Source organism: Pandoraea sp. ISTKB, assembly GCF_001721285.1.
In the GTDB taxonomy this organism is placed as follows: Bacteria; Pseudomonadota; Gammaproteobacteria; order Burkholderiales; family Burkholderiaceae; genus Pandoraea; species Pandoraea capi.
Window position 1 is genome coordinate 57,672 of record NZ_MAOS01000002.1, and the last position, 57,671, is coordinate 115,342.

General features: G+C 65.0%; 46 protein-coding genes and 1 pseudogene (2 of these 47 cut by a window edge). 22 read left to right on the plus strand and 25 right to left on the minus strand.

Annotated features, from left to right (window positions below):
- A protein-coding gene (pepE, locus tag A9762_RS02695) for a dipeptidase PepE (RefSeq protein ID WP_083253571.1) crosses the window boundary here: on the plus strand, positions 1 to 584 show its 3' portion. The gene continues 130 nt to the left of window position 1, outside the view; only the last 584 of its 714 coding nucleotides appear in the window; its start codon lies beyond the left edge, outside the window; it ends in the stop codon at positions 582 to 584.
- A 195-nt stretch (positions 585 to 779) separates the two neighbouring features.
- Here the strand turns inward: pepE and A9762_RS02700 are convergent, their stop codons facing one another.
- Entirely contained in the window at positions 780 to 1,202 is a 423-nt protein-coding gene (locus A9762_RS02700; RefSeq protein WP_069340517.1) for a hypothetical protein, read from the minus strand.
- Positions 1,203 to 1,354: 152 nt separating this feature from the next.
- Here A9762_RS02700 and A9762_RS02705 point away from each other — a divergent pair, with 152 nt between their 5' ends.
- Positions 1,355 to 1,711, plus strand: a complete 357-nt coding sequence (locus tag A9762_RS02705) for a DUF2288 domain-containing protein (protein ID WP_069340518.1) — start codon at positions 1,355 to 1,357, stop codon at positions 1,709 to 1,711.
- Positions 1,712 to 1,782: 71 nt separating this feature from the next.
- Here A9762_RS02705 and A9762_RS02710 read toward each other — a convergent pair whose 3' ends face one another.
- Positions 1,783 to 2,166, minus strand: a complete 384-nt coding sequence (locus tag A9762_RS02710; protein WP_039394469.1) for a hypothetical protein — start codon at positions 2,164 to 2,166, stop codon at positions 1,783 to 1,785.
- A 69-nt stretch (positions 2,167 to 2,235) separates the two neighbouring features.
- Positions 2,236 to 3,132 carry a LysR family transcriptional regulator gene (locus A9762_RS02715; RefSeq protein ID WP_069340519.1) on the minus strand — a complete coding sequence of 299 codons (897 nt, stop codon included), beginning with the start codon at positions 3,130 to 3,132 and terminating at the stop codon, positions 2,236 to 2,238.
- Positions 3,133 to 3,464: 332 nt separating this feature from the next.
- Between A9762_RS02715 and A9762_RS02720 the strand changes: the two genes are divergently transcribed.
- Complete coding sequence (locus tag A9762_RS02720) at positions 3,465 to 4,844, plus strand: MFS transporter (protein WP_083253572.1); 1,380 nt, start codon at positions 3,465 to 3,467, stop codon at positions 4,842 to 4,844.
- Between the two features lie 42 nt (positions 4,845 to 4,886).
- Here the strand turns inward: A9762_RS02720 and A9762_RS02725 are convergent, their stop codons facing one another.
- Complete coding sequence (locus A9762_RS02725) at positions 4,887 to 5,798, minus strand: LysR family transcriptional regulator (RefSeq protein ID WP_069340520.1); 912 nt, start codon at positions 5,796 to 5,798, stop codon at positions 4,887 to 4,889.
- A 213-nt stretch (positions 5,799 to 6,011) separates the two neighbouring features.
- Between A9762_RS02725 and A9762_RS02730 the strand changes: the two genes are divergently transcribed.
- Complete coding sequence (locus A9762_RS02730) at positions 6,012 to 7,205, plus strand: MFS transporter (protein WP_069340521.1); 1,194 nt, start codon at positions 6,012 to 6,014, stop codon at positions 7,203 to 7,205.
- 51 nt (positions 7,206 to 7,256) lie between these two features.
- On the opposite strand, the gene A9762_RS02735 is transcribed toward A9762_RS02730, so the two are convergent.
- Positions 7,257 to 8,108, minus strand: a complete 852-nt coding sequence (locus A9762_RS02735) for a TOBE domain-containing protein (RefSeq protein ID WP_069340522.1) — start codon at positions 8,106 to 8,108, stop codon at positions 7,257 to 7,259.
- 230 nt (positions 8,109 to 8,338) lie between these two features.
- Here A9762_RS02735 and A9762_RS02740 point away from each other — a divergent pair, with 230 nt between their 5' ends.
- A complete protein-coding gene (locus tag A9762_RS02740) occupies positions 8,339 to 8,638 on the plus strand; it encodes a hypothetical protein (RefSeq protein ID WP_069340523.1) in 300 nt (99 codons plus the stop codon).
- A gap of 96 nt (positions 8,639 to 8,734) precedes the next feature.
- On the opposite strand, the gene A9762_RS02745 is transcribed toward A9762_RS02740, so the two are convergent.
- A complete protein-coding gene (locus tag A9762_RS02745; RefSeq protein ID WP_069340524.1) occupies positions 8,735 to 10,354 on the minus strand; it encodes an EAL domain-containing protein in 1,620 nt (539 codons plus the stop codon).
- Positions 10,355 to 10,807: 453 nt separating this feature from the next.
- Between A9762_RS02745 and A9762_RS02750 the strand changes: the two genes are divergently transcribed.
- Positions 10,808 to 12,043, plus strand: a complete 1,236-nt coding sequence (locus tag A9762_RS02750) for an MFS transporter (protein ID WP_069340525.1) — start codon at positions 10,808 to 10,810, stop codon at positions 12,041 to 12,043.
- 132 nt (positions 12,044 to 12,175) lie between these two features.
- On the opposite strand, the gene A9762_RS02755 is transcribed toward A9762_RS02750, so the two are convergent.
- Both A9762_RS02755 and A9762_RS02760 read right to left on the minus strand, forming a co-directional pair.
- A complete protein-coding gene (locus A9762_RS02755; protein ID WP_069340526.1) occupies positions 12,176 to 12,589 on the minus strand; it encodes a hypothetical protein in 414 nt (137 codons plus the stop codon).
- A gap of 213 nt (positions 12,590 to 12,802) precedes the next feature.
- On the minus strand, positions 12,803 to 14,167 hold the full coding sequence (locus tag A9762_RS02760; RefSeq protein WP_069340527.1) for a PLP-dependent aminotransferase family protein: 1,365 nt from the start codon (positions 14,165 to 14,167) through the stop codon (positions 12,803 to 12,805).
- A 239-nt stretch (positions 14,168 to 14,406) separates the two neighbouring features.
- On the opposite strand from A9762_RS02760, the gene A9762_RS02765 reads away from it, so the two are divergent.
- Entirely contained in the window at positions 14,407 to 15,630 is a 1,224-nt protein-coding gene (locus tag A9762_RS02765) for an MFS transporter (RefSeq protein ID WP_083253574.1), read from the plus strand.
- Here A9762_RS02765 and A9762_RS02770 read toward each other — a convergent pair.
- Positions 15,614 to 16,546: a MurR/RpiR family transcriptional regulator gene (locus tag A9762_RS02770; protein ID WP_069340528.1), complete on the minus strand. Its 933-nt coding sequence runs from the start codon at positions 16,544 to 16,546 to the stop codon at positions 15,614 to 15,616. The two genes, A9762_RS02765 and A9762_RS02770, sit on opposite strands and share 17 nt — an antisense overlap.
- Before the next feature lie 298 nt (positions 16,547 to 16,844).
- On the opposite strand from A9762_RS02770, the gene A9762_RS02775 reads away from it, so the two are divergent.
- From A9762_RS02775 to A9762_RS02820, 10 genes are all read left to right on the plus strand, one after another.
- Entirely contained in the window at positions 16,845 to 18,188 is a 1,344-nt protein-coding gene (locus tag A9762_RS02775) for an aspartate aminotransferase family protein (RefSeq protein ID WP_069340529.1), read from the plus strand.
- Positions 18,185 to 19,027 carry a 3-keto-5-aminohexanoate cleavage protein gene (locus tag A9762_RS02780; RefSeq protein WP_069340530.1) on the plus strand — a complete coding sequence of 281 codons (843 nt, stop codon included), beginning with the start codon at positions 18,185 to 18,187 and terminating at the stop codon, positions 19,025 to 19,027. The genes A9762_RS02775 and A9762_RS02780 overlap by 4 nt, the downstream gene beginning before the upstream one ends.
- 222 nt (positions 19,028 to 19,249) lie before the next feature.
- A complete protein-coding gene (locus A9762_RS02785; RefSeq protein ID WP_069340531.1) occupies positions 19,250 to 20,899 on the plus strand; it encodes a methyl-accepting chemotaxis protein in 1,650 nt (549 codons plus the stop codon).
- A 45-nt stretch (positions 20,900 to 20,944) separates the two neighbouring features.
- Positions 20,945 to 21,499, plus strand: a complete 555-nt coding sequence (locus A9762_RS02790) for a chemotaxis protein CheW (protein ID WP_083253575.1) — start codon at positions 20,945 to 20,947, stop codon at positions 21,497 to 21,499.
- Positions 21,496 to 22,980 (plus strand): CheR family methyltransferase, encoded by a 1,485-nt coding sequence (locus A9762_RS02795; RefSeq protein ID WP_069340532.1) that lies wholly within the window; start codon positions 21,496 to 21,498, stop codon positions 22,978 to 22,980. Before A9762_RS02790 ends, A9762_RS02795 begins: the two co-directional genes overlap by 4 nt.
- A complete protein-coding gene (locus A9762_RS02800) occupies positions 22,977 to 23,645 on the plus strand; it encodes a chemotaxis protein CheW (RefSeq protein WP_069340533.1) in 669 nt (222 codons plus the stop codon). Before A9762_RS02795 ends, A9762_RS02800 begins: the two co-directional genes overlap by 4 nt.
- The gene (locus A9762_RS02805; RefSeq protein ID WP_069340534.1) at positions 23,642 to 26,125 is read left to right on the plus strand and encodes a hybrid sensor histidine kinase/response regulator; all 2,484 of its coding nucleotides are present in this window, start codon (positions 23,642 to 23,644) and stop codon (positions 26,123 to 26,125) included. The genes A9762_RS02800 and A9762_RS02805 overlap by 4 nt, the downstream gene beginning before the upstream one ends.
- Positions 26,122 to 27,129, plus strand: a complete 1,008-nt coding sequence (locus tag A9762_RS02810) for a chemotaxis response regulator protein-glutamate methylesterase (protein ID WP_069340535.1) — start codon at positions 26,122 to 26,124, stop codon at positions 27,127 to 27,129. The genes A9762_RS02805 and A9762_RS02810 overlap by 4 nt, the downstream gene beginning before the upstream one ends.
- Positions 27,130 to 27,169: 40 nt before the next feature.
- Positions 27,170 to 28,213 carry a PleD family two-component system response regulator gene (locus tag A9762_RS02815; protein ID WP_083253576.1) on the plus strand — a complete coding sequence of 348 codons (1,044 nt, stop codon included), beginning with the start codon at positions 27,170 to 27,172 and terminating at the stop codon, positions 28,211 to 28,213.
- A 13-nt stretch (positions 28,214 to 28,226) separates the two neighbouring features.
- Positions 28,227 to 28,976, plus strand: a complete 750-nt coding sequence (locus tag A9762_RS02820) for a glutathione S-transferase (protein WP_069340536.1) — start codon at positions 28,227 to 28,229, stop codon at positions 28,974 to 28,976.
- A 23-nt stretch (positions 28,977 to 28,999) separates the two neighbouring features.
- On the opposite strand, the gene A9762_RS02825 is transcribed toward A9762_RS02820, so the two are convergent.
- The 3 genes from A9762_RS02825 to A9762_RS02835 all read right to left on the minus strand — a co-directional run bounded on the left by A9762_RS02825 (position 29,000) and on the right by A9762_RS02835 (position 32,249).
- A complete protein-coding gene (locus A9762_RS02825) occupies positions 29,000 to 29,503 on the minus strand; it encodes a GNAT family N-acetyltransferase (protein WP_240493424.1) in 504 nt (167 codons plus the stop codon).
- 265 nt (positions 29,504 to 29,768) lie between these two features.
- Positions 29,769 to 31,226, minus strand: a complete 1,458-nt coding sequence (locus A9762_RS02830; protein ID WP_069340537.1) for a TAXI family TRAP transporter solute-binding subunit — start codon at positions 31,224 to 31,226, stop codon at positions 29,769 to 29,771.
- Between the two features lie 99 nt (positions 31,227 to 31,325).
- Positions 31,326 to 32,249: a LysR family transcriptional regulator gene (locus tag A9762_RS02835; protein ID WP_240493425.1), complete on the minus strand. Its 924-nt coding sequence runs from the start codon at positions 32,247 to 32,249 to the stop codon at positions 31,326 to 31,328.
- 222 nt (positions 32,250 to 32,471) lie between these two features.
- Between A9762_RS02835 and A9762_RS02840 the strand changes: the two genes are divergently transcribed.
- Together A9762_RS02840 and A9762_RS02845 are read left to right on the plus strand one after the other, a co-directional pair.
- Positions 32,472 to 33,662 carry a M20 aminoacylase family protein gene (locus A9762_RS02840; protein ID WP_069340538.1) on the plus strand — a complete coding sequence of 397 codons (1,191 nt, stop codon included), beginning with the start codon at positions 32,472 to 32,474 and terminating at the stop codon, positions 33,660 to 33,662.
- A complete protein-coding gene (locus A9762_RS02845; RefSeq protein WP_240493426.1) occupies positions 33,659 to 34,990 on the plus strand; it encodes an MFS transporter in 1,332 nt (443 codons plus the stop codon). Before A9762_RS02840 ends, A9762_RS02845 begins: the two co-directional genes overlap by 4 nt.
- A 40-nt stretch (positions 34,991 to 35,030) precedes the next feature.
- On the opposite strand, the gene A9762_RS02850 is transcribed toward A9762_RS02845, so the two are convergent.
- From A9762_RS02850 to A9762_RS02895, 10 genes are all read right to left on the minus strand, one after another.
- The gene (locus A9762_RS02850) at positions 35,031 to 36,461 is read right to left on the minus strand and encodes a hypothetical protein (protein WP_069340539.1); all 1,431 of its coding nucleotides are present in this window, start codon (positions 36,459 to 36,461) and stop codon (positions 35,031 to 35,033) included.
- Positions 36,462 to 36,589: 128 nt separating this feature from the next.
- Entirely contained in the window at positions 36,590 to 37,774 is a 1,185-nt protein-coding gene (locus tag A9762_RS02855; RefSeq protein WP_069340540.1) for an acetyl-CoA C-acyltransferase, read from the minus strand.
- Positions 37,775 to 37,806: 32 nt separating this feature from the next.
- Positions 37,807 to 39,054, minus strand: a complete 1,248-nt coding sequence (locus A9762_RS02860; RefSeq protein ID WP_139133039.1) for a hypothetical protein — start codon at positions 39,052 to 39,054, stop codon at positions 37,807 to 37,809.
- Positions 39,055 to 39,406: 352 nt separating this feature from the next.
- The gene (locus A9762_RS02865) at positions 39,407 to 40,906 is read right to left on the minus strand and encodes a M81 family metallopeptidase (RefSeq protein ID WP_069340542.1); all 1,500 of its coding nucleotides are present in this window, start codon (positions 40,904 to 40,906) and stop codon (positions 39,407 to 39,409) included.
- On the minus strand, positions 40,903 to 42,165 hold the full coding sequence (locus tag A9762_RS02870) for a Zn-dependent hydrolase (protein WP_069340543.1): 1,263 nt from the start codon (positions 42,163 to 42,165) through the stop codon (positions 40,903 to 40,905). Before A9762_RS02870 ends, A9762_RS02865 begins: the two co-directional genes overlap by 4 nt.
- Positions 42,166 to 42,199: 34 nt before the next feature.
- Positions 42,200 to 42,901 carry an ABC transporter ATP-binding protein gene (locus A9762_RS02875; protein WP_069340544.1) on the minus strand — a complete coding sequence of 234 codons (702 nt, stop codon included), beginning with the start codon at positions 42,899 to 42,901 and terminating at the stop codon, positions 42,200 to 42,202.
- Positions 42,898 to 43,665 (minus strand): ABC transporter ATP-binding protein, encoded by a 768-nt coding sequence (locus tag A9762_RS02880; protein ID WP_069340545.1) that lies wholly within the window; start codon positions 43,663 to 43,665, stop codon positions 42,898 to 42,900. The genes A9762_RS02875 and A9762_RS02880 overlap by 4 nt, the downstream gene beginning before the upstream one ends.
- Positions 43,662 to 44,660, minus strand: coding sequence for a branched-chain amino acid ABC transporter permease (locus tag A9762_RS02885; protein ID WP_083253577.1), 999 nt, complete (start codon positions 44,658 to 44,660; stop codon positions 43,662 to 43,664). Before A9762_RS02885 ends, A9762_RS02880 begins: the two co-directional genes overlap by 4 nt.
- A complete protein-coding gene (locus tag A9762_RS02890) occupies positions 44,660 to 45,517 on the minus strand; it encodes a branched-chain amino acid ABC transporter permease (protein ID WP_069340547.1) in 858 nt (285 codons plus the stop codon). Before A9762_RS02890 ends, A9762_RS02885 begins: the two co-directional genes overlap by 1 nt.
- Before the next feature lie 254 nt (positions 45,518 to 45,771).
- On the minus strand, positions 45,772 to 46,977 hold the full coding sequence (locus A9762_RS02895; protein ID WP_069340608.1) for an ABC transporter substrate-binding protein: 1,206 nt from the start codon (positions 46,975 to 46,977) through the stop codon (positions 45,772 to 45,774).
- Between the two features lie 218 nt (positions 46,978 to 47,195).
- Here A9762_RS02895 and A9762_RS02900 point away from each other — a divergent pair.
- Positions 47,196 to 48,011, plus strand: a pseudogene (locus A9762_RS02900) (FadR/GntR family transcriptional regulator); the annotation flags it as partial.
- Positions 48,012 to 48,368: 357 nt separating this feature from the next.
- Here the strand turns inward: A9762_RS02900 and A9762_RS02905 are convergent.
- From A9762_RS02905 to A9762_RS02915, 3 genes are all read right to left on the minus strand, one after another.
- Complete coding sequence (locus A9762_RS02905; RefSeq protein ID WP_069340548.1) at positions 48,369 to 48,935, minus strand: molybdopterin-dependent oxidoreductase; 567 nt, start codon at positions 48,933 to 48,935, stop codon at positions 48,369 to 48,371.
- A 172-nt stretch (positions 48,936 to 49,107) separates the two neighbouring features.
- A complete protein-coding gene (locus tag A9762_RS02910; RefSeq protein WP_069340549.1) occupies positions 49,108 to 52,866 on the minus strand; it encodes an AAA family ATPase in 3,759 nt (1,252 codons plus the stop codon).
- 293 nt (positions 52,867 to 53,159) lie between these two features.
- Positions 53,160 to 54,263 (minus strand): aliphatic sulfonate ABC transporter substrate-binding protein, encoded by a 1,104-nt coding sequence (locus tag A9762_RS02915; RefSeq protein ID WP_083253578.1) that lies wholly within the window; start codon positions 54,261 to 54,263, stop codon positions 53,160 to 53,162.
- Positions 54,264 to 54,814: 551 nt separating this feature from the next.
- On the opposite strand from A9762_RS02915, the gene A9762_RS02920 reads away from it, so the two are divergent.
- Together A9762_RS02920 and A9762_RS02925 are read left to right on the plus strand one after the other, a co-directional pair.
- On the plus strand, positions 54,815 to 57,061 hold the full coding sequence (locus A9762_RS02920; RefSeq protein ID WP_069340550.1) for a TonB-dependent siderophore receptor: 2,247 nt from the start codon (positions 54,815 to 54,817) through the stop codon (positions 57,059 to 57,061).
- Between the two features lie 53 nt (positions 57,062 to 57,114).
- Positions 57,115 to 57,671: the 5' portion of a Fe2+-dependent dioxygenase gene (locus A9762_RS02925; RefSeq protein WP_069340551.1), read on the plus strand. 130 nt of this gene lie beyond the right edge of the window; only the first 557 of its 687 coding nucleotides appear in the window; its start codon is at positions 57,115 to 57,117; its stop codon lies off the right edge, out of view.

Sequence of the window (57,671 nt, forward strand, 5' to 3'; positions counted from 1 at the left end):
GTATCACCTTTAGCTTCGACGAGTATGAGTCGCGTGTGAAGCCGTCCTTCGAGCGATTCGGCTATGAGCTGGAATCCATCCATCGCTACCAGGACGCGCGTGCGGCCGTCGAGCAGGCGGAAGCTGTGGTGATTGGCGGCGGCAATACGTTCGTGCTGCTCGATCGTATGTACAACGCGGGCATTGTGGGATTGCTGCGTGAGCGTTTGAACGCGGGCATGCCGTATGTGGGCTGGAGTGCCGGGGCGAACGTCGTGTGCCCGACCATCCGCACGACCAACGACATGCCGATCGTCGAGCCGCCGACGCTCAAGGCCTTGGGCGTGGTGCCGTTTCAGGTGAACCCGCACTTCATCAGCGGCAAGCCGGCGGGTCACAACGGCGAGTCGCGTGAGGAGCGTCTGGCGGAGTATCTGGCGATCAATCCGGACGAAGGTGTCGTCGCGATTCCCGAGGGCGTGGCATTACACGTGCATGGCGATAGCGCGACGGTGCTCGGCGAGTTCGACGCCCTGCACTTCAAGCAAGGCGGCGCCGTCGACAAGATCGCGACAGGTAGCACGTTCGCGTTGGCATCGATTTGAGTTGTTGTGAAGTGGCGTTGTGCATGACGGATGGCTCCGGGGTGCCGTTCGCAACTGCGATCCGGCAACAAACGAAAACCGCCGCCCGGGGGTGAACCTCGGGCGGCGGTTTTGTTTGTCCGGGCACGCGTCCGTGACGCGAGGTGCGGCCATTATGCCGCCCTGCGTCTAGGGGACGTCATCGGTGTCGTGCGATCAGGCGTCGTCGTCGAGCCAGGGCACTTCGACGTCGGTCAGGAAGGCGACCATCGCGAGCGGACGCGCTTCGTGGCGACCCATCTTGCCGTCGGCGCGATGCCACACGACCTGGAACGTCTCGGGATGCTTGTCCGCGATCAGTTGCACGGTGCGCAACTCTTCCTCTTCCGCGTCTTCGATGGGGCCGTCGAACGACAGCACGAGCGCCTGCGGCCACACGCCGTCTTCCGGATCGTAGACCTTGTCGCCGTTCGGCACGTCTACCACCGCCTCGACGCCGATCGTCGCCGACGCCGCCACGATCATCTCGCCAAGTGCACGCAGCAGCGCTGTCGCTCGGGCGGAGTTGATCTGGCGCATGGCGAGATCGCCGCGCGTCAGGGCCTGTTCCAGCTTGGGGTCGGTTTTTTGTTTGGACATGCGGTTCCTCGGTAAAACGTTAGCCACCTCGCGGCGGCCGTGCCATGTCACTGCGACATCGGCCCACACGCGGGGTTCCGATGCTACCACCGTCGCGCTCGCCGGGGGCGCATTACAATGCGGGTTTTTGTTTCGTCCCGAAGCCCGCCGTCATGGATTCTTCCAAACCCACCGATTCCGCCACGCCCGCCAACACCGATCAAACCGCACAGGCCAGCGATGTCTACCTGCGCCTGCTCGGCGAAACCGCCAAGATCGACTGGAAGGATCTGGAGTCGTTCTTCGCGCGCGGTGTCCTGCTGTTCGTCTCGCCCGGCGTCGATCTGGTCTCGGTCGCCGAAGCCGTCGCCAATGACGACAAGACCACCGTCACGCAATGGCTGACGTCCGGCATGGTGCAGCGCATGCAAGCCGAACAAGCCGCCGATTTCGCCGCACGTACGCCGGAATTGTGGGCCGTCGTCGTGGCGCCGTGGGTGCTCGTGCAAGAGCGGGGCATCGCCGCCTGACGCTTCCAGACGCGGCAAGCGCGCGATGCCTCGTCGTGATGCGTCCGCGCGGCGTATCCATCGGCGCCGTTTTACTCGGTGATGCCCGCCTCGACGAGGCGTCGCGTGCAATCCTCCAGCAGATCCTGCGCCACGACCGACGCGTAGGCGTAGTCCGCGTCGAGCGATTCCGTCATTTCATGTGCGGTGTACAGGCCGGCTTCACGCGAGAGCGTACCGGCCAGCTCGCGCGCGAAGTCGTCGCTCAGCGACGAAAGCAGACGCCGCTCGTCGAGCGGCAGTTGCAGCTTCGAGCGCGACAGCCACATCTGGGCCAGCGTGGCCCCCTGCTTGTCCGTCATCCATTGCCCATGCTCGTAGAACGCCGACAAGCGTTCGGCCGTCAGCGCGAACAGCAGCGCGCGGCGGGTGTTGAAATTCAGACGAATCGGTTGATTAGGTGTGGCTTCCGGCATGACGGCACCCGCATTTAGCGGACTTTAAAAGGGGGATGAAATTGGGGGATGAGATTAGCGGCAAAGGTATCACGCGAAGAGCCGCAGCAGCGCGTTGCGCGCATGACGGATCAGGTCGGTTTCGTCGGCGCGCCCCGGTAGCAGGTGGAATTCCGCGCGCGGCAGCGGTGGCAGGCCGAGCGACGGCGGGCACACGATCAGATCCGGCGTGAGTGCCGATTCGTTCAGACACGAGATGCCCAGACCCGCGCCGAGCGCCAACTGCATGCCGGCCACGCCCGCCGCCGAGTGCGAAACGCGATACGCCACCTTGTGCCGCTCCAGCACGTTGACGACGAGCGTTTGCAGCGCACAGGGGCGCGGCAGCGTCACCAGCGGAAGCGGCGCGTCGACCGGCTGGGCCAGTGTCGACGACATGGCCCACACGAGACGCTCGCGTCGCACCAGCGTGGCCGACGTTGCCGCGTCGCCCGTGACGTCGTCACCCTGACTCACATCCTCATTGAGCAGACGCAACGCCAGCCCCACGTCGAAATGCTCCCCGGTCAGCGCGGTGCGCTCGATCTGCGAGCTTTGCATCGCGCTGACGTGGAGCCGCAAACGTGGGTAGAGATTCGTGAAGCGCTTGAGTACGCGGCCAACGTCGTGCGGACGGTAGTAGTCGGTGATGGCGATGCGCAATTCGCCGTCGAGCAACACGCCCTGAAGGTCTTCGAACGCCGCTTCGGACAGCGCCGCGATCTGACGCGCATAGCCCACCAGTCGCGTGCCCGCAGGGGTCGGACGCATGCCCTTGCGCGAGCGCACCAGCAACGGTTGCCCGGCCCGCTCCTCAAGCTTCTTGAGTTGCTCGCTCACGGTCGACTGGGACAGGTAGATCTGCTCTGCCGCTGCTGAAATGCTGCCGGCATCGTGAATGGCGATAAACGTGCGTAACTGCGTCAGATCGAAGGCGCGGGCATTCATGGCGGCTCTCTGGAAATAGGGCATCGACGCTCAGGCGGGACGCCGGGGTGCCGGGAAAACCGGTGCCGGACATGACATCGGGGACGCCCGCGTGGGCGGTGTCGTCCCCAACGGATCGCGCGCAGGCCGAGGGGCGAAGCGCGACGATTCATGCCCTCCTGAGTTAATCCGGAAAACACGATATAAGTCATCGAGTTTTCCCGCTTTTCCGATGGATTGTACCTCCGTACGATGCGGAGCATGGCGTCCCGATTCCATGCATAGGTGTGACGGGGATGCCGCTGACTTCCTCCTCCTGAGTCGCGACTTCACCGCCGCGCACCGTGTCACACATGAACGAACGTCTATGTACTGCGCCCGCCGCGTCGGCAAACGCAGCGGCGAACCTCCGTCCCGCGGCTGCGGCCCCGGAAGCTATCACTCACCCTCCGCACGTCAGCCAGGGCCTCGGACGTAACCATCGCTGGAAGGTGCTCGGCGTGGGCGTCGCGGCCAATGGCAGTTTCGCGGCCGCCATGGGCGGCATTCCCGCCACCGCCGTGCAGATGCGAAGCGATTACGCGCTGGCGACCGGCGATCTCGGCCTCGTGCTGGGCATGATCGGCCTCGGGATCGCCGTCTCCGAACTGCCGTGGGGCATGCTGACCGACCGCTGGGGCGATCGGCGGGTATTACTCGTCGGATTGCTGGTGACGGCGGCGGCGCTGCTGGGACTCGGCCTGTGGGGTGTGCCGACGGCGCATTTCATCCCGTCGATGCCGACGCTCGCGGCCGGCATGCTGGCCATCGGGGTGCTCGGCGGTAGCGTGAACGGGTCGAGCGGGCGCGCCGTCATGCGCTGGTTCCACGACAGCGAGCGCGGACTGGCGATGAGCGTGAGGCAGTGCGCCGTGCCCATGGGGAGCGGCATCGGCGCGCTGATCCTGCCGGGGACGGCGTTGCACTTTGGCTTCGGCGCGGTGTTCGTCGGGCTTGCCGTCGCCTGCGTTGCAGCGGCGGGAATGGCATGGCTTTGGTTGCTCGAACCGCCGGAGGAGCCGCATGAGACGGTGCGAGCCGTCGGCACGGCAGCGGGCACCTCAGGCACGCATCGCGCCGCCAACTACTCGCCCCTGCGCGACGCCCGTCTGCTGAGCACTGCGCTGGGCATGGCCGTGCTGTGCATGCCGCAGGTCGCCGTGGTGACGTTCGGGACGGTGTTTCTCCATGACTTTGCCCACGTGAACGTGCTGACCATCTCGCTCACGCTCGGGGCGGTGCAGACGGGCGCCGCGATCACTCGCGTATGGAGCGGACGCTTCACCGACAAGCGTCGCAATCGTCCCGCCTATCTGCGTGCGTGTACGGTGGCTGTGGGCGTTGTGTTCGCGATGCTGGGGTTGCTCGTGGCGCTGCTTTCGATGCGTCAGGACTGGCTGGCGCACGGCACGCCGTTGATGATCGCGCTGCTGATTGCGGGCGGCGTGGTGGCGTCGGCATGGCATGGCGTCGCCTTCACGGAGCTGGCGACGCTGGCCGGCGCATCCCGTGCCGGGACGGCGCTGGGCATCGGCAACACCGGCGTCTTCATGACGATGTTCCTCACGCCGCTGTCGATTCCGGTGCTGCTCTCGATTGGCGGATGGGGGCTCGTCTGGGCGGGCGGTCTGATTTGCGCCGCGCTGGCCTGGCCGCTCTTCGTCTGGTCGCATCGCGAGCGTAAGCCCGCCTGAGTGCCCCGCCGCTGGTTGGCGTCGACCAACGGCGGCGTTGTCTCAACAGGGCAGGTGCACGTTGTCCACGAGGAAATCGAGAAACGCGCGAACGCGCGCGGGCAAGTGACCGCCCTGTCCGACATAGACGGCGTGTACCGGCTCGAGATCGCCGGGGTTGTAGTCTTCGAGCACGGTGACGAGGCGGCCGTCGCGCAGATCGGCGTCGACGTGATAACGCGAATGGCGCGCCACGCCAACGCCCTGAAGCGCGAGCTTGCGCATGGTTTCACCGTCGCTCACGAGCAGATTGCCGGCAGGCGGGTACAACGTGACACCGCCTGCGCCGTCGCGAAACGGCAACCCCTCGATGTGACGCTCGAAATTGAACGCCATGACGTTGTGACGAATCAGGTCCTCGGGGGTTCGCAGCGGTGCGCTACGGCTCAGATAACCGGGCGACGCCACGACGTGCACGCGGCTTTCACCGAGCTTGCGGGCGACGAGCCGGGAGTCGCGCAGCGGTCCGGCGCGCACGGCGACGTCGGCGCGTTGCGAGAGCAGGTCGACGACGGTGTCCGTGAGCGTGAGATCAAGCCGGATTTCAGGGTATTTCGCCAGAAACGCCGGAATGACCGGCAGCAGATAGAGCGTGCCGATGGGTACGCTCGAATTGACCCGCAACAGACCGCGCGGCACCGCCCCGGCAGCGGCTTCACGCTCGGCGGCGTCGATATCCGCCAGCACGCGCAGCGCTCGCTCGTGAAACGCGGTGCCCTCAGGGGTGAGTTGCAGGCGTCGCGTGGACCGGTTGAACAGACGCGCGCCCAGACGCGCTTCGAGCCGTGCCACCAGCTTGCTGACTGCCGACGGGGTCATGTGCAACGCCCGCGCTGCGGCAGAAAAGCCGCCCAATTCCACCACACGCGCGAAGACTTCCATGTCGCCTGAGCGGTTGACGTCCTGTCGACCCATCGGAAGTTTCCTCGTCCTCTGTGCGTGAGCGCACTTGCGTCGGTGCTTGCATCAATTTGTGCCGTGAAGTCACAAATGATTTTCCTTCGCGCAGTCTATTTCATCAATGTGAGGGCGTCTATATTCCGCACATCGGTTCGCTGCCGCCCGTGATGCGCGATGCTTCGCGCGCTGGCGGCGCAGCCATCCTTTATTTCAGACAGGAGTCTTTCCGTGCCCATTGCGCTATACGCTCTCACCGCCGGTGCCTTCGGCATTGGCGTGACGGAGTTCGTCATCATGGGGCTGTTGCTCAACGTCGGCGCCGATTTCGGGGTGTCGATCGCAGCCGCAGGCCTGCTTATTTCGGGCTACGCGCTGGGTGTTGTGGTCGGCGCGCCGGTCATGACGACCGCCACCGCCCGCTGGCCACGCAAGACCGTGCTGCTCGTGCTGATGGCGATCTTCACCGTCGGTAACGCCGCGTGTGCGCTTGCGCCCAGCTACGGCGCATTGATGGCGGCACGTGTGCTGACGTCGTTCGCCCACGGCACGTTCTTCGGCGTCGGGTCGGTCGTGGCTACGGGGCTGGTGTCGCGCGAGCGCCGTGCGTCGGCCATCGCCGTCATGTTCACCGGGCTGACCGTCGCCAACATTCTCGGCGTGCCGTTCGGTACGTGGCTGGGCCAGCACTTCGGCTGGCGCGCCAGCTTCTGGGCTGTCACGGTCATTGGCGCACTCGCCTTCCTTGTGATCGCCGCGTTCGTGCCGAAGATCGCCGCGCCGAAAGACGCCGGTGACTGGCGTGCCGATTTGCGCGCGCTGGCACGTCGCCCGGTATTGCTGGGCTTGCTGACCACGGTGCTGGGTTGGGTCGGCGTGTTCGGGGTGTTCACTTACATTGCGCCGCTGCTCACGGAAGTGACGGGCTTTTCCGAAGGCGCAGTCTCGCCGATTCTGCTGATCTTCGGCGGCGGTCTGGTCGTGGGCAATCTGCTGGGCGGGAAGCTGGCCGACCGTCGTGTGGTGCCGACGGTGCTGGGCAGCCTGCTCTCGCTTTCCGTCGTGCTCGGTCTGATGACGTTCGCGCTGCACTCGCACTGGCTGGCCATCGTGTTCGTGGCCCTGCTCGGCGCGACGGCCTTCGCGACGGTGGCGCCGCTGCAACTGTGGGTGATGGAAAAAGCGTCGGGCGCGGGCGAGAGTCTGGCGTCGAGCTTCAATATCGCTGCGTTCAACCTCGGTAATGCCATCGGCGCGTGGCTTGGCGGCTTCGTGATCGACCACGGCCCGGGGCTGACGGCGGTGCCGTGGGTCGCAGCGCTCGTACCGCTCGCCGGGGTGGGTGTGGCGTTGCTCAGCCTGCGTCTGGATCGCCGTGACGCCGCGCGTGCACCGGTGCCGACCTGCGAGACGCCCGCGATGTAAGCCGTTCGATCGCCTGACGCGACAAGGCGTCGGGCGATCTTCCGATGGGTGTCAGGCCATCACGCCCATGATGACGCTGACGGCGGCGAACGCGGCGGTTGCGCCGACACCGACCGTCAGGCCCCGCGCGGTGAGCGTCTCCTGCGGCATGACGGCGGCGAGCCGGGTGCCGCCGGGCAGCGCGAGTATCACTTCGGCCTGCCCCGCGTCGTCGGCGATGGCGTCTACCGTCCCGGACAGACGATTGGCCGTCGGTAGCCCGGCGAGGTCGGCCCCGCGCGCGACCTCGATCCAGGGCGCCTTGATGAGGGCGAACGCCTGTCCGCCCGTCGCCAGCCCGAGCGACTGGGTGCTGTGGTGCGTGAGCGATGCGGTAATCGCTTCGCCCCCGGGCAGCGTCAACGTGACTTCGTCGTTCACACCACAGCGCCGGATCCCGGTGATCGTTCCGTGCAATTGGTTGCGCGCACTGGTCTGAAGCCCGAGCCGGGCGATGACCGGCCACTGCTCGTCGAAATGCTCCAGATCGTTGGCCACCCGCGCCAGAAACTGCTGCTGGGCGGCTTCCACGGCTCGGAACGCGGCCACCAGCTTCGCGCCGCGCGCGGTGAGGCGCGTGCCGCCACCGCCGCGTCCGCCCGTGCTGCGCGCGACCAGCGGCTCGCCCGCGAGCTGGTTCATGGCGTCGACGGCATCCCATGCGGCCTTGTAACTCATACCGGCGGCCTTTGCGGCAGCGGTGATCGACCCATGCGAGGCAATGTGTTCGAGCAACGCGATCCGGGCTTGTCCGCCAAGCGACGATGCACCGCGATGCAGCCACAGCGATCCGCTGACTTGTAAGGCGTCCGTCGTTTCGTTGCGCAAAAAATTATCCGGCGTTGAAGAAGGTTCGGAAACCATAATGATTTTTTCGATCAAACACAGCAGGTGGCCGCATTGTAGAGGGTGGGCGAACCAGTCGTAACGACGGCTGGCCGGGGAACTGTTGCGGCGCACCAACGAAGCGCGCTTCGAACGTCTGTTTGGGGGACGAATGGGGGACGTTTCTCCTCTACATTGAATTTGCCGCATGCCCCCCCAATGCCGGTTCGTATTGCTTCAGGCGCCGTAGTTTTCAGGCCTGACGCGGGATGACCGGGAATGCGACGTTTACCGAAGTGCCCACTCACCTGACACAACAGAAACGGGGTGAAATGATGCGCGTCAGGAATATCAAGGAAACGGTTGACGGGGCTCGATACTATCGTCTGGTTCGCACGCTGCCGAACGGCAAGCGACATCAGATGCAAATCTCTTTCTCCGCGGGTGAAATGCGCTTCAGAAGTTTCGTCGCGCAGCGATTGTGGCTGCTGCGCGCCGAAATGCGAGACAGCACACGGGCGGCTGCTGCGCCCGCGCCACGCAGCAACATGCCGCAGTTAGTCTTCTGATCCGACTGTGGTATCGCCGGACAAAGCGCCGGGCCGGTGTTTTCACGGGTCTGGCGCTTTCGTCGTGTCTGCATTTCCGGCATTCCCGACATTCCCTTAGCCAGCCTTGCGTGGCGTAAGCGGTGTCACGGGCGACGTCGTCTTTGTCGCCGAGCCGTTCTTCACCGCCGTGAGTCCCGTGCCTGCGTGAGCGATCGCGTATTGCACCAGTTCGTCGAACGCAATCGGACGGGCGAACAGATAACCCTGTGCATAAGTGACGTTACGGGTCCGCAGGTAACTCGCCTGCATCTCGTTCTCGACCCCTTCCGCCACGATCGTCATGTCCAGCCGCTCGGCCAGATGGATGATGGAATCGCAGATGTTGCGCGTGACCACGTCGTCTTCCGTCACGGGCAGGAATTCCTTGTCGATCTTCAGATAGTTGAAGTCGTAGCGCTTCAGATACCCGATGGAATTGTTCTCCGCGCCGAAGTCGTCCAGCGCGGTTTCGATGCCGCGCCGCTGAAGCTCGGCCATCACGTTGCGCGCAGCCGCCGTGTCGCGAATTACATACCGCTCGGTGATCTCGGCGACCATCGGATAAGTGTTGTTCAGCGAGCCGTAGTAACGCTCGATATCGTGAAGGATGGTGGTGTCGCGCAGGTGCCGCTCGGCGAGATTGATGCCGATGTGAAAGCCCTGCGGCAGCGCCCCCTTCGCGACGTCGTTGCGAATCTGGCGTAACAAGGAGCGCGTGAGCTCGACGATCAGGCCGTTGTCTTCGGCAATGGGGATGAAGGCGTCCGGGCGCACCAGTCCGGCCACGGGGTGATGCCAGCGCATGAGTGCCTCAGCGCCTGCGCACCGCCCGGAGGCCAGCTCCATGACCGGCTGGTAGTACACCTTGAATTCGTTGCGCTTGATGCCGTGCGCGATCTGCCGCTTCATGAACTGCGCCGGGCCGAGATGGCGGAACGTCAGGATCCCTAGCAAGAACGCCACGATGCCGCCGAATGCCAGGAAGATCGGCACCTGCTGCGTCGCCAGCGATTGCATCAGCGACGGACTACCCGCCAGCGACGTCGTAAAGTGTTCCGACACTAGCGAGACTTGTGCCCCGCGCGTCGCAATCCCCGCCGATTCCAGGCGCGGACCTTCCGAGGTGAGCGCGACGTTGCCCACGGTCATGGCGGTCCAGGCCAGATCGCTGTTCTTGACGCTGTGCAGCGTCTCGGTGAGATAGATGCCGTCGACAAAGCCGAGCACGCCGTCAGTGGCGGAAGTCGGCACATAGAGCGCCAGCGCAGGCGTTTCGCGCACGTAGGGCGTGCCGCTCACGAGCAGCGTGCGCGTACCGGTCAGCATCGGCACGAGATCCGCCGGCAGGGGCATGTTCAGGGCGGCGTCTGTACGAATGACGGACGAGCAATAGAGCTGCCCGCGCGAGACGAGCCAGATGGAGCGGAAGTAGGGGCTGAGGGTGCCGGTCGCCTGAAGCGACGTGCTGACCTCGCTGCACGAGCGTCCCACCCAGGGCGTGGCGCCGCGCAACGTGTTTTCGGCTTGGGAGATGATGCGTTCGAGGGCGTCGCGTTGACGCTCCGCTTCCTCCTGAAGGATCGACTGCGACATGTGATAAATGCGCAGCCAGCCCAGAAACAGGACGACAGCCAGCGTGACCGCCACGACAAGTCCGGTCACCAGCCACTGCACGACTCTGGAGTGTTGAATCATGTTTGCTGCCAACCAAGGGAAGAGTGGGGCCCTACGTGTACTGCGGTGCATTGCGATGCACGGCGTGTTGCACGGCACAACTCGTCATTTGACTCTACACGAATCCCTGGCGGTGTCCGACCCCCGATAAACCCGCACAACGCCCGGCAGACGTGCGTGAACGGCGCGCGCCAGGCATGCGCGAGATGGCCTTCCGGCGGCCATCTGCCGCCCCGTAACGTGGCGTTGATGCCGCATTTCACGTGGCACTCGGATGGCGTAATCGCGACAAAACTTGGCGTAACGGCGATTTACGCATGCTCTACACTTCACTCATTAACTTTCCGGTAGAAATTGGGATCAATCCCAACTTTCCTGCATAGATTGGCCAGCGCCCGGAATTGTGCGGCGCAGACCGGCGTAGACCGGAAAGCACACGTTTTCCCAAGCCTTTGACGTCAATTCATCCATCCCATGTCGAGTCAACCTGCCACGTCCCTCCCCGGCGCCAGCGCGTCGGCCGTGCAGGGCACCGCGTTTCGCGTGCTGTCTGCCATCAGCTTCTCCCACTTGCTCAACGACATGATTCAGTCGTTGATCCTCGCCATCTACCCGTTGCTCAAGTCCGGTTTCCATCTGAGCTTCGGACAGGTGGGGTTGATTACGTTGACGTACCAGATCACGGCGTCGCTGCTGCAACCGCTCGTCGGTCTGTACACGGATAAGCACCCCAAGCCTTACTCGCTGCCGGTCGGCATGGGCTTCACGCTCGTGGGGCTGTTGCTGCTGGCGGTGGCGCCGAACTTCGGCATGCTGCTCGTGGCGGCGGCGCTCGTGGGCATGGGCTCGTCGGTGTTCCATCCGGAGTCGTCGCGTGTGGCGCGTATGGCGTCGGGTGGACGTCACGGCATGGCGCAGTCGTTCTTCCAGGTCGGCGGTAACGTCGGCTCGTCGCTCGGCCCGTTACTCGCGGCGCTGATCATCGTGCCGAACGGCCGTGGCAGCGTGGCGTGGTTCTCGGTGGCGGCGCTCGTCGCGATCTTCGTGCTGTATCACGTGAGCCGCTGGTACGCGGTGCAACGCGCAGCGAGCAAGGGCAAGCCGGCGGCGCGCCGGGGCGGCACCGTGCATCTGTCGCAGGGCAAGGTGCTGTTCGCCATCGGCATTCTGCTGGTGCTGATCTTCTCGAAGTACTTCTACCTCGCGAGCATCAGCAGCTACTTCACGTTCTATCTGATCAGCAAGTTCCACGTGTCGGTGCAGAGCGCACAGGTGCATCTGTTCGTCTTCCTGTTCGCCGTGGCGGCCGGCACGATGATCGGCGGTCCGCTGGGCGACAAGATCGGCCGCAAGTATGTGATCTGGGGCTCGATCCTCGGCGCGGCGCCGTTCACGCTGATGCTGCCGTACGCCAATCTGTTCTGGACCGGCATTCTGACCGTGCTCATCGGCCTGATTCTCGCCTCGGCGTTCTCGGCGATTCTGGTCTACGCGCAGGAGCTGATGCCGGGCAAGGTCGGCACCGTGTCGGGGCTGTTCTTCGGCTTCGCGTTCGGGATGGGGGGCGTGGGTGCCGCCGTGCTCGGTCAGTTGGCCGACTCCACGAGCATCGACTTCGTCTATCACGTGTGCGCATTCCTGCCCCTGCTGGGTATCGTGACGGTGCTCCTGCCGGACGTTGAAGGACACAAGAAGACGGCCGCTGCCTGAGCGGACGGCATGACCTGACTTCACGTCGGTCGCGTCAGAACACGGCAACGAAAAACGCCGGCCCGAAAACTCGGAGCCGGCGTTTTTTTGTCTGGACAGACGCGTCGCCGTAGGCCGGCGAGCGGTCCGGAATTACGGCGTGCCGCGCTTTTGCAGTTCCCAGCGGGCTTTTTCGTTGGCCTTGCACGCAGGCAGCTTGAGCGTGACTTCCTGACCCTTGGCGGTGAGCAGCACGACCAGATCGCGACACGTCCTGTCGCCGTCTTTCTGGGTGTTGGTCGGCGTGATTTGTGCGGCGATGGCAACCGGGTTGCGCGTGCCCTGGTTGGTCCACTCGGTGGTGTCGTTGTCCTGCTTTTCTTCGAGCACGACGCGGGCGGCCTTGGCGAACGACTCGTTGTCCGCCTTGCGCAGGTAGGCCAGCGGCGAGTTGCTCATGAAGGAGAGGTTCGACGCGGCGAACGTGGGCGCGGCCACGCCGGCGCCAATGGCGAGCGCGGTGCCGAGCACCAGCGAGCGGGCGCGAGAGGAGCGGATAAGCGACATTCGGAGTCCTTGGTATTGTCGACGGGGGACGAAGCCTGCGCGATGCCGTGCCGGATGATGCCTTTGATCGGTTCGTCGGGCGCGGCCGCAGGGAGCACGTCGATCATAAAAGAATCTGGCGACGGCGTCATCTCAGCAGGATGGCGCTACTGCCTGCCATCGGGTGGCATCGACGCCCGGCGGCAGACATTTCACAGACGTCGCCCGGACCGATCAGGCACGGTGGCGCCCCGAGACGACATCGGCCACCTGGATTAGCGCGGCCTGCAGTGTGGCGTCGGTGTCCGGCGAGCCCAGAGCAACGCGAATGGCCGACGGTGCGGTTTGCCCCGGCGCGGCGAAGGCATCGACGGGCGTCACCGCCACGCCTCGCGCCTGAAGGGCCGCCACGAAGTCGTCGCAGCGCATCGGTGCCGGCACCGGTAGCAGCCTGTGAAACGCGCCGGCGTAGCCCGTCGACCCCAACCCTGCGAGGCATTGCATGGCGATGGCCTGACGTTGTGCAGCCAGCGCTCGCTTGCGTACGATCCAGTCGTCGAGCGTGCCGTCGTTCAGCCAGCGCGACGCCAACTGCGCCATGAACGGCGCGGCACTCCAGACGCTGGCCCGCATTGCGGCATGCACGCGGGCGCGCCACTCGGCCGGTGCGATGAGATAGGCGATGCGCAGCCCCGGCGCGGCGGGTTTGGAGAGACTGCATACCTCGAAGGTGCGCTCAGGCGCGAGCAGACGCAGCGGCGGCGGGGCGTCTGCCACGAGAAAGCCATAGGCGCTGTCTTCGATCAGGAGCAGGTCGTGACGGCGTGCGACGTCCGCCAACGCCATGCGTTGTGCGAGCGGCATTACGCCGCCGAGCGGGTTATGCAGCGTCGGCATTGTGTAGACGATGCGCAGGCGTCCCGCATGTGAGCGGCACAGCTTGTCCAGCGCGAGCGGGTCCAGACCGTCCGGTGTCATCGACACCGCGACGAGCGGCACGTCGCGCATGGCCGCCAGCGCTTTCCAGCCCGGGTATGTCAGGGCCTCCACGGCGACCGGTTCGCCTGCGCGGCACAACGCGAGCTGCAACACGTCGAGCGCGTGCTGGCCGCCCGCACAGACGACCAGCGCATCCGGGGAGACGGCGACGCCGTCGCGCCGCGAAAGCCATTGCGCGGCGGCGCGGCGGTCGGACAGATGACCGTCGTGCGGCGTGTGGGCGAGCCATGCGCTCAGATCTCCGCCGGATGCCATCTCACGCAGCGCCTGCCGGAGCGCCTCGGCCTGCTCGGGCAGCACGGGATAGTTGAACGCCAGATCGACACCTTTGAGCACACCCGGCGACGGTGCCCATTGCGCGAAAGCGGCAGCGGCGCCCACCGCCGGCGAGCGCACGAAGGTGCCCCGTCCGACCTCGCCCACAGCCAGACCGCGCCGCGCGAGTTCGGCGTAAATGCGGGTGACGGTGGAGATGGCGAGGCCGTGCGTGTCGGCGTAATCGCGTTGCGGGGGCAGGCGCGTGCCGGAGGCGAGATCGCCGGTGGCGATGGCTTCGGTGAGACGCTCGACGTGATCGAGATAGCGGGCGGGCGCGGGCATGGCAAGGGTGTGTTGAAAGACGCGATGCGCGAGATACGGAAATTGATCTCAGGACAATTCAATAATTGCACTGGATTGATGAGATCGCAATACTGGCTTCGGTGCGGCCCGCTTGGCCTTGTCTCCCCCGGTATCTCTCGCGTCTGCGCCGTGTGCGCTGTTTGCGCCGTCCGCAATTTCATTCGCATGCCCGGCTGAGCGGGTCGCACCATCGATTCGATTCCTCTTTGGTTGACCTCATGCCTCATCACGCTGCCTCCACGACATCACCGGATCGCCAGTCGTCGAATCCGCCTCGCTGGCCCGTCGCGCTGCTTGCGCTGCAACTGTTTCTCGTGACGTTCGCCGTCAATCTGCAAGCGCCGCTGGTGCCGCATTACGCGGCGGCGAGCGGCCACGGTGCGGGCGCGCAGGCGTTGGCCTTCGCGTGTTATGTGGGCGCACTCGTGCCCGCGTTGTTGTTTCTCGCGGGACTGTCGGATCGTGTGGGACGCCGGTTGCCGCTGGCGGTGGCGTTGCTGCTAGGCCTCGTCGGGACCTGGCTGACGTTGCGCTGGCCGACGCTCGTCGCCCTGGGCGGCGCCCGTGCCTGTTATGGGCTGGCGACGGGGCTGGTCGCGGGCAGCGGCACGGCCTACATGACCGAGTTGTACGGCGAACGGGAAGATGCCGCCACGCGCGGCGCGGCGCTGGTGGCCGCAGCGACGTCGCTCGGCTTCGGCACGGGAGCGCTGGTGACGGGGGTATGCCTGATCGTTGCGCCGTCGATGTTGCCGCCCGCAAGTCTGTGGGCGTATCTGCCGTTCGCGTTCGTCGCGGCGCTCGCGGTGGCGGCGCTCCCCGCCCCTGCCCGTCACCCGAACGTGCCGTGGCTGCGCTGGCCGGTGCTGGCCCCCGGCACAGTGCCGTTGGGTGTGGCGATTCTGCTGGCGTGGGCTGCCGTGGGGGTTGTCATCGGCGTGGTGCCGTCGGCGCTGGCCGCGCATGGTCATGCGGCATGGGCCGGTTTTGCCACGTTCTTCGTCGTCTCGACGGGATTGCTGTTTCAGCCGGCCGCGCGCCGTATGGCGCCGGTGCGGGCGGTGCGCGTCGGTCTGATACTGGTGCCGCTCGGCTTCGTGGTGCTGGCGCTGGGCGTGGTGTACGTCAATCTGCCGGCACTCCTCGTCGGCGCGATCATCGCGAGTTCGGCATGCTACGGATTCACGTATCTCGGCGGCCTGGCGGCGGTCAATGCAGCGGTCGCACCGGCATTGCGGGCGCGCGCGGCGGCGGGGTATTTCCTGTTCGCCTACTTCGGCTTCTCGGTGCCGGTCGTGACCAGCGGATGGCTCGCCGATCACTTCGGCATGCCCGTGGCGCTGGCCCTGTTCACTGCCGCGTTGATTGCGGGGAGTGTGGCGCTGGCGATATCGCTGCGCCGCGAGGGCGCAGCGTCCACAACGCTCAGGCGTCCGGTTTGACGCGTGGCGTGCCGCCGCCCGCTGCGGGGCTTCCCGTCGGACTGACGTAAGCCCCTGTGCCGTGCAACTGATCTTCGGCCAGCTCCAGTGCGCGCACCGCACCGCGCCCCTTGCGGGCGAGCAGCATTTCCACGAGCGTCTCCACCACGGCAATGCCCGCCGTGATCGACGGGAAGAACGACGGGCTTTCATGCGAGAACAGCACCGTGACATCCGCGTCGAGCGCAAGCGGCGAGACGGTCGAGTCCGTGAGGGCGAGCACGCGCGCGCCCGCCGCATGCGCCGCCCGGGCGACGATCAGCGCCTCGTTCGAATACGGCGCGAAGCTGATGACCACCACCACATCGCGTGCCGATAGCGCCCGCAATTCCATCTCCAGCGTGCCCGCCTCGCCGCGAATCAGATGCACCGTCGGCCGGAACAGACGATAGACGTACTGGAACGTGAAGGCGATGGGAAAGCACGCGCGAAAGCCCGCCACATGCACCGTCCCCGCATTGGCGAGCAAATCGACCGCCGCCCCCAGCGACGCATTCGCCCCCGCCTCCGTCAGATCGAGGTTGTTGTGCTGTACGCGAAACATCTCCGGCACCATGCGCGCGGCGTCGCCTTCGCGGATCACTTGCCGTGCACGGCTCGCGTAAGGCTGTGGCCCGAGCCGGATCGATTCCAGAAACAGTTCGCGAAGCCCGTGCCAGCCGTCGAAGCCGAGATGCTGCGCAAGCCGCACGAACGTGGCCGGTTGCACGCCCGCTTCGGCAGCAATCGCGCGCATGGAACTGATCGGCACGCGTTGCGGATGATCGAGCAGGAAACGCGCGCCCGCCTGAAATTGCGGACTGAGTTGGGGGTAGCGCTCGCGCAACAGTGTGTTCAGTTGGTCGAGCGTCTGCGGCAGCGCTGTGGCTTGTGTCATTGGGGGATGGCAACACGGCGACGAAAGAATGTAACGATTGTTGCATGAAAAGCCGTCGGTGCGCACGGGCTTTCCCTCGCGACTGTGGCCTGTGATGAAACAGCGAGTGTGGTAATGGTGTTGCGTAAAGTGTTGCGATGTAAAAATGAATGAAACATATGTTGCAATGGTCGGGCGATACGCCTACACTGAGCGTCATCGTCCGGGGCGACGACGGCTGTCCGGCCGTCGTGCACTGCGACATCGCCAAACGACGTTCACCACCGTCTCGCAGCCAATTTTCGTCAGAGGTCCAGGCATGACTCACGTGTTTCACCGCAACCCGCGCCAGACGTTGCCCGTCGCGGTCGGCGGCAAGGGAATCGAGTTGATCGACAGCAATGGCAAGCACTATCTCGATGCTTGCGGCGGCGCGGCGGTCTCCTGTCTGGGTCATGGGCATCCCCGCGTGATCGAGGCGATGCAGCAGCAGGCGGCGCAACTGGCCTATGCCCACACGTCGTTCTTCACGACGGAAGTCGCGGAGCATCTGGCCGACACGCTGGCGACGAGCGCGCCCGGCGATCTGAATCACGTCTACTTCGTCAGTGGCGGTTCGGAGGGCGTGGAAGCGGCGCTCAAGCTGGCGCGTCAGTATTTCGTCGAGATCGGTCAGCCTCAGCGTCAGTACTTCATCGCGCGTCGTCAGAGCTATCACGGCAATACGCTCGGCGCGCTGGCCATCGGCGGCAACGCGTGGCGGCGCGAACCGTTCCTGCCGCTGCTGGTGCCGGCGCATCACGTCTCGCCGTGCTTTGCCTATCGTGAGCGTCTCGATGGCGAGAGCGATGCGGCCTATGTGCAGCGTCTGGCGGACGAACTCGAAGCGAAGATCCTGGAGCTCGGCGGCGACAAGGTGATCGCGTTCGTCGCAGAGACGGTGGTCGGCGCGACGGCCGGCGCGGTGCCGCCGGTCGGCGATTACTTCAAGCGTATCCGCGCCGTGTGCGACAAGTACGGCGTGTTGCTGCTGCTCGACGAAGTCATGTCCGGCATGGGGCGCACCGGCCATCTGTTCGCGTGCGAGGAAGATGGCGTGACGCCCGACATTCTGGTCATCGCCAAGGGCCTCGGCGCGGGGTATCAGCCGATCGGCGCGATGCTCTGCACCGACAAGATTTTCGACGCCGTTGTCGGCGGCTCGGGCTTCTTCCAGCATGGACACACCTACCTCGGACACGCGATGGCGTGCGCGGCGGCGCTGGCGGTGCAGCGCACGATTGCCGAGGAGAACCTGCTGGAAAACGTGAAGGCGCGTGGCGAGCAGTTGCGTGCACGTTTGCGCGAGGTCTTCGCCGATCACCCGAACGTGGGCGACGTGCGCGGTCGCGGGCTGTTCGTCGGTGTCGAATTCGTCGCCGACCGGGCGACGAAGCAGACCCTGCCGACGGCGGACAAGACACACGCCCGTTTGAAGGCTGCTGCCAAGGCACGCGGCCTGTTGATCTATCCGATGGGCGGGACGGTCGATGGCGTGCATGGCGACCATGCGCTGATCGCACCCCCGTTCATCTGCCAGCCGGACGACATCGAGCGCATCGTGGAGCGTCTGGCGCTGTCGGTGGCCGACGTGACCGGTGTGAAGGTCGGAGGTCTGGCATGACGCGGGCCTACGCGCTGGCCGTCGCCCCCAACGGCGCCCGTCGAACGCACGTCGACCACGCGGCACTGCCGATGTCGCCGGACGAACTGGGCGCATGCGCCAAGGCATGTCTGGACGCGGGCGCTGCGATGATCCACTTGCACGTGCGCAAGCCGGACGGCACGCACAGCCTCGAAGTGCCTGACTACACGGCCGGGATCGCCGCCGTGCGACGTGCTGTCGGCAACGCGCTCGTCTTGCAGGTGACGACCGAAGCCGTCGGCATCTACACGCCGGCGCAGCAGATCGCGACGGTGCAGGCGTTGCGTCCCGAGGCGATCTCCGTGGCGTTGCGCGAAGTGTTGCCCGATGCGGCGCACGCGCCGGCTGCCGAAGCGTTCTTCGCGTGGCTCTGGCAGGAAAATATCGTCACGCAATACATCCTGTACGACACCGAAGACGTTGCGCACTACTGGCGCCTGCGCGCGAGCGGCGCGATTGCCTCGGGGCGTCACTGGGTGCTGTTCGTGCTGGGCCGGTATAGCAAGGGCCAGTTGTCCTCGCCGTCCGACCTGCTGCCGTTTCTCGCCGCCTGGCAGACGGGGGCGCAGGCGCTGGGTGAAGACGTGCAAGCTACGCCGTGGGCGATGTGCGCCTTTGGTCCGCGCGAGGCCGAGTGCGCACTGGCCGCCGTGTTGCAGGGCGGCCACGCCCGGATCGGCTTCGAGAACAATCTCTACCTGCCGGACGGCAGCGTCTCCCCGGACAATGCGGCGTCGCTCGGCGCTCTGACGTCTGCGGCCACGCCGCTGGCGCTCGCCCCCATGACGGCGGACGCGCTGCGCGAACTGACCCGCTGACCCGCTGATTCCCCGACCGCCGGTGCCGTCCCCCGGCATCCGAATCGTGGTCCACCCGGGCGCATTCTGTGCCCGGGAATGCGCATCGAATCAGAAATAAACCCAAATACACGGCCTGACCGGCGTTGCCCGGCCGGGCCGCTGTAATAGAATCGGCGTAACCTCAAAAAGGCCCGCGTCGCCCCCTTCGGCACCGGGCATGAACCCGAACGGGAGCGCGGCGTGAAACACTGGTCGATCCGACATCGCATTCTGGCCAGTTTTGGCCTGATCCTTGCCTTGATGGCCCTGATGGCAGGCATTGCCTATACGCGGCTGTCCGCCATTGAAGCGGAGGCCCGCAGTGTGGAAGACGATTCCGCGCCCGGCCTCTACTACAGCACGATGCTTCGTGGCGCGTGGTTCGAAAGCTACCAGTTGCTCCAGCAGGTCGTCGCCATCGACGACAACGATCGCACGCGTGCCGTCGACCTCGACGCCCTGCGCGCTGCCGACACCCGCATCGACGGCTGGCTCAAGGACTACGGCAAGACAGTCAATCGCCCGGTCGACAAGATGCAATACGACGAAGTGCGCGGCACACGCAGCCAGTACAGTCGCATCAGCACGCAGGTGCTCAAGCTCGTTGCCGACGGTCAGATGCCTGCCGCGCGCGCCATGCTCACGGAGCAGCTCTACCCGGAATGGGGACGCGGCCGTGCAGCGATCCAGCGTCTGGTCGATACCAACAAGACCTACGCGGACGAGGCTACGCACAACATTGGCGAAGCCGTGACGGCGGCCAAGGCCACGATGCTCATCGCGCTGGTGGTGGCGCTGGCGGTGGCCGTGCTGGCCGGCTGGTTGCTGTTCCGTGCGATCAGTGTGCCGCTTGCGAGCGTCATGCAGATTCTGGAAGTCATGCGCGCGGGCGATCTGACCAAGCGTCTCGATCTGGAGCGCCGTGACGAATTCGGTGCCCTGGAGTCAGGCTTCAACCGGATGACGGACGAACTGACGGGCCTCGTCGGACAGGCGCAGAAATCGGCGCTGCAAGTCACGACATCGGTGACCGAGATTGCCGCGACGTCGCGTCAGCAACAGGCGACGGCATCGGAGACGGCGGCGACCACGACCGAAATCGGCGCGACGTCGCGTGAGATTTTCGCAACGTCGCGCGATCTGGCGCGCACCATGACCGAAGTGGCGGGCGTGGCCGAACATGCGGCATCCCTCGCGGGCACGGGCCACGTCGGCCTCACGCGCATGGAAGAGGCGATGCGTCACGTGGTGGAAGCGGCAGGCTCCGTGAACGGCAAGCTCGGCATCCTCAACGAGAAAGCCGGCAACATCAATCAGGTCGTGACGACGATCACGAAGGTGGCGGACCAGACCAACCTGCTCTCGCTCAACGCGGCGATCGAAGCCGAGAAGGCCGGCGAGTACGGGCGCGGCTTCGCGGTGGTGGCGACGGAGATCCGTCGTCTTGCCGACCAGACCGCCGTGGCGACCTACGACATCGAACAGATGATCAAGGAGATCCAGTCGGCCGTGTCGGCCGGGGTCATGGGCATGGACAAGTTCTCCGAGGAAGTGCGTCGCGGCATGGACGAAATGCGTCAGGTCGGCGATCAGCTCGCGCAGATCATTTCGCAGGTGCAGACGCTGCCGCCGCGCTTCCAGGTCGTCAATGAAGGCATGCAGGCGCAGGCGACCGGTGCCGAACAGATCAATCAGGCGCTGGTGCAACTCTCCGAAGCTGCGCAGCAGACGGCCGAGTCGTTGCAGCAATCGAGTCAGGCGATCGAAGAACTCAATCACGTTGCCAACGGGCTCAAGAGCGGGGTGTCGCGCTTCAAGGTGCAGGCGCTCCCGCCCTCGGGTCTGGTCTGACGTTACCGATACACCGTACCCTCGTCGTCACTCGCGGACACCGACATGCTGTTCCTGCGTTTTGCTATCGCGACCGATCATTACGTCATCGAGGCCAGTCATGTGGCCGAGGTGCTGCCGTGGCTGGCGCTCAAGCGCCTGCCTGCGGCGCCTGCCTGGGTCGCGGGGGCGTTCAGCTACCGGGGCGAATCCGTCCCGGTCATCGATCTGACGTGTCTGGCCACGGGGCACGGCGCGCCCGAGCGACGCTCGACGCGACTGGTGCTCGTGCACTACCCCGCGCCCGGCCCGCAGGCACGGCGGCTCGGCGTGCTTGTCGAGCGGGCGACCGATACCTTGCGCGCGGATGCCGCCGCCTTCAAGTCGAGCGGCATCGATCTGCCCGAGGGCCGCTATCTCGGCCCGGTGCTCGATACGGAAGACGGGCTCGTGCAGTGGGTGCACATCGACCAGTTGCTGAGCGACGACGCTCGTGCGCTTCTGTTCGACGCCGCGAAGGATGCACTGGCGGATGAGGCGGCCGATGCCGCTGCCGCCGACGGTGACTCGGACGGGGCCGGCGAGGCGAACGAAGTCAACGCAGCGAGGGCATCGTCATGAGTCACGTGCAAGACATCGAACGTTTGCTGCGCGACACGATGGGACTCGATGCCGAAACGCTCGGCGTCAATGCCATCGAACGCGCGGTGCGTGCACGTCTTGCCGCCCTCTCCGCCGAGATGCAGGACACGCCGCCCTACTCGCGCTACTGGCAGCGGCTGCAACAATCGCCGCAGGAGCTTCAGGCGCTGATCGAAGCGATCGTGGTGCCCGAAACATGGTTCTACCGGCATCGCGAAGCGTTCACGGCGCTGACCCAGATGGTGCAGGAGGCGCGCGCGTCGCGTCGCGGCACCCCGCGCGAAGCGCAGCCCCTCCGCTTGCTGAGTCTGCCGTGCTCGACCGGCGAAGAACCCTATTCGATGGCGATGACGATGTTCGACGCGGGATTTGCGGCGAACGACTTCACCATCGATGCGCTCGACATCAGCGAGCGTGCGCTCGCCGTGGCGCGCGAAGGGCGCTACGGGCGCAACTCGTTTCGCGGCCCGCCGGGCACGATGCTGTTTCGCGACCGCTATTTCACTCAGGAGGAAGAGAACTTCCGTGTCATCGGCGCCCTGCGTTCGCAGGTGCGCTGGCACGCGGGCAATCTCTTCGACACGTCGCTCGTCGACCGGCTGGGCACGTTCGATTTCGTCTTCTTCCGTAACGTGCTGATCTATTTCGATCGCGACGGGCAGCGTCGTGCCATCGCGGCGCTCGAACAGCTCATGCGCATGGGCGCGACGCTTTTCGCCGGACCGGCCGAGGGGGGTACGCTCACCAGCAACGGGCTGGCGCCGACCGGGCACGTGCAGGCGTTTTCGTTCCGTGTTGCCGGGCCGGTGCGCGACGTGAAGGTGCCGCCGGCCGGGACGTCGCGCCCGACGGGCACGCTCGAGACCTTCCATGCGAGCGCGCCGCACAGCCCCGTCGACGCCATCGCGCAACACCGGCCGACGCACGCGGTGCAAGTGGCCCATGTGACGCATGTCGCCCCAGCCGCAGCAGCGGCGGCCGCGTCGAGCGTTCGATCTTTCGCGCCACCCAGCGCTGCGTCACCGGAACCGGCGAGACCCGCTGCGTTCGAGAGTATCGATGCCGCCGCCCGCGCCGACCTTGCCGCCCAACTGGCGCAAGCCGGGGCTGCCGCCGATGCCGGCGACTTCGTGCATGCCGTCGCGTTGTGTCGCGCCGTACTCGCGTCGGACCGCGCCAACGCACAGGCGGAATATCTGCTGGGGCTGGTCGAGGACGCTCGCGGCGACGCGCAGGGTGCGCTCATTCATTACCGTCGCGCGTTGTATCTCGACCCGGGACACTACGAAGCGCTCGTTCACTGCGCCGCGCTGCTCGATGCGCGTGGCGATGCGGCGGGCGCGAAACGTTTGCTGGAGCGCGCCGACAGAGCCGAACGTGCCGAACGCAACGCGACGAACACTACGACGACTTCCGAATCGCATGACCAGAGGCATCGCCACGGGACACGACATCGATGACCGATCACGAATTTGCGCCTGACGCCGGTCCCGTGTCCGGCGAGCGCCCCCACACTGTCGGGTCGCCCGGATCTCCCGGTACATCGGCCGCCGGTTCGCTGCACCGCAAAGCCGCCGAACTGCTCGACCGTCTGCCGGTCGTGCCTGTCGATCCTACGCCGTGGCGTGCCAAGGCTGACGGACAGGAAATGGTGCGCGGCACGTCGCTGCTGGTTTTCCGTCTCGCCGACGAATGGCTCGCGCTGCCTGCCGCCACGATCGAAGAAGTCGCGCCGATGCGTGGCTGGCATTCGGTGCCGGGGCATCGTCAGCGCGCGTTGCTCGGACTCGTCAACCTGCGTGGCGCGCTCGTGCCGTGCCTGTCGCTCGGCGAACTGCTTGGCGTGCAACCTGCACCGCAAACGCAGACGTCTGCCACAAACACCCTGCGCGCGAGCACGGCACGATTGCTGGCGTTGCGTCATGGGCATCACCTGAGCGCGTTTCCCGTAACGGAGGTGCACGGTACGGTCACCCCCGCGAGTACGGCGTTGGGGCCGGTGCCCGCGACGGCGCTGGGTGCGTCGGATGGGTTTGCCGTGGCAGTGCTGCCGTGGCGCGACCATATCGTCGGCGTGCTCGACCCATTGCGCGTGGGCGCGGCGTTCGACCGGAGCCTCGCATGAGCGACGATCTGCAAAACGCCACGCTGCTCGACCTGTTCCGTATGGAGACGGAGACGCAGGCGCAAGTGCTCGGCGACGGGCTGCTTGCGCTCGAACGCGCCCCGACCGATGCGTCCCGGCTCGAAGCCTGCATGCGGGCGGCACACTCGCTCAAAGGCGCTGCGCGAATCGTCGGCGTGGAAGCGGGGGTGTCGCTCGCTCACGTGCTTGAAGACGCCTTCGTTGCCGCACAACGCGGTGCGCTCGTGCTTGACGTGCCGATCATCGACCGGCTGTTGCAGGGCGTGGATTTGTTGATGCGTCTGGCGCATCCGCCGGGGCGCGATCCGAACTGGGCGCAAGGCGCCGGTCGCGCGGAGATCGACACCTTTGTGAGCGCGCTCACGCAAACGCTGGCGTCGCTTGCAGGCGATGGCGCACAAGTCGCGGCATCGTCGGAAGCGCCGGATGCGTTCGACTACGCCAGCTATGGCCTGTCGACCCGTGACGCTGACGAGACCCCCGCCCGCGCTGACGGCACGATGTCGCCAATGGCGCCGACGGCACCGCAGCCGGTGTCTACGTCGATGCTGTCCACCTCGACACCTTCTTCACAGACGCAGTCGCTATCACCATCCCCATCGCTGTCCCCGTCACCTGACACGATCGGCAAACGCGAGACGTTCGATGCGCCGGGCGGTGCCGACACCGCGGGCAACACCGATGCCTCGGACAACGCCACGCGCGCGCTGCGCGTTTCGGCGGACAACCTCGATCGTTTGTTGCGACTGTCGAGCGAGGCGCTGGTGGCGTCGCGCTGGTCGCAACCGTTCGCCCAATCGTTGCAGCGCCTCAAGCGTCATCAGCACGAGGCGGGTGATGCGCTGGATCGCGTGAGTTCGGCGCTCGCGCAAGTGGCCGACCGTTCGGACGAAGACCGTCAGGCGATGCTCTCGGCGCTGGCGGATCTTCGCCGCGCGCTGGGCGGGGGCGCACAGTTGCTGGCGCAGCAGATTCACGAACTCGACGACTTCGACCGACGCTCGACGCAACTCTCGCAGCGACTGTATGACGAAGCGCTCGCGTGTCGTATGCGGCCCATCGACGATCGCCTCGGCGGATTCGCCCGCATGGTGCGCGATCTGGGCCGCTCGCTCGGCAAGCCCGCGCGACTCGAAATTCGTGGTGCCGATACGCAGGTCGACCGTGACATTCTCGACCAGCTCGAAGCGCCGCTCGGACACTTGCTGCGCAATGCCGTCGACCACGGGCTGGAAAGTCCGGAGGGGCGAGTGGCTGCGGGCAAACCTTCCGAGGGCGTCATTACCCTGAGCGCGCGCCACAGTGCGGGGCTGCTGCTCGTGAGCGTGGCCGACGACGGCGCGGGTATCGACATCGCGCGCGTGCGAGACGCTGTCGTCAAGCGGGGACTGGTCGCGCCGGACACCGCGCAGCGTCTGGACGACGACGAACTGCTCGAATTCCTGATGCTGCCGGGCTTCACGCTGCGCGACACGGTCACGGATGTGTCGGGGCGCGGGGTCGGCCTCGATGCCGTGCGCGCGATGGTGGCGATGGTGCGTGGCACGGTGCGTATCGAACATTCGCCGGGGCGCGGCACGAAGTTCATTCTGCAATTGCCGCTGACGCTTTCGGTGGTGCGCAGCCTGCTCGTCGAGGTCGCCGGGGAGCCGTACGCGCTGCCGCTTGCGAACCTGTCGTGTACGCTGGCGTTGCCGCAGGAGCATATCGACATGCTCGAAGGCCGCCCGCATTTCACGCTGGACGGCAGACAAATCGGACTCGTGAGCGCGCAGCAGGTGCTGTGCGGCACAGAGCCATCGGGCGTCTCCGGCGATCAGCCGGTCGTGGTCTTTGGCGAGGGCGAGGCACGCTACGGTTTAGCCGTCGATAAATTCCTCGGCGAGCGTATGCTGGTCGTGCAGCCGCTCGACGCCCGGCTCGGCAAGGTGCCCAACATCGCTGCGGGGGCCCTGGCGGAAGACGGCTCGCCGTTGCTCATCATCGACACGGCCGATCTGGTGCGCTCGATTGCCAAGGCCGTGGAGATGGGGTCGCTGGAACGGTTGCCGATGCGGGCGGCGCAGACGAGCGGGCGCTCACGCAAGCGGGTGCTCGTCGTCGATGATTCGCTGACCGTGCGCGAGCTGGAGCGCAAGTTGCTCGCGGCGCGCGGTTACGACGTGAGTGTGGCGGTAGACGGCATGGACGGCTGGAACGCGGTGCGCAGCGAGACGTTCGACATGGTGATCACAGACGTCGACATGCCACGCATGGACGGCATCGAACTGGTCACCCTGATCAAGCGCGATGCGCGCACGGCGGAACTGCCGGTCATGATCGTTTCATACAAGGATCGTGAGGAAGATCGACAGCGCGGACTCGATGCGGGTGCCGATTATTACCTCGCGAAGGGCAGCTTCCACGACGACGCGTTGTTGCGCGCTGTCGTGGATCTCATCGGGGAGTCGGGGTCATGAGAATCGGCATCGTCAACGATTCAGTCATCGCAGTAGAAGCCCTTCGTCGTACGCTCGCGCAGCGACCGGGTCTGGAGGTCGTCTGGGTCGCACACGACGGTGAGCAGGCGGTACGCATGTGTTCACCCGTGCCGCCCGATCTCGTACTGATGGATCTCGTCATGCCGGTCATGGATGGCGTGGCCGCCACGCGCGAGATCATGCGCCGCACACCGTGTCCGATTCTGATCGTGACGTCCGACGTGGGTCATCACGCGAGCCTCGTGTACGACGCGATGGGCGCAGGCGCGGTCGACGCGGTCGACACGCCGGTGCTGGGGACGTCGGACCTCGCACGTCCTGCGTCGTCGCTGCTCGCCAAGATCGAAGCAATTGCCGCACAGCAGGCCGATGCGCGGGTGCCGCAGACGAGCGCCCCGCCGCGTGTCTCGACCGGCACTGACGCACTTGTGGCCATCGGCGCCTCGGCGGGCGGCCCGGCAGCGCTGGCCACGTTGCTCGGGCGACTGCCGGCGAACTTCGGTGCGGGTGTGATCGTCGTACAGCATGTGGACGATGCCTTCGCGCCGGGCATGGCGGCGTGGCTCGACCAGCAGACGCCGCTCAAGGTGCGGTTGGTCGAGGCGGGAGAGCGCCCGGTCGCCGGGGCGGTGTTGCTCGCGGGCGGCAACCGGCATTTGCGAGTGGACGCGAGCGGGCGCTGCGTGTATACCGACGAACCCAGAGATGCGGTGTATCGTCCGTCCATCGATGTGTTTCTCGGCAGCGTGGCCGAGTACTGGCGCTCGCGGGCGGTCGGCGTGCTGCTGACCGGGATGGGGCGCGACGGCGCCGCAGGCCTCGGCGCCATGCGCACGCAGGGTTTCATTACGATTGCGCAGGACCGCGCAACGAGTGCGGTGTACGGCATGCCCAAAGCGGCAGCCGAAGCGGGTGCGGCCTCGCAGATTCTGCCGCTGCCGAGCATTGCGCCACAATTGGTGACGCTATTCGGCACCGTGTGAGCAGAATAACGAGATGAAAGAATCAGAGGGACGAACAACGATGACGACAACCCCGCGCCAACCTAACCCGGACCCGCAGCCGATCGGCAGCGAGAGCAGCCTGAGCGAATCGTCCGCCATGGTGCTGCTGGTCGACGATCAGGCGATGGTCGGCGAAGCGATCCGCCGCGCGCTGGCCGGCGAGCCGAACATCGACTTCCACTATTGCTCGAATCCGGAAGACGCGTTGCGTGTGGCCGAACAGACCCGCCCGACGGTCATTCTTCAGGATCTCGTCATGCCGGGCACCGACGGCCTCTCGCTCGTGCGTCAGTACCGCGCCAGTCCGCTCACTCGCGACATTCCGATCATCGTGCTGTCCACGAAGGAAGAGTCGACGATCAAGCGCGAAGCCTTCTCGGCGGGCGCCAACGACTATCTGGTCAAGCTGCCCGACACCATCGAGCTGGTCGCCCGCATTCGTTACCACTCGCGCTCCTACATGAACCTGCTGCAACGCGACGAAGCCTATCGTGCGCTGCGCGAGAGTCAGCAGCAGTTGCTGGAGACGAATCTGGAGCTGCAACGGCTCACGCATTCCGACGGCCTCACCGGACTCGCCAACCGTCGTTACTTCGACGAGTACTTCGGTGCAGAGTGGCGCCGTGCCTTGCGCGAGCAGCGCGAGATGGCGTTGCTGATGATCGACGTCGACAACTTCAAGATCTACAACGACACCTACGGGCACATTGCCGGTGACGATGTGCTGCGTCGCGTGGCGCGCACGATCGCCGACGCGGCGTCGCGTCCGGCGGATCTGGCGGCGCGTTTCGGCGGTGAAGAGTTCGTGATGGTGTTGCCGAATACGTCGGCCAGCGGGGCGGCGGCGATTGCGGAGAAGGTGCGCGCGCAGATCGAAGCGATGGCGATTGCGCATGTGGGCTCGGCCAACGGCCGGCATGTGACGATCAGTCTCGGCGGCGCGGCATTGGTGCCGCGCACGCACATGGCGTCGACCTCGTTGATCGAGTCGGCGGATCTGGCGCTGTACCGCGCCAAGCAGCAGGGCAAGAATCGCGTGGAGATGCAGCCAGGCGCTTCCTGAGCCAGGAGGGTGCATGACCTTCGAGCTGTTCTATTGGCCGGGCCTGCAAGGGCGCGGAGAGTTTGTCCGCCTCGCCTTCGAGGCCAGCGGCACACCGTATGTGGAGATTGTTCAGGGTGACGAACCCGGGCAGGGCATCGACGGGCTTCTGCACACGATGGACGATCCCGGCTGCGTCGATCCGCCCTACGCCCCGCCCTTCCTGCGTGTGCGCCACGCTTCGGGTGACGAGCTGATCGGGCAGACCGCGAACATCCTCGCCTATCTCGGACCGCTGCTGGGTCTGGTCGGCGAGTCGCCGCGTGCGCGCCGCTGGGTCAATCAACTGCAACTCACGCTTGCCGACCTCGTCGCCGAGGTGCACGACGGCCATCATCCCATCGCCAGCCGTCTTTATTACAGCAACCAGCGTGCGGAGGCGCGCAAGCGCACGGCCGATCTGATCGACTACCGTCTGCCGAAATTCTTCGGTTATTTCGAACGTGTACTGGCGAACAACCCGAGCGCGGGCGGATGGCTGTCGGAGGGCGCGATGTCGTATGCCGACTTGTCGCTGTTTCAGGTGATCGAGGGACTGTATTACGCGTTTCCGCGCGCCATGTCGGGCTTTGCCAGGGCGTTTCCTCGCTGTCAGGCGGTGCGCGACGCCGTCGCGGATGAGCCGCTGATCGCGGCGTATCTGACGTCGTCCCGGCGCATCGCGTTCAACACCACCGGCATCTTCCGTCACTACAAGGAACTGGATCGCGCCTCGCCGTTTTGATGCGCGATCAGGCGATCAGGTGATCACTCCGGCAGCGTCGTATCCCCGGCGTTCAGCGGGCGTTGCATCAGCACGGTGTCGACCCAGCGTCCGAATTTGAAGCCGACGGACTTGAGCATGCCCGCATGCTCGAAACCGCACGCCGCGTGCAGCGCGAGCGACGCCTGATTGCCGCTGTCGCCCACATTCGCGATCAGTTGCCGCCACGGGCCGCCTTCGCAACGCGCGATGAGGGTGAGCAGCAATGCGCGGCCGACACCTTGCCCGATAGCGTCGGGGGCGATGTACACCGAATCCTCCAGCGTGAACCGATACGCCGAGCGCGGACGGTAGTGCGTGGCATACGCGAATCCCAGCACCTTGCCGTCGCGTTCGGCGACGAGATACGGCAGACCGGCGTCGCGTACCTTTGCGCAGCGCGCGCGCATCTCCGCTTCGTCTGGTGGGACTTCTTCGAACGACGCGGAACCGGTACGCACATGGTGGGCGTAGATGGTCGTGATGGCGGGCAAATCGTCGTCACGCACAGGCCGCACGGTGCAAGCGCTGCGCGCAAGTTCGGTGCCGATGCGACGCGAAGCCCCTGTGTCGGGCGCATCCGTCGACGAAGACGATGCCGGGGAATGAGACGGATGAGAGGTGTCAGGCGACGACATACGAGCGAACCGGAGCATGGGATGTCAAGACGGACCGGCGCTCCGGTCCGCGAATGTCAGTAGTGTGCGCCGACCTTTGTCATAAGAAAAGCTTGTGTCGATTATGAATCGCATAAGCCTTTCTTTGAGATGAGCGTCATGCGTCTTTCGACCGTTGCCCGCCCGTCTTGCCGTCGCCGTCGTCACCTTCAGCGGGCGCGGCGGGGACGCCGCCGGCACGTAGGACAGCGTCGCCGGCGGGGGCGACGGGCTCAGCGTTCATGGCGTCGAGGCGTTGCCGCACGAAGCCGATGTGTTCACGCAGCACGTAGAACTGGTCGGCATAGGCGAGCGGAATCTTCAGCCGGTTGACGGCGGCCTCCACAGCGTCGAGCCGGTGCCGCAGGTTTTGATACTCCGTGTGGGCGTTGTCCGCCAGCGCCTCGCGTTCCAGCGCGATGAGCGCGCCGTACCAGCGATACAACCGCGACTTCACACGCCAGCTATACAGCGACGGCACCAGCCGGAAGGCCGGGATCAGCACCACGATGATCGGCACGAGCAGCACGACGATCCGGTCAGCAAGGCTTGCAATCCAGAACGGCAGATGCCGGTAAAGGAATCCCTTGCCCGACTTGTAATAACGCGCGGCGTCGTCCGAGATCGGGAATTCGTGCACCTGCGACGACGGAAACTCGTCCGCACGTTGCAGCAGATTCGCCTTGCCGTGCACTTCGCGCGCGGCCTCGATCAGCAGATCGGACAGCGCCGGGTGCAGACTTTCCCGGGCGACGAGCTCGACCGTCGGGCTGATGACGTGCACCGGCTGGGCGGGCAGGTTGCGTCCGAGGTCGAAGACCCCGCGCGGCAACGTCAACACGTTGAGATACGTAAAGCGGCGCGTATAAGCGTCGGCCTGTGCGAAGTCCATCAGCCGGACACCGGGCGTGCGGATGAGCTTGCCCATCGTCGGGCCGGTGGCGGTGTCGCCGGTGAGCATGGCGGCGTCGACGCGACCGTCGATCAGCGCTTGCGCGGCCTCCTGTCCGTCGTAGGCCGTGAGCGTGGTCGTGCCGCCCGGCTCGATGCCGTTCGCCTTGAGTAACGTCAGCGACAGCGCGCGTGCACCACTGCCCTCGCGGCCGATGGCGATGCGCTTGCCGGCGAAGTCCGAGAGCTTGGTGACGCGCGGACCGCTATAGAACACCGAAATGGGGGCGTAGAACATGCTGCCCAGCGACACGAGGCCGTCGGTATCGAGGCCCTGCGACACGCCGCCCTGCACGAGGCCGAGATCGACGTTCTGGTGCTCGTCGGCAAGACGCTCGACGTTCTGACGCGAGCCTTCCGATGGCAGCACATTGAGGGTGATGCCATCGCGCGCGAGGATGGTCTTGTATCGCTGCGCCGCATTCCAGAACGAGCTGCCTTCCGGTCCGGCGCTGATGGTGACGGTGCGCGGCGGCGCCGGTTGTACGAGCCACACGGCAAGCCAGATGGCCGCAATCGCGATCAGGACCACGGGGCCGAAGGAGACGGCGAGATCTCGCCAGGAAATCGCGACGAAGCGCGCGCGGAGTCGCCGGTGGGCGGGTTGGTTCGAGTCAGTCGTCATTACTTGATCAGGCGGGCTTGTCCAACACCCGGCCGATCATACGCCATCTACGGACACCCTTTTCAGTGCCGGACCAAAACGGCGGGGCGTCCGGGGGGCTCAGCGATTGGCGAGACTTTGTGCGAGCTGCTTCCAGAGGTGATCGGCCGCGGGCGAGAGACGGCGTCCGACGCGGGTCATCATCTGGCTGGAGAACCCCGCAGCAATCGGATGATCGATGGGCACCGCGACCAGTTCGCCGAGTTCGATGCCGCGTCGCGCCGTGATCGCCGACATGAACGCCACGCCAAGACCGGCGGCGGCGAGCGTCTGCGCCGTATTGAACAGGTCGACGCGGTAGGCGGGCGTCACATTAAGCCGGGCGGTATCGAGCACCGAGTGCACGAAATGCTGCACGCCGTGTGCCTCCGTCATGAAGATGAGCCGCTCGTGTACCAGTTCCGATGGCGGCACGCTGGTCATCTTCGCGAATCGGTGCGTGGGGGCGACCACGGCGCACAGCGCCTTCGCCGCGAAGGGATGGATGCGCATGGCCGGGTCGTCCTCGGAGCGCGCACACAGGCCGATGTCGACCACGTCGTCACGCACGAGCGAGAGCACCGCCGGTGTGGGACCGGAGCGGATCTCGACGAGGATGTCGGGATAGCTCATCGAGAAGCGCTGCAACGCCTGCGCGATCAGCCGCCCGATGAAGCCCTCGCCCACGCCGATCGCCACCCGTCCCCGCTTCAGATGCCGGTATTCCTCCAGGCGCGCCGACAGATCGCGCTGGCGGCGCTGGCCGTCGCGGTAGTAATCGATGAGTACCTGACCGATTTCGGTGACGCTCACATTGCGTCCGCGTCGCTCGATGAGCGGGAAGCGCAGACGTCGCTCCAGCGCCGCGATCTGACGGCTGACCACCGAGGGGTTCACGCCGAGCGATTCGGCGGCCATGCGCACGCCGCCGGTCGCGGCAATTTCGGCCAGGTATTTGAGCGGACGCTCGCCGATGTCGTCCATCCATGAATCGCCGGTCATCATTGGTTTCACCGTTGTTTCACTGCCAGGTTCAGGCGAATGGGCGGATTGGATTGCCAAGTCCTTGAATCGACGTTGGTTTTTGCTATCGATACAGACATCGTGCCGATAGCCGGATACCCGCAACTGTTGCCTTGAAAGCAACATTCTGACGTGGTTTGCGTCATGGGTGCGAAATTTCGTCGGTGCAATACTCCGCGTTATTCAAAAAGAGAGGAGCCCCCGATGAGCGAGATTCGCTATTGCGAGGTGAGCGATCTGGCCGATGCGCGCGAGCAGTTGGCCGATATTCGTCACCACATCCATCAACACCCCGAGCTGTCTTACGAGGAAGTCGACACGTCGCGTTACGTGGCCGAGAAGCTGGAGAGCTGGGGGTATCGGGTCACCCGTAACGTCGGCGGTCACGGCGTGGTGGCCTCGCTCACCGTGGGCACGAGTTCGCGTACGGTCGGCGTGCGTGCCGACATGGACGCCTTGCCGATCCACGAACAGACGGGATTGGCATATGCCAGCGTTCACGACGGCAAGATGCACGCGTGCGGCCACGACGGCCACACGACCGTGTTGCTCGGCGCGGCGCAGCATCTCGCGAAGACGCGCAACTTCGACGGCACCGTCAATCTGATTTTCCAGCCGGCGGAAGAAGCCGGTTCGAACAGCGGCGCCGAGCAGATGATTGCCGACGGCCTGTTCGAGCGCTTCCCGTGCGAAGCGATCTTCGGGCTGCACAACCATCCGGGCATTGCCACGGGCACGTTCGGTTTCCGTGCCGGTCCGCTCATGGCGGCCTGCGATACCGTCAAGATTCGCATTCACGGTCGTGGCGGTCATGCTGCGCGTCCGCATCTGGCCATCGATCCGGTGATGATCGGCAGCAGCCTCGTGATGGCGCTGCAAACGGTTGTCGCGCGCAACATCGACCCGACCGAAGCGGCCGTGGTAACGGTCGGCACGTTCCACGCGGGTTTCGCGCCGAACGTGATTCCGGAAGAAGCGACGATGGAAATGAGCGTGCGCTCGTTCTCGGCGAAGGTGCGCGCCACGCTCGAAGAGCGCATCCGTGCACTGGTGAAGTCGCATACCGAAGGGTATGGCGCGAGCGCCAATATCGAGTACATCCGTGGTTATCCGGTGCTGGTGAACAGCGAAGCCGAGACCGAGTTCGCGCACAGCGTGGCGAAAGAGCTGGTCGGTGACGAGCACATCATTGCGCCGTTCCCGCCGATCGCGGGCAGCGAAGATTTTGCGTACTACCTGCAAAAGGTGCCGGGCTGCTTCATCCGCCTCGGTAATGGCGAAGGCCGCCCGATGCTGCACAACGCCAAATACGATTTCAACGACGACAATCTGACCATCGGTGCCGCCTTCTGGACGCGTCTGGTCGAACGCTTTCTTGCCAAGGACCGCGCATGAGCATTGCATCGCAAACCCAATCGCCGTCGTTTGCCGCTGACGGCACCACGTCGTCGCCAGCGTCGCAAATGTCCGCTGCGCAGCAACGCAAGATCGTTTTCGCCGCCGTCATCGGCAACCTGCTGGAGTTCTTCGACTTCACGGTCTACAGCTATTTCGCGCTGACGATCGGCAAGCAATTCTTCCCGGCGGACGACCCCATCACGTCGTCGCTGCTCGCCTTCGCGGTGTTTGCCGTGGGCTTCGTGATGCGCCCGCTCGGCGGTATCGTGCTGGGTCGCTACGCCGACCGCGCGGGCCGCAAGCCGGCATTGACGCTGACCATCTTGCTGATGGCGGTGGGATCGGCGGCCATCGGTCTGGCGCCGACGTATGCGCAGATCGGTCTTGCGGCACCGCTGCTGATCGTGAGCGCGCGTCTGCTGCAAGGCTTCGCGCAGGGCGGCGAGTTCGGTGCGGCGACGGCGACGCTGCTGGAAGTGGGCGGCGCGAAGAGCCGTGGCTTCCGCGCGAGCTGGCAGTTGGCGAGTCAGGGCGCAGCCGCCCTGCTCGGTTCGGGTCTGGCGGCGAGCCTCGGCTTCCTGCTCTCGGACGACACCATGCACAGCTGGGGCTGGCGTATCCCGTTCCTGCTGGGCACGCTGATCGCGCCGGTCGGTATCTACCTGCGTCGTCACATTCAGGAAGAGCCGCCGAAGGCGAAGGCTGTCGCCGGTCGCGACGACCCGAAGCGTGGCGTGTACGTGCGTAACTGGTTCCTCACGATCTTCTCGATCGCGGGCATGTCCGTGTCGACGTACGTGATGATGTACTACATGCCGACGTACTGCATTCAGTACCTGGGTCTGCCGCCGAAGATGTCGATGCTCGCGGGTGTGGCCGCCAGCACGATCTCGCTGGTGATGTGCCCGATCTACGGCGCGTGGTCGGACAAGATGGGCAAGCGCAAGCCGCTCACGATGGCCGGACGTGTGGCGCTCATCGTCCTGCTCTACCCGGCGTTCTGGATCATGACGCACTACCCGTCGCTGCCGGTCGTGCTGGCGGCGCTGATCGTGCTGATGTTCTGCTACACGATGGGGTCGGCGCCGGCGTACGCGCTGATGCCGGAGAACTTCCCGAAGCATCTGCGTGCCGGCTACATGTCGAGCGCGTATGCGATTTCGGTGTCGGTGTTCGGCGGCACGGCACAGCTCGTCGCGGGCTGGCTGATTCGCGTGACCGGCAACAAGATGGCCCCGGCGTGGTACATGATCGTCTGCGTGGTCGTCTCGCTCATCGCCGTGTCGATGTTCGAAGAAACCGGGAACAAGGTGCTGGACGAGTAAATGTGTACGTGCCGCCAGCGTGGCACGGCTGAGCCGGACGTTATTGTCCGGCCTGCTCGGCGGGGGGCGTCGACACCGGCGTTAGTGCACCTTCCCCGCCAAGCGAGAGCGACTGTGTCGCGGGAAGGTAGGTAAAGACTTTCCCGTCGGTGACACTCAGATCGACGTGCACGAGGGGCATGAAGCGCCCGGTCGTCAACATGTAATCGCGCTGGACGTACTGCGCACCGGCGACCTCTTCGCCCATATAGAAAATTGCCTCGATCGGGAGTTCGACGGGAATGTCCTGCGGCCACGGAGCGATTATCGCTTCGTTGTGCCGTAGCTCGTTCCCTACCCACTGAATGCCGGGACGAACGTCGATACTCAATTGAAACGAGACAGGGTCGACGTCGAACGCGCACGTGGAGTGCGGTTTGTAGTGGGCATGGAACGCGGCGATGGTCGTGACGTTCATCGCGTTGCAGAGCACGTCGTACGCCTTGTAGCAACGGTCCGTCGCGTGACCGGTCGCGCCGTCCTGCGCGTAGATGCATCGAAGGGTCAGCGGCCATTTCGTCGGCGCACCGAGTTCGCGCATGATGAGTCCGGCATCGTTATTTTTCCAGTAAATCGATTTCGCGTCGCCGTCGGCGCGAATGTACGAGAACGACACGCCGTCTTTACTGACGGAGTCCGGACTGGGATTCCATGACTTGAATGCCGCACCCCAGCCGGTCGTTCGAATCATGACCCCATTGCAGAAGTAGCCGGCGCGCCCGTCCGGGCAGATTCGTCGAGTGTCCGCAAAACGTGCGTTGAGATCGTTGACGGTCGCATACCCGACATCCAGCTGATCGCGCGCATCGAACCCGAATACCGTCGCGCCCTTCGCCCCGAAGGCGACGCGCAGAATCGGCATCCATTCCCCGGACTTGTCGAAGTACTGACGCTGGTACTCCAGCGCCGTGGCGAGTTGCCCACCGTTACCGACGTCGTAGTAGATCGCCTGCGCGGCAAGCTTCCCCGGTGCGGCGGGGTCCCACAGGCTCACGCCCGCAGTGTTCGGCTGCCCCGGGCAATCGTTGCAAGGTGACGGATTGGTGGCGCCCGGCGGGGGACATCCGCAAACGAGCGTGTAGGGCTTGCCGCTTCCGGCCGCTTCGGGACGCGGCGCGAGAATGAAGCCGATGGAATCGCTCAGATGTGTCGTCTCGATATCGCGCCGCACGAAATCGAGACGGGCGATGCCGTTCGCCGTCTCGTCGGCGCTCAAGGCGAAGAGATCGCCGCCGGGTGTCGGCGCGGGGCGCATGAGCACGCCGGAGCACTCCTGCACGGGACTGGCGACGAGGCATTTCGACGGTGTCTTCTGATAGCGCTGGTTGATCAGATAGGCGACGTCGGCCCCGGAGATTGCCAACGCCGGGAGCGCATTCAGTGCCGTCCACAGTGCGAACAGCGACAGGAAAATTCGTGAGAGGCGACGCATGAGAGTCTCCACGGCAAAGCCCGTAGACAAGCGTAGCCCGCTATGCCGTCCGCATCACCTGACAACGTTGACAGGTCACGCCTTGCGCGCTGCCTGGCTGGTCGATTGCGTATCTGTCTTGAGCGCTGCTACAGCCGCTCGAAGATCGCGGCAATTCCCTGCCCACCACCGATGCACGTCGTGACCAGCGCATAGCGTGCGCCGGTGCGCTGCAACTCGTAGACGGCTTTCGTCACCATGATCGCGCCGGTCGCCCCGACCGGATGACCCAGCGCAATCGCGCCGCCGTTCGGATTGACGCGTGAAGCATCGAGCGCCATCTCCTTCAGAAACGCACCGACCACCGACGCGAAGGCTTCGTTGAGTTCGATCACGCCCATATGGCGAATGTGAAGGTCTGCACGTTTGAGGACCTCTCGCGTTGCGACGACCGGCCCGATCCCCATTTCCTCCGGCAATACGCCGACGCGCGCATGTGCGATGAGGCGTGCCATCGGACGTAGCCGTCGCGCTTGCGCGTTGCGTGCAGTCGTCATCAGCACCGCGCTCGCTGCGTCGTTGATCCCTGACGCGTTGGCGGCGGTGATCGTGCCGTTCTCGCGTCGGAAGACGGGTTGGCTTTGCGCGAAATCGGCGGCATCTGGCGTCGCACGCACGCGTTCGTCACGCGTGAACGTTGCCGGCTTGCGTGCGGAGCCGACATCGACCGGCACGATCTGCGCGTCGAAGTAGCCGGCATCGATCGCGTGTGCCGCGCGCTGGTGCGACGACAGGGCGATGGCGTCCTGCTGCGCGCGATCGATGTCGAAGCGCGTGGCGATGCGCTCGCCCAGCTCGCCCATGTGAACCCCCGTCATCGGATCGGTCAGGCCGCCCATGAGGGTATCGGTCGCGATCACGTCGCCGGGACGCGTGCCGAAGCGATTCGCCGGTAGCAGATAAGGCGCGAGGCTCATGGTTTCGGCGCCGCCGCCAATGGCGGTCTCGGCCTCGCCCGAGTCGATGAACTGGGCCGCGAGCAGCACCGCTTCGAGGCCGGAGCCACAAAGCCGATTGACCGTCAGCGCACCGGCGCGTGGCGCTACACCGCCGCCAATGGCAGCGCGCCGGGCGAGATACATGTCGCTTGCCGAGGTCTGATGGACGTTGCCGAAGACGACCTGATCGATGGCGTCGCCCGCCGTGCCGGTGCGATCCAGCAACGCCTGCACGACGACACTTCCTAGATGTGCGGGCGTCTTCTCCCGCAACGTTCCGCCGAATTCGCCGATAGCGGTGCGAACGGCGTCGATGATGACGATGTCGTGTTGCATACGGTCGCTCCCCCGGACACTAGTGAGTCACGTCATTGCGGAATGTCCTTCGGCGACATCGGCACAGGGGGCAACGCACTTGCACCGCTCTGGGCGAAGGACTGTGCCGCGAGGTCGTAGGTGAAGATCTGCCCGTCGGTGGCGTTGAGATCCACCTTGACGATGGGCATGAAGCGGCCTGTCGTGCTCAGGTAGTCTCTCTGTACGTATTGCGTTCCACTGGCATCGTCGTTCATGTAAAAAAACGCTTCGATGCCGATCTGCTCGGGAATATCCTGAGGCCAGATGGCGATGATCGCTTCGTTCCAGGCGTGCTTGTACTCTTGGGGTAGTAACGGGCGTGCCTCGAAGCTCACATAGAACGGTATTGGGCTCGGATCGAAGGCGCAGAGTCTCCCGGTTGTGAGCAGATATGACACCAAGGCTTGTGCAGTGTGGATGTTCATCTCGCCGCATAACACCGAGGTCATCTGGTAGCATCGATCCGGCGGAGTGCTTCCCACGTCTCGTGTATAAATGCACCGCATCTCCAAAGGGTGTGCTATTGGAGCGGCGAACTCGCGATGAATGACGCCGGCATCGTTGCCGTGCCAGAAGAGTCTTTCGACGAACGTATCAGCGCGAATGTACGAGAACGACACGCCGTTCGCTGCCACGGATCCGGGACTGGGATTCCAGGACTTAAAGCCCGTGCCCCAACCAGTGACGCGGATGACGACACCGCTGCAAAAATATGCAGCGCGTCCGTCGGGGCAAACCTTACGGGTGTCAGCGTATCGCGCATTGAGCGCTTTCGCGGTGGCATAACCGACATCCAGCTGATCGGTAGCATCGAACCCGAAAGTCGTGGTGCCCTGCGCCCCGAAAGCGACGCGCAAAATAGGCTTCCATTCCCCGGATTTGTTGAAGTATTGACGCTGGTATTCCAGCGCGGTGGCGAGTTGCCCGCCGTTGTCGACATCGTAATAGATCGCTTGCGCCGCGATTTTCTCCGGGGCTGCGGGATCCCACAGACTCACGCCTGCGGTGTTCGGCTGCCCGGGGCAGTCGTTGCATGGCGACGGATTGGAGGCGCCCGGTGGCGGACATCCGCACAAGAGATCGTAGGGCTTACCGTTCCCGACGGCCTCGGGCCGTGGGGCGAGAATGAAACCGACGGAGTCGCTCAGATGTGTCGTTTCGATATCGCGCCGCACGAAATCGAACCGCGCCATGCCGTTCGCCGTCTCGTCCGCGCTTAACGCGAAGAGATCGCCACCCGGCGTCGGTGCGGGGCGCATGAGTACGCCGGAGCACTCCTGCACGGGGTTGGCGACGAAACACTTCGACGGCGTTTTCTGGTAACGCTGGTTGATCTGATAAGCGACGTCGGCACCGGAGAGCGCCCAGGCCGGGAGCGCGAGTAACGCGACCCACAGCCCGACCCACAGCGAGACGAACGGCAGGCAGATTCGTGAGATGCGACGCATGAACGCCTCCACAGCTAAACACCACTGCAAGCGTATGCCGCTTCCTGTATCGCATCACCTGACAACGTTGACAGGTCGTGCGCCATCTCAGTACCGATCGTACGTGCCGATCAGCGCTCGCCGACGTCTTGTGCCAAGCCAACCCGCGTATTAGCTCACACGGTCACTCGCCGAACTTCGCCCCCGTATCCAGCGGATACACCGGACGACTCACGCGCGAGAATGGAAAGAGTGCGTAGTTCGAACTCGTCACACCGTCGCTGTCGCATTCCACCAGTCCGGCCGAGATCGGGACGAACACGGGGCGACAGTACATGCGCGACTTGAGCAGCAGGAACCGCTCGCGGTGCGGGTCAAGCTCCACGCACGTGAATACGCCGTGATCCCACGGCTCGTGCGTGCGCTCCGTGACGACGATGCGTGCCGGTCCGATATCGAACAGCACAGTCCGACCCATGTAGCAGCGCTGGCCCGTGTAGGTCGGCCCCGAGACGATGTACTCGCCGTCGCTGATCTTGCGCACGATGCCGGTAAGCACCGGCGGTGTCTTCGTGATGCCCAGTTGCGTGAGCGGACGCTTGTTGCCCACGGCCAGCGTGACCTCGGCGCCCTCGCCTGCGGCGATCAGCGTCGCCACTGCTTCCGGGTCGCACAATGGACCGACGCCGATGCCCGTCAGCCCGCCGGCCAGCGCCGCTTCCAGCACGTCCATCGTGTCGCACGTGCCGCCCGACATGCAGTTGTCGCTGTGATCGAGCAGCAGCACCGGCTTGTCGGCGCCTTCGGCCAGTTGTCTTGCCTCGGCAATCGAGTCGGCGAGCGGCGCACTACGGTAGACGAAATCGTCGCGTTCGTCCCAGATCTGCGCCGCGATGCGATCCGCCACCGCCTGTGCACGCGCGACGCCGCCCTCGCCCGCTTCTGCCGTCACCACCACGCTGATGCACGGCGCGGGGATATCGGCGAGCGAAAAGCCGGAGAACACGGAGACGGCCGGGATACCCTCCTCCGCTTCGGCGCGCCGCGCGGCGTCCAGCGCGCGTTTCATCGCGCCGCCATGGCTCGTGCTGCGTAGCGTATGCACCATCAACGGCGGTTGTTGCCACACGACCGTCGGACGATGCTTGCCCGCGAGTCGCTCGAACAGCAGACGTCCGGCATGTTCGCCCGTCTCGTACATGTCGATGTGCGGATACGTCTTGAAGCCGACGACGATGTCGGCGTTCGCCACGATCTTCGCGGTGACGTTCGCATGCAGATCGAGGGCGACGGCAATCGGCGTGTCCGGCGCGGCCGCGCGTACGCGTTCGAGCAGGTCGCCCTCGCCGTCGTTGCTGTTCTCCGCCACCATCGCGCCGTGCAGGTCGAGCAGGATGGCGTCGACCCCCGTGGCGGCCGCCACGATGCGACGACACAGTTCATCGTAGGCGCTCGCCGCCACAGGACCGCTGGGATTCGCCCCGGCGGACACGGGCGTCACCATCTGCGCGCCCGCCGCCTCTGCCAGATCGATGAACGCGGCCATCGCCGTGCGCATGCCCTTGTTGTCGCGATAGGCCTCGGCGTCGTAGGTCGGGCCGTGATTGCCGAAAGCGTCGAGCGGCGTGGGCACCGGCGAGAACGTGTTCGTCTCGTGGTTCATGCGCGCGATCATCACTTTCATGCCGCACCTCCGGCGCGTTGCAGCATCGCCTGGAGCAGCACGTTGCAACCGGCTTCGAGATGCGCCGGATCGGCGTCTTCGATCTCGTTGTGGCTGATGCCGTCCTTGCATGGCACGAAGATCATTGCGGTGGGTGCGACGCGCGCGAGATACACGGCGTCGTGTCCCGCACCGCTGATGGCGTCCATCGACGAATAGCCGAGCGTCTGGGCACCGGTGCGGATCGCGTCGACGAGTTCCGGCGCAAACGGTTGCGGCGGGAAGTACACGACCTGCTCGATGGCGACGTCGATGCCGTTGGCGTTCAACGCGGTGCACTCGGCACGAAGCTTGGCGTTCAGGGCGTCGAGCGTGGCGTCGTCGGCCGCGCGCAGATCGACGGAGAGCTTCACGCGCCCCGGAATGACGTTGCGCGAATTCGGATAGTTATCGATCCAGCCGACCGTGCCACGGGCATGCGGCGCATGCTCGCACGCGATACGGTTGACGGCCTGGATCAACTGGGCAGCCGCGAGCAGCGCGTCGCGGCGCAGTTCCATCGGCGTGGGGCCGGCGTGCGCTTCCATGCCGGTGATGGTCACGTCGTACCAGCGCTGGCCGAGTGCGCCCTGCACGACGCCAATGGTCTTGTCATGCGCTTCGAGCACCGGACCTTGCTCGATGTGCGCTTCGAAGTACGCGCCGACCGCGCCGGGCTGACCCACGGCCGACGTCGGACCTGCATACCCGATGCTGCCGAGCGCTTCGGCCACGCTCACGCCGTCGTGATCCTTCTGGGCGAGTGCGTGCTCCAACGTAAATGCGCCAGCGTAGACGCCGGAGCCCATCATCACCGGCACGAAGCGCGAGCCCTCCTCGTTCGTCCACACAGCGACTTCGAGCGGTGCTTCCGTCACGATGTGGTTGTCGTTGAGCGTGCGCAGCACTTCCAGCCCGGCGAGCACACCGTAGTTGCCGTCGAACTTGCCGCCGGTCGGCTGCGTGTCGATGTGGCTACCGGTCATCACGGGCGGCAGTGTATCGTTGCGCCCCGCGCGCCGCGCGAAGATGTTGCCGATGGCGTCGATGCGCACCGTGCAGCCGATTTCCTTCGCCCACGCGACGAACAGATCGCGGCCCTGCCGGTCGAGATCCGTCAGCGCCAGACGGCATACGCCGCCCTTGTCCGTCGCACCGATTTGCGCGAGTTGCATGAGGCTGTCCCACAGGCGCGCACCGTCGATGCGCACTGCGGCAGCCGGTTGGTCGAGACGTTCCATGTTCCACTGATCCTTGAGAGTTGCGCCTTATGTCCTACGCCACGCCCACGCCGAGATAACGGTCCTTGACGACCTCGTCGGCGAGAAACGCGGCATTGTCCGCGCCGTACACGATCACGCCCTGCTCGACGATGTAATGCCGGTCGGCAAGCTGCGTGCAGACTTCCAGATTCTGTTCGACGAGCAGGATGGCCACGCCCGCCTGCTTGATGAGCTTCAACTGCGCGACGATCTCCTCGACGATCACCGGCGCAAGGCCTTCGACCGGTTCGTCGAGCATGAGCAGGCGCGGATGATTCATCAGTGCGCGTCCGATGGCGAGCATCTGCTGTTCACCCCCGGACAATTGCGCGCCGCCGTTCTTGCGACGCTCCTGCAAGCGCGGGAAGATGCGATAGATGTCGGCCAGTTGCCACGGCGAGTCGCGTCGCGCACCGAGCTTCAGATTCTCTTCCACGGTGAGCAGCTTGAAGATGCCGCGATGCTCGGGCACGAAGCAGACCCCGCGCGCCGCGATGCGATGCGCGGGCTGCCCGGCCACCGGCTTGCCCATGAACGTGATGCTGCCCGCCTTGGGCGGCACCACGCCGGCGATGGTCTTGAGCGTGGTCGACTTGCCCGCGCCGTTGCGACCCAGCAGCGTGACGAGTTCGCCGTCGCCGATGTTCAGCGACACGCCTTGCAGGATGTGGCTCTTGCCGTAATAGCTGTGAATGCCTGCGACGTCGAGAATCATGCGCGGCCTCCGGTGATCATGTTGCCGAGATAGGCGGCGCGCACACGGTCGTCGGCGCGAATGGCGTCGGGCTTGCCTTCGACGAGCACGCGACCCATCTGCATGACGGTGATCGTGTCGGAGATGTCCATCACGATGTTCATGTTGTGCTCGATCAGCACCACGGTGTGATCGTCGCGCAGCCCCCGGATGAGCTGCTTCATGTCGTCGAGATCGTCGATGCCCATGCCGGATGTCGGTTCGTCCAGAAAGATCGCTTTGGGACGTGCAGCGAGCGCCATGCCGACTTCGAGGCGTCGCTGCTGACCGTGCGAGAGCGAGCCTGCGGCGGTGTCGGCATGACGCGTGAGGGCAAGTCGTGTGAGCACGTCGTCCACGACGGAAGCGCACGCGCGCGGCCCGTCGGCCTTGCGCCAGGTCGACAGGGCGTGGCGCGGTGTGACGCCGAGCGCAGCGAGTCGCAGGTTCTCACGCACCGACAGGTTCTGGAACAGCGCCGTGACCTGAAACGAGCGGGCGATGCCGCGTTGCACGCGGCGGTAGTCGGCTTCAGAAGTGACGTCGTGTCCGTCGAACATAATGCGTCCGCCGGAGACCGGCACCGTGCCGGTGAGCATGTGAAACAGCGTGGTTTTGCCTGCGCCGTTCGGGCCGATGACGGAATGCACCGTGCGGGGCGCTACGCGCAGGTCGACGCCGTGCAGCGCAGTGAACTTGCCGTAGCGTTTGACGATGCCCGAGGCTTCGATGAGAGCGTCGCTCATGTCGGGTCTCCCTGCGTACTCTGTGTATCCAGTTTGCCGTCGGCCGCACGGCGTTTGCCGGCGATGCGATGCCACAGCGTCTCCCCCACACCCCACAGGCCGCGATGCATGAACAGACTCACCGCGATCAGCAGCAGGCCGAGCAGCAGCAGCCAGCGCGGCCAGAGGGTCGAGAGCCAGTCGGCGGCAAGCACGTAGAACGCGGCACCCAGCACCGACGCGAACAGGTTGCCCGTGCCGCCGATCACTGTCATCACGAGAATCATCTCGCTCGTGTGGTACTCGATGTTCGACAGCGGTGCGATGCCCGTCATCAATGCGTGCAGCGCGCCGGCGAGCGCCGTGACCGCGCCGGAGATGGCGAAGGCCACGAGCTTGAAGGTCTTCACGTGATAGCCGATAGCGGCGGCACGCGTCTCGTTGTCGCGAAGGGCGAGCAGCGTGCGTCCGAACACCGAGTCCGCCACACGCAGCAGCCAGGCGAAGACGATCAGGAAGACGACGGCCACGAAGGTGTAGTACTGCCAGGGTGTGTCGAGCGGGATCAGCGTCTTGCCGCCCAGCGTGAGCGACTTGCGCGGAATATCGAGCAGGCCGTTGTCGCCGCCCGTCCAGTCGGTTGCCGTGTACGCGAGGAAGTAGAACATCTGCGCGCAGGCGAGCGTGAGCATCACGAAGTAGGTGCCCTTCTGCCGGATCGCGAAGCTACCCACGATCGCGGCGATGGCCGCCCCGAGCACGATCGAGGCGACGATCGCCACCGGCATCGGCAACGACCAGCGCGTGAGCAGAATGCCCAGCGTGTAGCTGCCCAGACCGAAGAAGATGCCTTGTCCGAACGACAACAGACCCGTGTAGCCGAGCAGCAGGTTGCAGCCGAGTACGGCGAGCGCGTAGATCAGCACTTCGGTGGCGAGTGTGCCCGACGAGAGCGTGACCGGCAGGATCAGTGTGACGGCAGCGGCGAGCAGCCAAAAACGGTAACGTACCAGCATCATCCCCTCCCGAGCAGGCCGTGCGGGCGCATGAGCAGCACCGCCGCCATCGCCACGTAAATCATCAGTCGTGCGCCTTCCGGCCAGATCGTGCTCATCAGACTCTGCACGATGCCGATCACGAGGCCGCCCACGAGTGCGCCGGCAAAGCTGCCCATGCCGCCGATGACGACCACGACGAACGCAATGCCCAGCGCCTCGATACCCATGAACGGCTCGACACCGCGCACCGGCGCCGCCAGCACCCCGGCCAGTGCCGCCGTGCCTGCGCCCAGCGCGAAAGCGAAACTGAACACGCGAAACACGTTGATGCCGAGCAGCGACACCATTTCCGACGACTCGCTGCCCGCGCGCACCGCGCTGCCCAGTCGCGTGCCTTCGAGCAGCCACCACAGCACCACCGCGAAGACAGCCGTGAAACCGATGAGGAAAAGACGGTACTTCGGATAGATGAAGCTGCCCCACATGACCACGCCGTCGAGGATTTCCGGCACGGCGACGTTATCGCCGAGCGGCCCCCAGACGATGATCACCAGTTCCTGCACGACCAGTGCAAGACCCACGGTGACGAGGATGTGGAACTCATGTGCCTTCTCGTAGATATGCGAGAGCAGCACTTTCTCTGCGATCCACGCGAGCGCGCCCACGACGATCGGGCACACGATGAGCGCAAGCCAGAACGACATGCCCCATTGCAGCGCCTGATAGCAGAAGTAAGCACCGAGAAGATAGAAGGCGCCGTGCGCGAAATTCACGAAGCGCAGCAGGCCGAAGATGATCGACAGGCCGACGGCGAGCAGGAAGTACAACATCCCGATCCCGACGCCGTTGATGACTTGCAACAAATAGACGTTCATGCGCGTCCCGGAGAGCTTTGGTGCAGACGTGGAACACCTTGCGCCGGGCGACTCACGTCGCACGGCACAGACGACACATGCGGGGACCACGCAACGGGTCCCCGCGAGCGACAAACGACAGAACCGCCGGCACTTTGTCTTCTTTGTCTTATTACGTAGCGCGTACGGGTGAGCGTCGCGCTACGTGATCCGATGAGGTCTTGTATCGGCCTCGTCACAGTGCCGGTGCTTCGATGCGTCAGTACTTAAGTACGTCAGGCCATCTTGCACTCGGTCTTGTCGAGCGGCAAGAACGACTTCCCTGCGTTGACGATGTCGGCGTAGTCGTCGGCGTTCTTCATCTTCGCCTTTGCCTTGCCCTTGAGCAGATAGTAGTTCTTGAGCACCTGATGGTCGCCCTTGCGGATCTCTTCCGGTCCGGTGAGCCCGTCATACTTCATGCCTTCCATCGCGGCGATGACTGCCTTCGGATCGGCGCTGCCCGCCTTGATCATGCCGTCGAGCATGAGCTTGGTGCAGATGTACGAGCCGGCAAGGCTGTAGTTCGGGTTCTGTTTGAATCGTTCCTGCGTGCGCTTGACCAGATCGAGGTTGAGCGGCGAGGCCACGGCGTGCCAGTATTGCGCGCCGAAGTACACGCCGTCGCACAGGTCGGCGCCAAGCGTCTCGAACTGTTCCAGCCCCGATGCCCAGGCCATCAGGATCGTGCAGTTCTTCTTCATGCCGAAGCTCACCGCCTGACGCAGCGTGTCGGACGATTGCGAGCCGAAGTTCAGGATCAGCAGCACGTCCGGCTTCGCGGCAGCGGCGTTGGTGAGATAGCCCGAGAATTCCTTTTCCGTGAGCGAGTGGTAGCTGTTGCCCACGTGCTCGATGCCCTTTTCCTTGAAGATGTTCTTCGCAGCGGTGAGCAGCCCTTCGCCGAACACGTACTGCGGCGTGATCGTGTACCAGCGCTTGGCCTTGGGCATCGATTCGATGAGCGGACGCACCGTCTGTTCGATCGCACCGAAGGTCGGCACCGACCAGCGGAACGTAGACGGGTTGCAATCCTTGCCCGTGATTTCGTCGGCGCCTGCCGTGGTGATGAAGATGCCGCCGGCCTTCTCGGCTTCCTTGCCCATGGCAAGCGCCTCCGACGACAGAATGCCGCCGGCGAAGAAGCGAGCGCCCTTTTGCTGCGCGATTTCCTGCACGCGGCGGATCGCCGTGGCGGGCTTACCTTCGGTGTCCAGCGTGGTGTAGGCAAGCGGTCGGCCGAGTACCTTGCCGTACTGCTCGACGATGAGTTTCATGCCGAGGTCGGCAAACTTGCCGTTGGCGGCGAACGGCCCCGACATGGGCACCGGACAAGCCAGTTGAATGGCTCCGGTGCTTTGCGCGAACACGTCGCGAGCGGAGAACAGGGAGCCAGGCAGAGACGCCGCGGCGGCGAGCTTCAACAGTTCACGACGATTCAATTGGATCTCCATGCGGGGGAGGAATCGGACCTTATCCCTATCCGTCATATTTATCATGATAAATAGGATGGATTTGATCGTAGGTATAATGGTTTTTCGTGTCAATCGGAAAAAATTCCGATCGGGCGTGTCCGTACCGCGCTGTTGTACGCCAGGTATTACGCGGGTTTACGCGGATTTCGCACGACACCCGTCCGAACCGACTTCTGAGGCGCCACATGGCATTGGATGCGCAAACGGTGCGAGAACCGTTGGAAATCAAACAACAAAAACGTGGCGATCTGGTTGCGGAAGCCATCAAGCGTCTGATCACGGAAGGCAACCTGTTGCCCGGCGATCGGCTGCCACGCGAAGTCGAGTTGCAGCAGATGTTCGGCGTGTCGAAGAGCACGATTCGCGAAGCGCTCAAGTCGCTCGAAGTGCAGGGGCTCATCAAGGTGAGCACCGGACCGTCCGGTGGCGGCATGGTCGTGGAGGTGCCGCTGGAGCGCACGTTCCAGCTCTTGCAGAACTATCTCTTCTTCAAGGAAGTCAGCATCGACGACATCTATACGGTGCGTCAGTTGCTCGAACCAGAGCTGGCCGCCGGTGCCGTGCCGCATCTGACCGAAGCGGACTTCGCGGCGTTGGAGAACAACATGTCGTGTTGCAGTCCGGCGTCGCACGATCGCCGCGAGTTGCTGCGCCAGCGTCAGGCCGACGTCGACTTTCACGACATTCTTGCCGCCGCCAATCCCAACAGTTTCCTGCGCTTCACTTGCGAACTCGTCAACGAGATGATTCGCCAACTGATCGTGTTCGGGAACGAGACCCCGCGTCGCGAACACGAGAAGTTCGGCACGGCGAACGTCAACATCCATCGTCAGATTACCGATGCGGCGCGTGCCGGTGATGTCGCGCGTGTGCGTGAACTCATGCACTTCCACATGCAGGAAGCGCGCACCTATATCAAGCGCATGAACGGGAAACTGCGCGGGCGTCTGATTCTCGATTCGGATATCGCGGACATGCAGCAGCGTGTGCGTTCGCAGCTCGGCGCGAATGCGTCGCCGGTGTCGCGTCGGAAGGCGCCCGCGAAGGTCGCGGTGCAGGATGACGCGGCGACGCCGAAGCGCAGCACGCGCAAGGCGACCGACACGCAGGAAGCCTCGGGAGAAAGCCGCCGAAAACTGGCAGCGACGAAGACGACCAAGGTAACGAAGGCGACGAAGGCCGCGGTAACGAGGACAGCGACGACGAAGACAGCGACGGCCAGACGGGTTGAAACGTCGACGCCTTCGGCCACCCCGCGCAAGCGGCGTGCGCCTTCCGCCTGATCGGATTCGCACCGACGACGTCACGACGACGGCTTACCGCAGCCGTTCACAGACCCCTGGGCGAAGCCGGCGTCGTCAGAAGGCCGGGGGGTCCGCCAGATGGACGGTAAGCCGCTTGAGTGCACGCACCTGACGCAGCGCCACGCGCAGATCGCACGTCGAAATCAGGCCGATGCCGCCTTCGTCGTCGCCCAACGGCTGTCCGTCACGCTCATAGACGACCAGTGCGCCGACGCCAATCGGCGTGTTGTACAACTCATGCCAGGAGAACATGACGGTGTAGCCGTCAGCCCCTTGCGCCAGCACATAGGCTCGCGTGAAGTCGCGCGCCTGTGGCAGACGCCATTGCGCGACGTCGAGCAACGCGGTCAGTCGTACGCCCTTGTAGTCGCTTGCGCTGCGAACTTTGCGACCCGACAGGCAGACGACATCGAGCGGGCCGGTCAGTTGCGTCGGCAAGCGCATGAGCGCGCACAGATCGAAGGAGTGGCGACGTTTGACGGCGCCGGAGACGATGACTTCGCGTGACGTGAGCGGCGGTGTCACGTGCGAGGCGGATGATGCCGCAGGTCTCACGAGTGTGAGCGGCACGCCGTTGGCGGTGAGGCGGGCATCCGGCGCGCGCAGAGGGTCGATGGACATGGTGGATTCGGTATGTCGGCCTGGGGGAGCCGGTCGCCTCAATATAGCGGCCGGACTTCAGGCAGACATACGAAGTGCCTGATAGCGGCTATTCACGCGGCCTGAGGCGGGGGCGCATAGGCACTGGCTTGCCGATATTGCCGATTCGCCGGCAAGCCAGTGGGTGCCGCGTCTAGCTGCCGTAGCGCGCCGTGCGGGTGTTACGCGCGGCGACGTCGGCCAGCGTGGCGCGGGCTTCCTGAACGTCGGCGAGCGTCTCGCCGCCTTGCAGGGCGTCGAGAGCGTCGCGCAGCACGGACATGCATTCGGCGTCGCTCAGGCTGTCCGGTGAATTGACGCCGCCCAGCCGCAGCAAGCTGTGCGCGGCACGCAGCGTGAGCATCGGCGACGCCTGCGCACGCGCGACCTGCAAGGCGTGTTCGAGCCACGGACGCACGGCATCGTCAGGATGATGGCCTGCCCGCAGGAAATCGCCCTTCTGACGCAGGAACTCGGCTTGCCAGTGTCCATCGTTACGACGTGCCGACAAGTGTGCACCGCGCTCCGCGGCATGCAGACCAAGGGCGATGTCGCCCGTGCCCGCACACGCTTCGACGAGCAGGCCGAAGAACATGCCTTCGACGCCACCCATGATTTCGCTCAGACGGCCAACGCTGTCGGTGATGCGCTCCAATCCGTTCACGTCGCCACGCGAGGCGATCGCCCAGCCGCGAATCGTCTGGCCCGCGAGCGCCCACAGGGCAACACCGGTCTCGGAAGCCACTTCGGTCGCTTCGCTCGCCAGCGCTTCGGCCGGCGCGACTTCACGACGCAGACGTCGCAGCATCGCTGCGAACACCAGCGCGAAGGCGAAGGAATAGCGGCGGCCTTGCTGACGTCCCAGCGCGAGGGCGTCTTCGCTGGCAGCGAGCGACGCGTCGTGGCGTCCCGTGAACCAGTACGCCCACGACAGGAACGACAGACCGGTGATGCGCGCGTCTTCGCCAAGGCCGGTGTCCGCCCGCTCGGGACGATAGTGCGCGAGCCCGGTCTCCAGCGCGGCGATGGCGCCGCCGAAATCGCCGTGACAGCACAGGCTGTTGCCCAGCGCGTAATAGGCGTGCGCGAGCAGCGGCGACGAGCCGGCCTGTTCCGCAATGAGGATGAGCTTGCGCGCGAGATCGATGCTGCGCTCGAAGTCGCTCCACGAACTGGAGCCGAGCCACAGCCCCCAGTAGACAGGGAAGAGCGTGATGTCGTCGCCCATCGGCTGCGCGAGCGCCAGCGCCGTCTCGAAGTTGTGACGCGCCGGTTCCGAGCCATAGCCGTGCAACGAGACGAGCGGCACGCCCATCGCCATGCGCAGTTGCAGTTCGCGCGGTGCGGTCTGGGCGCTGGTGCCGGTCTGACGCAACACATCGAGCGCGCTTTGATAATGGGCGCAGGCTTCGCGAAACGCCTGACGTCCCGTCGCATACTCGCCTGCGAGACGATAGTGTTCGATGGCGGCGTCGGGTTCGTCGGCCTGACGGAAGTGCCAAGCGAGCACTTCGGGTTCGGTCTGCACCGAGTCGTGGTCGCGCATCGCCAGCGCGATACGACGGTGCGCGTCCTGCCGGCGCTCTTGCGGTTGTGCGTCGTAAGCGGCCTTGTGCAGCAGCGCGTGACGGAAGACGTAACGCCCGAGATCCTGACGCTGCACGAGGGCGCAGGCGACGAGCGTGTCGAGCGAGCGCTCCACGAGCGCCATCGAACGACCACTCGCGGCGGCCAGCAACTCGGCGTGGAACTCGTGACCGAGGCAGGACGCGAAGTGCGCGACCGGCTTGGCGCTGCCCGCAGCGTCGATGCGCGCCATCATCAGTTCCTGAAGGCTCGCGGGCATCGGCATGGCCGTCGCGGCATTGCGTCCGCCTTGCTGCGCCGCCGTGGCCCGCGCCAGCTCCTGAAGGAACAGCGGCACGCCTTCGGCCAGATGCACGATGCGCTCGCGCATGGCGGCGGGTAAGGCTACGCGAGGCGTTGCCGCGCGCACGATGGACGCGGCGGCGCCCGGGTCGAGCGGCGCGAGGTCGATGCGCCGCAAGCCGACGGTGTGCCGCCACGGCAACTCGAATTCGGGGCGCGCGCCCACGATCAGCAGACGTCCGCCCGGAGCGTTCTCGGCCATCGCAGCGAGCAATTCCTGCGTGGACGGATCGGCCCAGTGCGCGTCGTCGAGCACGATCACACCGCCGTCCGGCAGCAACGATGCGAGCAATGTCGGCGCTTCGTTGAGTACCGCCTGCTTCCATGCGTGAGGCACGTTGCCGTCGGCATGCATGTCGAACAGGGCGCGCAGACGACGATGGGCGAGCAGGGCGGGTTGGGGAAGCTGCGAAGCCTCCGCCGTCGATTGCGAGCGCAGCCAGCGGGCAATCGGATGGAACGGGGTGCCGGCGCCGTCTTGCGCGCATGCGAGATCGATGGAGCGCAACCCGCGCGCCTCGACGAAGTGACGCACCAGCGCTGTCTTGCCGATGCCGGCTTCGCCGATCACGAGGGCGAGCACGCCGTGGCCGGTGCTCGCGTCGCGCATCGCCGCGTGGGCGGCGGCGAGTTCGGCGAGGGCGGCGTCGCGCCCGAAGAGCATGGCGGCACGGCGACGCGAACGACGCTCGGGCGTGGGATCGGGATTGACGCGGAACACCGGAATTTCGCGATTGCCGTGACGCTCGCGCACGCTGCCGTGCCCCGTCGTCGCGATGGCAACGCCGATGAGGCGCTGCGTGGCGTCGCAGATCACGACTTCGCCGGGCAAGGCCATATCGGCGAGTTGCGTGGCGGAGCGCGAGACACGTCCGCCGGTGTCGGGACTGTCGTCTGCCGCCGAGCTGATGACGAGTCCGGTGTGAACGCCCACACCGATGCCCACGCGTACGGTGTTCGCCTGCGCGCAACGCATGGCGGCTTCGACGGCGTGACGTCCCGCGCCTTCCAGTGCGGTCGGGTAGCCGAAGTAGCCGAGCAGGCCGCCGGTCGGGGTGCGCAGGGTGTAGCCCCACGACTGACGCAGGATCGTTTCGCACTGCACGAGGGGCGGGCGCATCATCGCCACGAGCTGATCGGGATCGTCGACGCCGGTCGGCGCGAACTCGATGGCCACGACCGTGATCTGGCGACGCTCGGGGCCCGTTGCGCGCTGTTCGATGCGGGCGGGCGGGGTCTCGAGCAATTGCGTGAGCGCTTCGCCGGGCAACTCGCCGAGTTCTTCATGGAGGATGTCGCACAGCCGCCGGTATTCGGTTTCGGCGTCGTCGCGACGCCCGGCGCGCAGCAACAGTGCGAGCAGGCAATGCCAGCCGGTTTCGTCGAACGGCGCCAGTGCCACGAGCTGACGCGCATGCGCGAGCGCCTGATCGAGGTCGCCGAGTCGCGCGTAGCCGTCGGCCAGCAAGCGTTCGCCGAAGACACGGCGGCGCTGGTATTCGTCGCGCTGCAACTCGATCCACTGTTCGAGATCGGGCGTGTCGCGCACGGACAGCCCATGCAGGAACGGCCCCTGATAGAGCGCGACGGCGTCGGCCAGATGTTGCAGATGTGCGGCGAGATCCAGACCGGTGACGCCATCGAGCGTGCGATGGGCCTGCTCGATCATGCTGGCGAACACGTGGGCGTCGATCCAGAGCCCGGTCTCGGGGCGCAGACGCACGACCTGACGGTCGGATTCGAAGAGTTCGTCGCCGAGGGTGTCGCGCAGATGGAACAGCATGCGCTTGAGCTTGTCGCGTCCGCCCTGGCCGTCTTCATCGGGCCAGAACAGGTCGGCCAGCGCGCCGCGTGTGTGATAGCCCGGTTGCAGGGCGAGATAGGCGAGCAGGCCGCGCGCTTTCGTGTACTTCACGGCGCAGGCCTGTTTGCCTTGTTCGACCCGCATCGGTCCGAGCAGGTAGAGCGATCTGTTGGCTTGCATTGTCCCTGGACGGCAAATAAGCAAAACCGGCGGGCCTCGCGGGCGTTCGCCGGTGCTGCGAATTTCATGATGTCATCGCGTCAGATCGACGCACCCGAAGCCCGCGTGACAGTCGATGCTGCCGTCGGGAACCGGATCGCGACCAAGCTGGCGAGACGCCAAGGCCGTTCCGGGGGGGCTCCGGCCGAATGCTTTAGGTATTACATACGGAAGTATAAACAGGAGTATGAAATCCGTCGGAAATACCTTCAAAAATCATCCGTGATTACCCGCAGGGAAAAATGGCGTGACGATCAGGCCGGGGCTTGCCAGATGGTTGCATCGGCCGCGTCGACGCGTTTGGGCAACAACCCCGCCTGCGTGAAGACGTCGGCGATGCGCTGCTGTTCGGCGATGGCGTCGCGCACCACCGGCTGCACGTCGTAGCTGCGTCGCTTGTTGGCGGCTTCGACGGTGGCGGCGTCCAGGCCCCACACCGGTGCGAGTTGTGCCGCCGCTTCGCGTGGGTTGGTGCGTACCCACTGACCCGTCTCGCGCAACACGCGATAGACCTCGCGCAGCACGACGTCATGGTCGCGCGCGAAGGCAGGCGTGGCGAGGTAGTAGCGTTGATAGCCCGCGAGGCCGCGTGCGGTGGTCAGCGTGCGCACTTTGTCCTGACGCTCCACGCTGGCCACGAACGGATCCCACGTGACCCAGGCGTCGACGTTGCCGCTCGCGAAGGCGGCGCGTCCGTCGGCCGGGGTGAGATAGGCGGGCTGCACGTCGTTGATTCGCAGACCAACACTTTGCAAGGCCGCGATGAGCAGATAGTGCACACCCGCACCCTTCGTCACGGCGATGCGTTTGCCTTTGAGCTCCGAGAGCGTTTTGATGGGTGAATTCTGCGGCACCAGAATCGCCTCGGCGTCCGGCGACGGTGTTTCGCGCGCGACGTAGGCGATGCGCGCGCCGGCGGCCTGTGCGAACACCGGCACCGTGTCGGCGACGTCTGCCGAGAAGTCGATGCTGCCCACATTGAGGGCTTCGAGCAGCGGCAGTCCGCTCGTGAATTCGTGCCACGTGAGCGTGACACCCAGCGGGGCGAGCGCCTGCGCCAGCGTGCCGCGTGTCTTGGCGAGCACGGTCAGCGTCGACGACTTCTGATAGCCGATGCGCAGGGTGAGCGGTGCGCCTGCCGCGCGGGCTTCGCGGCTGTGGGTCAGGGCGCCGGCAATGCCCAGCGCGCCGAGCGAGTGAAGTGCGCCCCCCGCGAGCACGGCCGTGCCCGTGCGCCGGAGAAAGCGGCGGCGGGAGACGTGTTGCGGATTGGTGTCATCGGCATCACCGGCGACAGCAGTGGACGGTGACTGAGCAGACGTGAAGGAAGCGGAAACGGAGTCGGGCTGGCGGGTCATGAGCGAAGCGAGGTGACGACGATGGCCGAAGGATTCGGAAGAACTCGCCTTGTATCGCGATGTCCCGTCCCGGCGCCAATAAGCGATCCGACTTTGCATAGCGAGGTGGCCGTCATATGGATATTCGTTTTGCCGTGTCACGCGCCCGATTGACCCGTCTCGGCCATCTCACGATTGGCGCCTCTCCCAATGCCCGCAACCCCTTGATATCGACAGTCGAAACCGACGCGTGTCGCTAAAAATCGCCTGAATGGCCGAAAGTTCCCCGGCCGTTGCGTCCGCGCCCTTAGGGAAAACCCGTACTTCGAGATGCCGAAGCCGGGAAATAGCGATTCGGTGTCGACAAAACAATTCGAATGCTTTCATCGCCTTACCTCACATACGCACCATTTGGGTGCTGATGTGTTACGACGTATTACAAAATGTCTTGAGAATTCATAGGGTTACCGTCGTACAGGTGTCTTGTAATGAAAATCATTCTTATTTATATTCGCGCCCCAGATTGTTCCCTATGCATTTCCGCTCATTCCGTTAGGACGCACCTGAACATCATGATGCAACGCAAGCCGCTGGCTCTGGCGATGATGGCGCTCTTCGCCGCGCCGCTCGCCGTTACCTATGCCTCACCCGCGATGGCGCAGAGCACCGCGCCCAATGCTGCCGCAACGCCGGATGCCAAATCTGCGGGTTCCGCCGCTGCGCCTGCCGCACCGGCCGCCGCGTTGCCGCAGACTGACGTCTCGGGAGCCTCGATTCGCGAGGAGTATCAACGCGACATATCGAGCGTTGGCGGCAAGGTGCCCACGGCGATTCGCGACATTCCGCAATCGGTGACGGTCATCGACAAGGCGGTGATGCAGGCACAGGGCGCCACGTCGTTCTCCGACGCGTTGCGCAACTCGCCGGCCATCACGCTCGGCGGCGCAGAGGGCGGTCAGATCGGCAACAACATCAACCTGCGGGGCTTCTCGGCGCGTACCGACATCTATCTCGACGGCTTCCGCGATCGCGGTCAGTACTATCGCGATACGTTCTATCTCGACTCGATCGAAGTGCTCGAAGGTCCGTCGTCGATGCTCTTCGGCCGCGGCTCGACCGGCGGCGTGATCAATCAGGTGAGCAAGCAGGCCAACCTCAAGCCGCTCAACGAAGTCTCCGGCACCATCGGTACCAATGACCGTTATCGCGGCTCGTTCGACTTCAACCGTCCGCTCTCGGATACCGCCGCCTTCCGTATCAACGGCTTCGCGCAGGACATTCACACCACGCGCGACGTCATGTACAACCAGGACTGGGGCGTCGCACCGACGCTCAAGCTCGGTATCGGTACCCCCACGGAAATCACGCTCTCCGCGCTGATCGAACATAACCGCGACATGCCGGACTACGGCATCGTCGGCTACAACGGCAACCCGCTGCCTGTCTCGAAGAACCAGTTCTACGGCCTGACGACCGACCGCACGGTGCAGGACGTGTTGAGTGTCTCGGCGAAGATCAAGCACCGGGTCGACGACAGCCTGACGATCACCAACCAGACGCAATACAGCCGCTATGTGATCGACGCCATCGAAACGTCGTCGCACGCGGTCGGCATTTCCAACGGCAAGGGCGGCTTCACGGCGCTCCCGGTAGGGCCCACTGCAGGCATTCCGTCGTACTCGCTCGATCAGTTGTTCGTGCAGTTGCAAAGTCATGATCGTCAGATCACCGACACCGCGCTGTTCAACCAGACCGACATCGTGAAGAAGTTCGATACCGGGCCGTTCAAGCACACGCTGATCGCCGGGGCGGAACTCGGTCGCGACACGTACGAGAACCAGACGTACCTGCGCACCGGCGCCGGTCAGGCGTCCGGTTTCCTCGGCTGGATTCCTGCCAACAGCACGGCGTACTTGTCGAGCCTGCCGAATGTGACGACGTCCACCGGCAACCTCGCGCAGGGGTCGGCCGAGACGGTCGCGTTCTACGCGAACGACACGCTTGAGCTCAACAAGCACTGGAAGGTCGTGGGCGGGCTGCGCTGGGATCGTTACAAGGCGCAGTTGTCGAACACCATCAGTGCGCCGGGTTACTCGACGCAGACCGTCAGCTACACGAGCGTTCGTACTGGCCTGATCTATCAGCCGAGCGAGGCGCAGTCGTACTACTTCTCGTACGGCACGTCGTTCGACCCGTCGCTCGAAGCGCTGACCGTCACGAACAATACGCAGGCGTTGCCGCCGGAGACGAACGAGTCGTTCGAGGTCGGCAGCAAGTGGAATCTGTTCGACGACAACCTCTCGATCAACACTGCGCTGTTCCAGGTGACGAAGAACAACGCGCGCACGCAGACCGGTACCTCGGGTGAATTCACGAACGCGGGCAAGGTGCGCATTCGTGGCGCGGAAGTGAGCGCCACGGGCCATATCACGTCGAACTGGCAGGTGATGGGCGGCTACATGTTCCTGAATTCGCAGGTCGTTCAGGCGAACGACGGCACGCAGGGCAATGTGCTCGCCAACACCCCGCGTCACTCGCTGACGCTGTGGTCGACGTACACGCTGGGGCATTGGGAAGTGGGCGGCGGCATGAACTACATGTCGATGCGTTACGCGGCGAACACGAACCTGATTCGGGTCGGCGGCTACACCCGCTGGGACGCCACGGTGGCGTATCATCAGCCCAAGTACGACATTCGTTTCAACCTGCTCAACGTCTTCAACAAGACGTATTGGGACGGGCTGATTCAGTCGGACGGTGGCCGTGCCACGCCGGGGATCGGACGTACGGCGTTGCTCACGGGCACTTATCGTTTCTGATTGCTTCTGACGTCGTTTCCGATACGGCTTCCGCTCTCGAAGGACACCCGCCGATGCTGCTGCGCATACCCAACGTTCTCTCCGTCGATCAGGTGCGATGGGTTCGCACGAAACTCGACAACGCGGGCGACGCCTGGGTCGACGGGCTGGCCACGGCGGGTTATCAGGGCGCGCCCGTCAAGCAGAACCAGCAGATCGATGAACGCTCGGCCGTCGCCCGCGAGTTGGGCGACGTGATTCTTGGCGCACTGGAGCGTAATCCGTTGTTCATCAGCGCTGCGCTGCCGAACAAGGTCTACGCGCCGATGTTCAACCGCTACGGCGAAGGCATGCACTTCGGCAATCATGTGGACGGCGCGATTCGTCTGCAACCGGGCAGCGGCATGCGCATTCGCACGGACATCTCGGCGACGCTGTTTCTTGCGTCTGCCGAGGAGTACGACGGCGGCGAGCTCGTCATCGAGGATCAGTACGGTGCGCATCAGGTCAAGCTGGCGGCGGGCGACATGGTGCTGTATCCGGCGACGAGTCTGCATCGCGTCAATCCGATCACGCGTGGTGTGCGTGTCGGCTGTTTCTTCTGGGTGCAGAGTCTGGTGCGCGACGACAC

Coding starts and splice junctions, on each gene's coding strand:
- A9762_RS02745 (WP_069340524.1), bottom strand. CDS start 10,354: ATGATTCAACACTCCAGAGTCGTGCAGTGGCTGGTGACCGGACTTGTC.
- A9762_RS02750 (WP_069340525.1), top strand. CDS start 10,808: ATGTCGAGTCAACCTGCCACGTCCCTCCCCGGCGCCAGCGCGTCGGCC.
- A9762_RS02860 (WP_139133039.1), bottom strand. CDS start 39,054: ATGCGCCCCGCACCGACGCCGGGTGGCGATCTCTTCGCGTTAAGCGCG.
- A9762_RS02855 (WP_069340540.1), bottom strand. CDS start 37,774: ATGCAACACGACATCGTCATCATCGACGCCGTTCGCACCGCTATCGGC.
- A9762_RS02775 (WP_069340529.1), top strand. CDS start 16,845: ATGACTCACGTGTTTCACCGCAACCCGCGCCAGACGTTGCCCGTCGCG.
- A9762_RS02720 (WP_083253572.1), top strand. CDS start 3,465: ATGAACGAACGTCTATGTACTGCGCCCGCCGCGTCGGCAAACGCAGCG.
- A9762_RS02735 (WP_069340522.1), bottom strand. CDS start 8,108: ATGGTTTCCGAACCTTCTTCAACGCCGGATAATTTTTTGCGCAACGAA.
- A9762_RS02700 (WP_069340517.1), bottom strand. CDS start 1,202: ATGTCCAAACAAAAAACCGACCCCAAGCTGGAACAGGCCCTGACGCGC.
- A9762_RS02805 (WP_069340534.1), top strand. CDS start 23,642: ATGAGCGACGATCTGCAAAACGCCACGCTGCTCGACCTGTTCCGTATG.
- A9762_RS02760 (WP_069340527.1), bottom strand. CDS start 14,167: ATGCCCGCGCCCGCCCGCTATCTCGATCACGTCGAGCGTCTCACCGAA.
- A9762_RS02865 (WP_069340542.1), bottom strand. CDS start 40,906: ATGAAAGTGATGATCGCGCGCATGAACCACGAGACGAACACGTTCTCG.
- A9762_RS02885 (WP_083253577.1), bottom strand. CDS start 44,660: ATGCTGGTACGTTACCGTTTTTGGCTGCTCGCCGCTGCCGTCACACTG.
- A9762_RS02780 (WP_069340530.1), top strand. CDS start 18,185: ATGACGCGGGCCTACGCGCTGGCCGTCGCCCCCAACGGCGCCCGTCGA.
- A9762_RS02790 (WP_083253575.1), top strand. CDS start 20,945: ATGCTGTTCCTGCGTTTTGCTATCGCGACCGATCATTACGTCATCGAG.
- A9762_RS02840 (WP_069340538.1), top strand. CDS start 32,472: ATGAGCGAGATTCGCTATTGCGAGGTGAGCGATCTGGCCGATGCGCGC.
- A9762_RS02705 (WP_069340518.1), top strand. CDS start 1,355: ATGGATTCTTCCAAACCCACCGATTCCGCCACGCCCGCCAACACCGAT.
- A9762_RS02810 (WP_069340535.1), top strand. CDS start 26,122: ATGAGAATCGGCATCGTCAACGATTCAGTCATCGCAGTAGAAGCCCTT.
- A9762_RS02725 (WP_069340520.1), bottom strand. CDS start 5,798: ATGGGTCGACAGGACGTCAACCGCTCAGGCGACATGGAAGTCTTCGCG.
- A9762_RS02880 (WP_069340545.1), bottom strand. CDS start 43,665: ATGAGCGACGCTCTCATCGAAGCCTCGGGCATCGTCAAACGCTACGGC.
- A9762_RS02800 (WP_069340533.1), top strand. CDS start 22,977: ATGACCGATCACGAATTTGCGCCTGACGCCGGTCCCGTGTCCGGCGAG.
- A9762_RS02830 (WP_069340537.1), bottom strand. CDS start 31,226: ATGACGACTGACTCGAACCAACCCGCCCACCGGCGACTCCGCGCGCGC.
- A9762_RS02795 (WP_069340532.1), top strand. CDS start 21,496: ATGAGTCACGTGCAAGACATCGAACGTTTGCTGCGCGACACGATGGGA.
- A9762_RS02850 (WP_069340539.1), bottom strand. CDS start 36,461: ATGCGTCGCCTCTCACGAATTTTCCTGTCGCTGTTCGCACTGTGGACG.
- A9762_RS02910 (WP_069340549.1), bottom strand. CDS start 52,866: ATGCAAGCCAACAGATCGCTCTACCTGCTCGGACCGATGCGGGTCGAA.
- A9762_RS02845 (WP_240493426.1), top strand. CDS start 33,659: ATGAGCATTGCATCGCAAACCCAATCGCCGTCGTTTGCCGCTGACGGC.
- A9762_RS02905 (WP_069340548.1), bottom strand. CDS start 48,935: ATGTCCATCGACCCTCTGCGCGCGCCGGATGCCCGCCTCACCGCCAAC.
- A9762_RS02740 (WP_069340523.1), top strand. CDS start 8,339: ATGACCGGGAATGCGACGTTTACCGAAGTGCCCACTCACCTGACACAA.
- A9762_RS02765 (WP_083253574.1), top strand. CDS start 14,407: ATGCCTCATCACGCTGCCTCCACGACATCACCGGATCGCCAGTCGTCG.
- A9762_RS02890 (WP_069340547.1), bottom strand. CDS start 45,517: ATGAACGTCTATTTGTTGCAAGTCATCAACGGCGTCGGGATCGGGATG.
- A9762_RS02710 (WP_039394469.1), bottom strand. CDS start 2,166: ATGCCGGAAGCCACACCTAATCAACCGATTCGTCTGAATTTCAACACC.
- A9762_RS02770 (WP_069340528.1), bottom strand. CDS start 16,546: ATGACACAAGCCACAGCGCTGCCGCAGACGCTCGACCAACTGAACACA.
- A9762_RS02870 (WP_069340543.1), bottom strand. CDS start 42,165: ATGGAACGTCTCGACCAACCGGCTGCCGCAGTGCGCATCGACGGTGCG.
- A9762_RS02755 (WP_069340526.1), bottom strand. CDS start 12,589: ATGTCGCTTATCCGCTCCTCTCGCGCCCGCTCGCTGGTGCTCGGCACC.
- A9762_RS02715 (WP_069340519.1), bottom strand. CDS start 3,132: ATGAATGCCCGCGCCTTCGATCTGACGCAGTTACGCACGTTTATCGCC.
- A9762_RS02875 (WP_069340544.1), bottom strand. CDS start 42,901: ATGATTCTCGACGTCGCAGGCATTCACAGCTATTACGGCAAGAGCCAC.
- A9762_RS02815 (WP_083253576.1), top strand. CDS start 27,170: ATGACGACAACCCCGCGCCAACCTAACCCGGACCCGCAGCCGATCGGC.
- A9762_RS02820 (WP_069340536.1), top strand. CDS start 28,227: ATGACCTTCGAGCTGTTCTATTGGCCGGGCCTGCAAGGGCGCGGAGAG.
- A9762_RS02920 (WP_069340550.1), top strand. CDS start 54,815: ATGATGCAACGCAAGCCGCTGGCTCTGGCGATGATGGCGCTCTTCGCC.
- A9762_RS02915 (WP_083253578.1), bottom strand. CDS start 54,263: ATGACCCGCCAGCCCGACTCCGTTTCCGCTTCCTTCACGTCTGCTCAG.
- A9762_RS02835 (WP_240493425.1), bottom strand. CDS start 32,249: ATGATGACCGGCGATTCATGGATGGACGACATCGGCGAGCGTCCGCTC.